The 57,141-nt window shown below is 72.6% G+C and carries 44 protein-coding genes (1 of these 44 running past the window's edge); 17 read left to right on the forward strand and 27 right to left on the reverse strand.

Annotation, left to right across the window (positions count from 1 at the left end; translation table 11 throughout):
- The 3 genes from ygfZ to WME98_RS08420 all read right to left on the reverse strand — a co-directional run.
- Positions 1–696 carry the 5' portion of a CAF17-like 4Fe-4S cluster assembly/insertion protein YgfZ gene (gene ygfZ, locus WME98_RS08410; protein WP_437950800.1) on the reverse strand. Its footprint begins 309 nt before the window's first position, so 696 of the gene's 1,005 nt are visible here — the first part of the coding sequence; it begins with the start codon at positions 694–696; its stop codon lies off the left edge, out of view.
- 76 nt (positions 697–772) lie between these two features.
- Positions 773–1,324 carry a hypothetical protein gene (locus WME98_RS08415; protein ID WP_437950801.1) on the reverse strand — a complete coding sequence of 184 codons (552 nt, stop codon included), beginning with the start codon at positions 1,322–1,324 and terminating at the stop codon, positions 773–775.
- A 110-nt stretch (positions 1,325–1,434) separates the two neighbouring features.
- On the reverse strand, positions 1,435–2,013 hold the full coding sequence (locus tag WME98_RS08420; protein WP_020739354.1) for a hypothetical protein: 579 nt from the start codon (positions 2,011–2,013) through the stop codon (positions 1,435–1,437).
- Between the two features lie 207 nt (positions 2,014–2,220).
- Here WME98_RS08420 and egtD point away from each other — a divergent pair, with 207 nt between their 5' ends.
- The 5 genes from egtD to WME98_RS08445 all read left to right on the forward strand — a co-directional run bounded on the left by egtD (position 2,221) and on the right by WME98_RS08445 (position 7,618).
- Entirely contained in the window at positions 2,221–3,210 is a 990-nt protein-coding gene (gene egtD / locus WME98_RS08425; RefSeq protein WP_061623409.1) for an L-histidine N(alpha)-methyltransferase, read from the forward strand.
- A 94-nt stretch (positions 3,211–3,304) separates the two neighbouring features.
- Complete coding sequence (locus WME98_RS08430; protein WP_437950802.1) at positions 3,305–4,639, forward strand: vitamin K epoxide reductase family protein; 1,335 nt, start codon at positions 3,305–3,307, stop codon at positions 4,637–4,639.
- A 7-nt stretch (positions 4,640–4,646) separates the two neighbouring features.
- Complete coding sequence (locus WME98_RS08435; protein WP_437950803.1) at positions 4,647–5,345, forward strand: hypothetical protein; 699 nt, start codon at positions 4,647–4,649, stop codon at positions 5,343–5,345.
- A 26-nt stretch (positions 5,346–5,371) separates the two neighbouring features.
- The gene (locus tag WME98_RS08440; protein ID WP_437950804.1) at positions 5,372–6,046 is read left to right on the forward strand and encodes a TlpA family protein disulfide reductase; all 675 of its coding nucleotides are present in this window, start codon (positions 5,372–5,374) and stop codon (positions 6,044–6,046) included.
- A 270-nt stretch (positions 6,047–6,316) separates the two neighbouring features.
- Positions 6,317–7,618 carry a MopE-related protein gene (locus WME98_RS08445; RefSeq protein WP_437950805.1) on the forward strand — a complete coding sequence of 434 codons (1,302 nt, stop codon included), beginning with the start codon at positions 6,317–6,319 and terminating at the stop codon, positions 7,616–7,618.
- Here WME98_RS08445 and WME98_RS08450 read toward each other — a convergent pair.
- Entirely contained in the window at positions 7,583–8,110 is a 528-nt protein-coding gene (locus WME98_RS08450; protein ID WP_437950806.1) for a methylated-DNA--[protein]-cysteine S-methyltransferase, read from the reverse strand. The genes WME98_RS08445 and WME98_RS08450 overlap by 36 nt on opposite strands.
- Complete coding sequence (locus tag WME98_RS08455) at positions 8,091–9,605, reverse strand: AlkA N-terminal domain-containing protein (protein ID WP_437950807.1); 1,515 nt, start codon at positions 9,603–9,605, stop codon at positions 8,091–8,093. The genes WME98_RS08450 and WME98_RS08455 overlap by 20 nt, the downstream gene beginning before the upstream one ends.
- Before the next feature lie 118 nt (positions 9,606–9,723).
- Here WME98_RS08455 and WME98_RS08460 point away from each other — a divergent pair, with 118 nt between their 5' ends.
- On the forward strand, positions 9,724–10,770 hold the full coding sequence (locus WME98_RS08460) for a Glu/Leu/Phe/Val dehydrogenase dimerization domain-containing protein (RefSeq protein WP_437950808.1): 1,047 nt from the start codon (positions 9,724–9,726) through the stop codon (positions 10,768–10,770).
- Positions 10,771–10,801: 31 nt separating this feature from the next.
- Here the strand turns inward: WME98_RS08460 and WME98_RS08465 are convergent, their stop codons facing one another.
- Together WME98_RS08465 and WME98_RS08470 are read right to left on the reverse strand one after the other, a co-directional pair.
- Complete coding sequence (locus tag WME98_RS08465) at positions 10,802–12,547, reverse strand: carbon starvation CstA family protein (protein WP_437950809.1); 1,746 nt, start codon at positions 12,545–12,547, stop codon at positions 10,802–10,804.
- Between the two features lie 158 nt (positions 12,548–12,705).
- Entirely contained in the window at positions 12,706–13,662 is a 957-nt protein-coding gene (locus WME98_RS08470; protein ID WP_437950810.1) for a zinc-dependent alcohol dehydrogenase family protein, read from the reverse strand.
- 424 nt (positions 13,663–14,086) lie between these two features.
- On the opposite strand from WME98_RS08470, the gene WME98_RS08475 reads away from it, so the two are divergent.
- A complete protein-coding gene (locus WME98_RS08475; RefSeq protein WP_437950811.1) occupies positions 14,087–14,674 on the forward strand; it encodes a manganese efflux pump MntP in 588 nt (195 codons plus the stop codon).
- 57 nt (positions 14,675–14,731) lie between these two features.
- Here WME98_RS08475 and WME98_RS08480 read toward each other — a convergent pair whose 3' ends face one another.
- The gene (locus WME98_RS08480; RefSeq protein ID WP_437950812.1) at positions 14,732–15,289 is read right to left on the reverse strand and encodes a DJ-1 family glyoxalase III; all 558 of its coding nucleotides are present in this window, start codon (positions 15,287–15,289) and stop codon (positions 14,732–14,734) included.
- Between the two features lie 244 nt (positions 15,290–15,533).
- Here WME98_RS08480 and WME98_RS08485 point away from each other — a divergent pair, with 244 nt between their 5' ends.
- Positions 15,534–18,077, forward strand: coding sequence for an SUMF1/EgtB/PvdO family nonheme iron enzyme (locus WME98_RS08485; protein ID WP_437950813.1), 2,544 nt, complete (start codon positions 15,534–15,536; stop codon positions 18,075–18,077).
- A gap of 24 nt (positions 18,078–18,101) precedes the next feature.
- Here WME98_RS08485 and WME98_RS08490 read toward each other — a convergent pair whose 3' ends face one another.
- Positions 18,102–18,527 (reverse strand): hypothetical protein, encoded by a 426-nt coding sequence (locus WME98_RS08490; protein ID WP_437950814.1) that lies wholly within the window; start codon positions 18,525–18,527, stop codon positions 18,102–18,104.
- Between the two features lie 487 nt (positions 18,528–19,014).
- On the opposite strand from WME98_RS08490, the gene WME98_RS08495 reads away from it, so the two are divergent.
- Together WME98_RS08495 and WME98_RS08500 are read left to right on the forward strand one after the other, a co-directional pair.
- Positions 19,015–22,986, forward strand: coding sequence for an RHS repeat-associated core domain-containing protein (locus WME98_RS08495; RefSeq protein ID WP_437950815.1), 3,972 nt, complete (start codon positions 19,015–19,017; stop codon positions 22,984–22,986).
- Positions 22,971–24,584 carry a hypothetical protein gene (locus WME98_RS08500; RefSeq protein WP_437950816.1) on the forward strand — a complete coding sequence of 538 codons (1,614 nt, stop codon included), beginning with the start codon at positions 22,971–22,973 and terminating at the stop codon, positions 24,582–24,584. Before WME98_RS08495 ends, WME98_RS08500 begins: the two co-directional genes overlap by 16 nt.
- Before the next feature lie 338 nt (positions 24,585–24,922).
- On the opposite strand, the gene WME98_RS08505 is transcribed toward WME98_RS08500, so the two are convergent.
- The 3 genes from WME98_RS08505 to WME98_RS08515 form a co-directional block, all read right to left on the reverse strand.
- The gene (locus tag WME98_RS08505) at positions 24,923–25,828 is read right to left on the reverse strand and encodes a hypothetical protein (RefSeq protein WP_437950817.1); all 906 of its coding nucleotides are present in this window, start codon (positions 25,826–25,828) and stop codon (positions 24,923–24,925) included.
- Positions 25,829–26,049: 221 nt separating this feature from the next.
- Entirely contained in the window at positions 26,050–27,045 is a 996-nt protein-coding gene (locus tag WME98_RS08510; RefSeq protein WP_437950818.1) for an AraC family transcriptional regulator ligand-binding domain-containing protein, read from the reverse strand.
- A gap of 150 nt (positions 27,046–27,195) precedes the next feature.
- A complete protein-coding gene (locus WME98_RS08515) occupies positions 27,196–28,476 on the reverse strand; it encodes an MFS transporter (RefSeq protein ID WP_437950819.1) in 1,281 nt (426 codons plus the stop codon).
- Between the two features lie 495 nt (positions 28,477–28,971).
- On the opposite strand from WME98_RS08515, the gene WME98_RS08520 reads away from it, so the two are divergent.
- Positions 28,972–29,868: a hypothetical protein gene (locus WME98_RS08520; RefSeq protein WP_437950820.1), complete on the forward strand. Its 897-nt coding sequence runs from the start codon at positions 28,972–28,974 to the stop codon at positions 29,866–29,868.
- A 12-nt stretch (positions 29,869–29,880) separates the two neighbouring features.
- On the opposite strand, the gene WME98_RS08525 is transcribed toward WME98_RS08520, so the two are convergent.
- On the reverse strand, positions 29,881–30,525 hold the full coding sequence (locus WME98_RS08525) for a YkgJ family cysteine cluster protein (RefSeq protein ID WP_437950821.1): 645 nt from the start codon (positions 30,523–30,525) through the stop codon (positions 29,881–29,883).
- Positions 30,526–30,604: 79 nt separating this feature from the next.
- Here WME98_RS08525 and WME98_RS08530 point away from each other — a divergent pair, with 79 nt between their 5' ends.
- Positions 30,605–31,369 carry a glutamine amidotransferase gene (locus tag WME98_RS08530; protein WP_437950822.1) on the forward strand — a complete coding sequence of 255 codons (765 nt, stop codon included), beginning with the start codon at positions 30,605–30,607 and terminating at the stop codon, positions 31,367–31,369.
- A gap of 24 nt (positions 31,370–31,393) precedes the next feature.
- On the opposite strand, the gene WME98_RS08535 is transcribed toward WME98_RS08530, so the two are convergent.
- Positions 31,394–32,080, reverse strand: a complete 687-nt coding sequence (locus WME98_RS08535; protein ID WP_437950823.1) for a TetR/AcrR family transcriptional regulator — start codon at positions 32,078–32,080, stop codon at positions 31,394–31,396.
- 331 nt (positions 32,081–32,411) lie between these two features.
- On the opposite strand from WME98_RS08535, the gene WME98_RS08540 reads away from it, so the two are divergent.
- On the forward strand, positions 32,412–36,020 hold the full coding sequence (locus tag WME98_RS08540; protein ID WP_437950824.1) for a BadF/BadG/BcrA/BcrD ATPase family protein: 3,609 nt from the start codon (positions 32,412–32,414) through the stop codon (positions 36,018–36,020).
- Positions 36,021–36,094: 74 nt separating this feature from the next.
- A complete protein-coding gene (locus WME98_RS08545) occupies positions 36,095–38,023 on the forward strand; it encodes a 2-hydroxyglutaryl-CoA dehydratase (RefSeq protein ID WP_437950825.1) in 1,929 nt (642 codons plus the stop codon).
- A gap of 222 nt (positions 38,024–38,245) precedes the next feature.
- On the opposite strand, the gene WME98_RS08550 is transcribed toward WME98_RS08545, so the two are convergent.
- The gene (locus WME98_RS08550) at positions 38,246–38,953 is read right to left on the reverse strand and encodes an alpha/beta hydrolase (RefSeq protein ID WP_437950826.1); all 708 of its coding nucleotides are present in this window, start codon (positions 38,951–38,953) and stop codon (positions 38,246–38,248) included.
- 151 nt (positions 38,954–39,104) lie between these two features.
- Entirely contained in the window at positions 39,105–39,491 is a 387-nt protein-coding gene (locus WME98_RS08555) for a hypothetical protein (RefSeq protein WP_061624181.1), read from the reverse strand.
- A gap of 331 nt (positions 39,492–39,822) precedes the next feature.
- Between WME98_RS08555 and WME98_RS08560 the strand changes: the two genes are divergently transcribed.
- Positions 39,823–41,100, forward strand: coding sequence for an aminotransferase class I/II-fold pyridoxal phosphate-dependent enzyme (locus WME98_RS08560; protein WP_061624801.1), 1,278 nt, complete (start codon positions 39,823–39,825; stop codon positions 41,098–41,100).
- A 92-nt stretch (positions 41,101–41,192) separates the two neighbouring features.
- Positions 41,193–42,026, forward strand: coding sequence for an SHOCT domain-containing protein (locus WME98_RS08565; protein ID WP_437950827.1), 834 nt, complete (start codon positions 41,193–41,195; stop codon positions 42,024–42,026).
- Positions 42,027–42,547: 521 nt separating this feature from the next.
- Here WME98_RS08565 and WME98_RS08570 read toward each other — a convergent pair.
- The 6 genes from WME98_RS08570 to WME98_RS08595 all read right to left on the reverse strand — a co-directional run bounded on the left by WME98_RS08570 (position 42,548) and on the right by WME98_RS08595 (position 46,679).
- Positions 42,548–42,934, reverse strand: coding sequence for a VOC family protein (locus WME98_RS08570; RefSeq protein ID WP_437567840.1), 387 nt, complete (start codon positions 42,932–42,934; stop codon positions 42,548–42,550).
- Between the two features lie 44 nt (positions 42,935–42,978).
- Entirely contained in the window at positions 42,979–43,548 is a 570-nt protein-coding gene (locus WME98_RS08575) for a TlpA family protein disulfide reductase (protein ID WP_437950828.1), read from the reverse strand.
- Complete coding sequence (locus WME98_RS08580; RefSeq protein ID WP_437950829.1) at positions 43,545–44,267, reverse strand: hypothetical protein; 723 nt, start codon at positions 44,265–44,267, stop codon at positions 43,545–43,547. The genes WME98_RS08575 and WME98_RS08580 overlap by 4 nt, the downstream gene beginning before the upstream one ends.
- Before the next feature lie 7 nt (positions 44,268–44,274).
- Complete coding sequence (locus WME98_RS08585) at positions 44,275–44,484, reverse strand: hypothetical protein (protein WP_437606421.1); 210 nt, start codon at positions 44,482–44,484, stop codon at positions 44,275–44,277.
- A gap of 210 nt (positions 44,485–44,694) precedes the next feature.
- Positions 44,695–45,723, reverse strand: a complete 1,029-nt coding sequence (locus WME98_RS08590; protein ID WP_437950830.1) for a PAS domain-containing protein — start codon at positions 45,721–45,723, stop codon at positions 44,695–44,697.
- Positions 45,720–46,679: a DUF4388 domain-containing protein gene (locus WME98_RS08595; RefSeq protein WP_437950831.1), complete on the reverse strand. Its 960-nt coding sequence runs from the start codon at positions 46,677–46,679 to the stop codon at positions 45,720–45,722. The genes WME98_RS08590 and WME98_RS08595 overlap by 4 nt, the downstream gene beginning before the upstream one ends.
- 438 nt (positions 46,680–47,117) lie before the next feature.
- Here WME98_RS08595 and WME98_RS08600 point away from each other — a divergent pair, with 438 nt between their 5' ends.
- The gene (locus tag WME98_RS08600) at positions 47,118–48,815 is read left to right on the forward strand and encodes a hypothetical protein (RefSeq protein ID WP_437950832.1); all 1,698 of its coding nucleotides are present in this window, start codon (positions 47,118–47,120) and stop codon (positions 48,813–48,815) included.
- A gap of 257 nt (positions 48,816–49,072) precedes the next feature.
- Here WME98_RS08600 and WME98_RS08605 read toward each other — a convergent pair whose 3' ends face one another.
- The 5 genes from WME98_RS08605 to WME98_RS08625 all read right to left on the reverse strand — a co-directional run bounded on the left by WME98_RS08605 (position 49,073) and on the right by WME98_RS08625 (position 56,955).
- A complete protein-coding gene (locus tag WME98_RS08605; protein WP_437950833.1) occupies positions 49,073–50,365 on the reverse strand; it encodes an aspartate kinase in 1,293 nt (430 codons plus the stop codon).
- Positions 50,366–50,471: 106 nt separating this feature from the next.
- Positions 50,472–53,084 (reverse strand): tetratricopeptide repeat protein, encoded by a 2,613-nt coding sequence (locus WME98_RS08610; protein WP_437950834.1) that lies wholly within the window; start codon positions 53,082–53,084, stop codon positions 50,472–50,474.
- 222 nt (positions 53,085–53,306) lie between these two features.
- Positions 53,307–53,900: an MlaC/ttg2D family ABC transporter substrate-binding protein gene (locus WME98_RS08615; protein ID WP_437950835.1), complete on the reverse strand. Its 594-nt coding sequence runs from the start codon at positions 53,898–53,900 to the stop codon at positions 53,307–53,309.
- Positions 53,901–54,271: 371 nt separating this feature from the next.
- Positions 54,272–55,738, reverse strand: coding sequence for a sensor histidine kinase (locus WME98_RS08620; RefSeq protein ID WP_437950836.1), 1,467 nt, complete (start codon positions 55,736–55,738; stop codon positions 54,272–54,274).
- Entirely contained in the window at positions 55,738–56,955 is a 1,218-nt protein-coding gene (locus WME98_RS08625; protein ID WP_061624224.1) for a type II secretion system F family protein, read from the reverse strand. Before WME98_RS08625 ends, WME98_RS08620 begins: the two co-directional genes overlap by 1 nt.
- Positions 56,956–57,141 lie beyond the last annotated feature (186 nt).

The raw sequence follows: 57,141 nt of genomic DNA on the forward strand, positions 1-57,141 counted from the left end.
GTAGCAGCCCTTGTTGAACGACACGGCGCGCTCCTCGAGCGACGCCTCCTGCGGGAAGTTCTGGTCGTCGAAGTCGACGCCGAAGCGCGGGACGTTGTTCTCGACCCGGAGCACCTCCCACGCCGCCGCCGTCGTGGGCAGGACGGGGCCGGCCCCGCCCGCGGCGCGCAGCGCCTCGAGCACGGCGCCCTCGGCCTGCCGCGGCGCGACGAACAGCGCGCCCCCGAGGCCGGTCCAGTCGACGATCGCGGCGTCCGCGCCGGCCGCGCGCCCGGCCGCCGCGAGATCGGCGGCCCGCGGGCCGTGGGCGAAGACCCAGGCGTGCTCGCCCGTGGCGTCCGCGAGCTCGGCGTCCTCCATGATCAGGTAGCGATCGAAGCTCTCGCGCAGCGCCTCGATGCGATCCCGGAGCGCGCCGACGTAGATGCGGTCCTCCGCGATCACGATCCACACCTCGGCGAAGATCTTCCCGGTCTTCACCACGTTGAGCCCGTACGCCCCGCCCGCGGGGGGCGCGGCCTTGGCCCCGGCGGGCAGCGGCTTCTGCGGGGCGAGATCGCACGTGACCAGGCCGTTGAGCCAGGTCTGCCGGTCCGAGCCGGTGACGATCAGCGTCCCGAGCTCGGGCATGGGCTGCACCAGCGCCCCTTCGCGGAGCGCGCGCCGCTGCTCGTCCAGTCCGTGGGCGTCGTTCATCGAGGTCCGATCGTGGAGGCGGGAGGCCGGGCCGTCGAGGGGCGGCCCGACATTTCGGCGGCCGCCCCGCCCCGGCTCAGGGATCGACCTCGGCGACGAGCGCCGGGAACTGGGGCGACGTGTGGACGGAGGGCGGGACGATCGCCGCGTCGACGTGGCCCACGAGGCGGCGGAGCGCGTCGGCGTCGGCCGAGAGCACCTCGGCGACGACGGTGAGCGTCTTCGGGAGCGACGCGACCGACGCGATCACCGCGTCGGCCGAGGCGCCCCGGACCAGGACGGCGCGCGCGCCGACCTTCGCGGCGGCCTCGGCCCCCTCCGGGCTCTCGGCCAGGGCGAGCGGCAGCATGCGCATCGTCCTCGCCCCCTTCGCGAGGCGGTCCCAGTCGTCGAGCGGCAGGAGCGCGTCGATGCAGACCCCGTCCGCCCCGTGGTAGCGCGCCGCGAGCGCGCCGTCGCGATCGCTCACCCGGGACAGGCAGAGCGACGGCACGGTCCTCGTCGCGCGCGCGGCCCCCTGCATGGCGGGCCCCGCCTCGGCGAACGCGAGCGCAGAGATGTTGAGCTCCTGCAGCCGCGCCGCATCCTCCGCTGGCGACTCCGAGCCGACGAGCCCGACCAGAGCCATGTTCTTTCTACGGGTGGAGAGCACCTGGAGAAGATCGCGTGTGGACGGGACGATCGATCCCGCATCGAAATCCGGCATGGGAGGGCCGGTAGACGAGCCGAACGCGCGGGTCAAGCGAGGGATCGCTCGAGCTCCTCGAGCGCCGGTCGAGAATCCATGGCTGGGACGTCCTGCACGCGCATCCACACGGCGGTCTGATCGCCCTCGTAGCAGACGCTGCCCTCGTGCCGGAACTCGAACGAATAGCGGATCATGTGCCGCTTTTGGCCGAGCCGGGAGCGCGTCGCCACGCACGTCGCCTCGATGGGGGCGCCCGGCTGGACGAGCTTGCGAAAGACCACCCGGTGGATGTTGGTGCCATAACCAATCCAGCCCTCGCGGTGCCGGAGGCCGAGCAGGTGGTAGGCGTGCACGAAGCCGAGCATCCCCGTCGCGTGCACCATGATCGCGCCGGCGACGTGGCGCGGGTGCAGCAGCGGGTGCGCCCGCTGCGCGTCGACGAGCGGCATCGGGCGGTCGGTCGGCATGCGGCAGCGCACCAGGCTCCTCTCGGCGTCCACCTCGAGGAGCTCGTCGAAGAAGAGGACCGACGGGTCGTAGGGCAGGTCCGCGAGGAACTCGGCGTCGAACGGACCAAGCTTCACGGGAAGGGGCGCGCCGCTCGCCGCGCCGGGTGCAGAGGTCGTCATCGGAATGGGCTCTGGGATCCTGGATCCCCGAGGGCAGCTCCCTAGCAGCGGCCGATCGCGTGGGCAACGGCCGTGACGATCCCGAGAAATCGGGGCGGCTCGCGGGAACGCTCGCGGGAATGGGCGAGCGGGTGGTGGCTTTGCCAATCGTTGGACCTCCACGGATTTCGAGGAGCCCTCTCGGAGGTCCGCGGGTAAGGTTCTGTGATGCACACGACAGAACCGCTCGACCGCTTCATGGCGGATGTCCGGTCGGGCCTGAAGGCGTCGCCGAAGCACCTCTCGCCGGAGTATTTTTACGATGCGCTCGGCTCGCACCTCTTCGAGGCGATCTGTCAGCTCCCCTGGTATCCGCTGACGCGCGCGGAGCGGGCGCTGCTCGAGCGGCACGCCGAGGAGATGGTCGCGCCGTTCGGGGCCGGCGCCTCGATCGTCGAGCTCGGCTGCGGCAGCGGGGAGAAGCTCGCCCTGCTGGCGGCGCCGCTCTGCAAGCGGGTGCCTCGCCTCTGCGTGCACCTCGTGGACGTCTCGGAGACGGCGCTCGACCTCTCGCGCCGGACCCTGGGCCGCCTGCCGCGCGTGGAGGCGTCGGCCCACCGGGCGAGGTACGAGGAGGGCCTGGCCCGCGCGGCGGCGCGGCGCGCGGTCGACGCCCGGGGCGACGGGGGCGCGGTGCTCGTGCTGTTCCTCGGCTCGAACATCGGCAACCTGGCCCCGGCGGCCGCGGCGGCGTTCCTCGCGGGGGTGCGCGGCGCGCTCCGCGCCGGGGACGGGCTGCTGCTCGGCGCCGACCTCGTGAAGCCCGCGGCGGACCTGCTGCTCGCGTACGACGATCCGCTCGGCGTCACCGCGGCCTTCAACAAGAACCTGCTCGCGCGCGTCAACCGGGAGCTCGGCGCGACCTTCGACCTCCGCGCGTTCGAGCACCGCGCGGCGTGGAGCGCGGAGGCCTCGCGCGTCGAGATGCACCTCGTCAGCCGCCGGCGGCAGTCGATCCGCGTGGGCGCGCTCGACCTCGAGGTCGCCTTCGACGAGGGCGAATCCATCTGGACAGAGAGCTCGTACAAGTACACCCCGGAGGGGGTGGTGCGCATGGGGGAGCGCGCGGGGTTCCGCTGTCATCAGCAGTGGATCGAGCCGGTCGGGCGGTTCTCGACGACGCTCTTCCTCGCCGAGGAGCGCGCGGCGGGCCGCTGAGCCGGCGGGCTCATCGCGCCGCGTCGGGAGACGCCCGTACGCGCGGGCGCCCTCGATTTGACGCGTTGCCCGACGTCGCGTAATCCACTCGGCCATGTCAGGCAGTCGTAGTCCTCGCGGGCCTGCGGCGCTCGCGCTCAGCGGGTCGCTCCTGGGGCTGGCGTTCAGCGCCTCGTCGACGTTCGACTACATCCGGCACCTCGACCGGCAGGTCCACGACCTGCACTGCAGCTTCATCCCCGGCCTCGGCGCGCAGGCGGGGGCCGACACGGCGTGCCGCGTGGCGATGTACAGCCCCTACTCCGCGCTGTTCCGCGAGAGCTTCTGGGGCGGTATCCCGATCTCGCTGTTCGCGCTGGGCGCGTTCGCGTTCTTCGCGGCGTTCGCGCTCTACGTGCTGCTCTCGGGCCAGCACGCGCCGCGGCGCGCGGCGCACTTCCTGTTCGTCGCGGGCCTCACGCCGCTCGCGGTGTCGATCCTGATGGCGCTCATCTCGGCGCTGCGGCTCGGGGTGTTCTGCAAGACGTGCGTCGGGATGTACGTCTCGTCGGCGCTGCTCGCGGCCGGCGGCGTGTGGGCGTTCGTCGAGGACCGCAGGGCGGCGCGCGCCGCGGCCTGGTCCAGCGCGACGCCGCGGCCGGCCGGGGCGGCCGGGGTGGGGCCCACGGTGCCGATGGCGCCCCTCGGCGTCGACGCGCCGGCCGGGGCGCCCGCCGGGCCCGCGCCGGCGCGCCGCATGGGCTCGAAGCTGCTCTTGCCGGGGTGGCTCGTCGCGCTCGGCGTGTGCACGGTGACGCCGGCGCTGCTCTACGCGAGCGCGCTGCCGAGCTACGCGAGCTACATGACCGGCTGCGGCAAGCTGGAGAAGCCGACCGAGCCGAACGGCGCGCTGCTCCAGGTGAAGCACCCGGGCGCGGTGCAGCCGGCGACGATCTTCGTCGATCCGCTCTGCCCGACGTGCAAGGCGTTCCACCAGCGGCTCGTGTCCGAGGGGGTGTTCGAGAAGCTCGACGTGACGCTGGTGCTGTTCCCGCTCGACAGCGAGTGCAACTGGATGCTCGACCGGCCGGTGCACCCGGGCGCGTGCCTCCTCTCCAAGGCGATCCTCTGCAGCGATCACCGGGCGATGGATGTGCTCGAGTGGGCCTACGACCACCAGGAGGAGCTCCTGGAGGGGGCGAAGGCGGGGGCCGGCACCGCCAACGTGCAGGCGGCGATCCGGCAGCGCTGGCCGGGGCTCGACGCGTGCATGGACTCGAAGGAGACGTCGCTGCGGCTGAACCGGATGCTCCGGTTCATCGTGGACAACAAGCTTCCCGTGTCGACGCCGCAGATGTTCCTGGGCACGACGCGGCTCTGTGACGAGGACACCGACATCGGGCTGTCGTATGCCATCCGGCAGCTCGCGCCGGCCCTCCGGACGAGGTGAGGTGGTCATGAAGGGCGCAGGGGTCATCGGGATCGTGGCCGGGTGCGCGATGCTCGTCGCGTCGGGCGTGACGGTGCACGGCGAGGTGCAGGCCGCGTCGCAGCGCCTGAAGACGGGGGTGGCCGAGGCGGTGAGGCCGGCGGTGGCCATCGCCAACGACGCCGAGGCGCCGTACTGCACGCCGGCGTTCAAGACGGTGCTGCAGCGGGTGCTCAACGCGTGCGGCCTCGTCGGGGCCGAGGCGCGGCGCGGGTGCCAGCCGGCCGACGTGAAGACGCTCGCGTCGATCAGCGACGACGACTTCAACGCGCTCTTCACGCCGCTGAAGCAGCGCGGCGGGGTCGTGATGTTCGACGACGGGTCGGAGAAGCTCGACGACGGGGCGAAGAAGATGATCGAGGAGATGTGGCTCGATCGGCGCGGGGCGCGCTATTTCTTCATCGTCGCCCGGGCGTCGAAGACGGGGACGCCGGAGTTCAACCGGACGCTCTCGCACAAGCGCGCAAACAGCGTGCTCTTCGACATCTCCGACAAGTTCAAGGAGCAGGACCTGGACAAGAAGGTCGGGATGCTGTGGCTCGGGAACGAGTTCGCCCAGCTCGGCGCGGAATACTGCCAATGGAACGTCTCGCGCAAGGACAAGGCATGTACGGCAGAGGCCATCAACCGGAGCGCGTTCGTCTCCTGGGTGGACTGCCAGCTGTGAGCGCCGCGAGGAGGATCGGCGCGCTCGTGGCCCTCGCCGTGGCCGCGGGGCTCGCGGGCGGGTGCGAGGGGGACAAGGCGGATCTGCCGCCGCCCCCGACGCCGGGCCAGGGGCGGAGCAACGCGGTGACGGCGCCGGGCGGCGCCGCGGCGGCGAGCGCGACGGCGCCCGCGAGCGCGGCGGCGCCGGCGGCGCCGGCAGCGCCGCGGCTCCTGTGCGCGGGGCAGTCGCCGCGGCCGGCGCCCTCGGCGGGGGGGCTCACGGCGGTCGCGGCCCAGGGGGCGGAGGCGCCGCCGGCGAACATCGGGTTCGGCGTCGGCAAGTGGGTGTGGGTGAACTTCTGGGCGGCGTGGTGCAAGCCGTGCCTGGAGGAGATGCCGCGGCTGCTCGGGTGGCAGCAGAAGCTGCGGGCGGCCGGCGTGCTCATCGATCTGGCGTTCATCTCGATCGACGACGACGAGCGGCAGCTGTCGCGGTTCCTGGAGGCGCAGCCGGGCAACGGGGTGCGCGCGTCGTACTGGCTGCCGGACGGGCCCCAGCGGGCCGGGTGGATGAGGGCGCTCGGCGTCAAGGAGGCGAACGAGCTGCCGATCCACGCGCTCGCGTCGCCGAGCGGGCAGGTGACGTGCGTCATCCAGGGGGCGGTGGAAGACAGCGATTATCCGACGATCGCGGCGCTGCTCGGGGCGAAAAAGCAGTAGTTCCGACCGCCAGAAGTCCGGCCAGGGATCCGGAGAGAGAATTCAACGCAAAGGCGCAAAGGCGCAAAGACGCAAAAAAGATTTGTAGTTTTGCGTCTTTGCGCCTTTGCGCCTTTGCGTTTGTTTCTCCATCGCTCGCGAGGCAGATCCCTGGCGGGGGTCCTGCCCCGCGGTAGCAGGTGGGGGCGCTCCTCGAGGCGCGCCGTCGTAAAGCGGCGCTCGGCTTGTGGGGAGGTCGCGGTCGAGCTCTATTCTCGAACGCGCGCCCTCATGAAAACCTCCCTGCCAAAACGCCGTATCGCCTCTCTCTTTCGTCTGTCCTCGCTGATCGCGTCGACGGCGCTCCTCTTCGCGAGCTGTGATAGCAGCGCCCCGCAGCAAGGGTCGGGCGATGCCTGCGAGAGCGCGCTGGACTGCGCGGACGGCAACCCCTGTACGGTCGATCGCTGCGTCGGCGGTCGGTGCGAGTCGGAGACGGACGACACCCGCTGTCCGGGCGGGCGCTGCGATCGGGTGAGGGGCGCCTGCGTCACCGACAAGGCGTGCGCGACGTCGGCCGACTGCGCGGACGCGGATCCGTGCACCCAGGCAGAGCGCTGCGACGAGTCGCTCCGGCAGTGCGTCTTCGAGGGGCTCGACGGCGATGGGGACGGCGCGCTGCCCGTGATCTGCGGCGGCACGGACTGCGACGATGACGATCCGCGGAACGCCCCGGCGCTCGCCGAGGTGTGCGACGGCGCCGACAACGACTGCGACGGCGCGGCCGACGAGGGCAAGGACAGCGCCCTCTGCGGCGCCGACGATGCGCGCTGCGTGAGCGGGCGCTGCGAGTGCCCGGCCGGGCAGGGTTACTGTCCGCTCGAGTCCGCCTCGGGGTTTCGCTGCATCGACGTTCAGTCCGATCCGGAGAACTGCGGCGCCTGCGGGGCGTCGTGCCCCGCGGACACGACCTGCGTGGGCGGGCGGTGCGCGTGCGAGGACGGCCTCGCGCTGTGCGGGTCCACGTGCGTCGACCTCTCCCAGGACGAGCGCCACTGCGGCGCGTGCGACGAGGCGTGCGGCGAGATGGACTGCATCGATGGCGCCTGCACGGCGTGCGGCGGGGTCGGCGAGCGCTGCTGCGACGGCGCGAGCTGCCGGGACGATCTCAGCGAGTGCGGAGAGGGCGGCACGTGCGTCGTGAAGGCGTGCGCGGAGCCGATCGAGGCGCTGCCGGACTCCCACCTCCCGCGGTGCTCGGCCGACACGGAGCCGTGCATCGACGCGTGCACGGTGAGCTCGTGCGTCGACGACTGCTTCGAGGCGGACACCACGACTCCCCGCGAGTTCCGCGGTGTGCTGTTCGACTGCGCAGGCTGCGTCGACCATCAGGTCCAGGCCTGCACGTCGCGGATGTGCCAGCGGAGCCTGTCTGTGGCGTCTTGCTGCGTCGTGGAGCACTGCCGCGGGGTCATCGACAAATTCTGCGAGGACCAGTGCGGCGAGGAGCTCGATGCGTTTTACAGCTGCGCCGACGCGACGGAGTGCGGCTTCTTCCTAGTGGCAGAGGAGCCGCGCTCCTGCTTCCCCTGACGCTCCCTCGTGCCCGAGCAGCCACCGCTTCCGCTCGATGCCGCCCGCGTAGCCCGTGAGCTCGCCGCGGGCGCCCACGACGCGGTGGCAGGGGATGATCAGGCAGACCGGGTTCCTGCCGTTCGCCAGGCCCACCGCGCGCGACGCCGACGGCTGGCCGAGCAGCGCCGCGACCTCGCCGTAGGAGCGCGTCGCGCCGGGAGGGATGCGCTGGACCTCCGCCCAGACGCGGCGCTGGAACGGCGTGCCGCCGGGCTCGACCGGCATGCCCGAGAGCGCGCCGAGGTCGCCGCGCCAGTAGGCCCTCAGCCGGCCGGAGAGGCCGTGCGGATCCGCGGCGCTGCGCAGCGTGACCGCGCCGTAGCGCGCCGCGAGCGAGGCGCGGAGGCGCGGCGCGCGATCCGCGAACTCGAGCGCGTGGACCGCGCCCCCGCCGGCCGCGAGGAGCATGGCCCCGAGCGGCGACTCGACCTCATCCAGCAAGAGATCCATCCGACACCTCCCTCTCCGCGGGCCGCGCTCCCTGCGCGTCCGCCGTCCACAAGAGCATCGCCGCGTAGGCGCGCCACGGCCGCCACGGCTCGGCCATCGCCAGGAGCTCCGCGCCGGAGACGCCGCCGAGCGCGCGCCGCAGGCCGAGATCCGTGGCCGGGAACGCGTCCGGCTCGCGCAGCGCCCGCATCGCGATGTAGTGCGCGGTCCACGCGCCGATGCCCGGCACCGCGCAGAGCGCGCGCACGGTCTCGTCCAGGCCGCGCGAGGCGTCGAGCGCGACCTCGCCGCGGGCCACGCGCGCCGCGAGCCCGGTGATCGTCGCGGCGCGCGCGCGCGGCAGGCCGAGATCCGTCAGATCGGCCGCGGCGAGCGCCTCGGGCGACGGAAAGACGAAGCGGAGCCCCTCGGCGCCCTCGGGCAGGCCGCCGCGCACCGCCAGCGGCTCGCCGTGCCGCTCGACGAGGCGGCCCGCGAGCTGCGTCGCGGCGCGGACGCTCACCTGCTGGCCCAGGATCGCCCGCACCGCGAGCTCGAAGCCGTCCCACGCGCCCGGCACGCGCGCGCCCGGCGTCGCCGCGACCAGCGGGGCGAGCCGCGGGTCGGCCCGGAGGTGCGCGGCGATCGCGTCGGGATCGGCGCCGAGGTCGAACAGCCGCCGCAGGCGCTCCGCGCAGTGGATGAGCCCCTCGGTGCCGGGCAGCCGCAGCCGCGCGAGGAGGTGAGGCTCGCCGGGCGCCGGGCGCACCTCGACGACGCCGTGCCCGCCGGCCACGCGCACCGCGCGGCGGTACGCGCCGGGGTCCGCCGACTCCACGCCGGGGATCGCGCGCGCCGCGAGGAAGCCCGCGAGCGCGCCCCAGTCGAGCGGCGGGCGGAACGGGAGGCGGAGCGCGATGTCCGGCGCGCCGCCCGCCGCTCCCCCGCCCCGCTTCGAGGCGGCCGTGCGCAGCTCGCGCGGCGTGCGCGCGTAGGTGGCGCGGATCGCGTCGTTGAAGCGGCGGACGCTCGAGAACCCCGACGAGAGCGCCACCTCGGTCATCGAGAGCGCGGTCTCGTCGAGGAGCTTCTTCGCGAAGAGCAGGCGCCGCGTCTGCGCCACGGCGAGCGGGGAGGCACCGACGTGCCGCAGGAAGAGCCGCCGGAGGTGGCGCTCGCCCACGCCGAGCCGCGCCGCGAGCGCCGGGGCGTCCGCGTCGTCCAGCGCGCCCTCCGCGATGAGCCGGAGCGCCCGCGAGACGAGCGCCGACGTGCCCAGCCACGCGGGCGTCCCGGGCGAGGCCTCGGGGCGGCAGCGCAGGCACGGGCGGTAGCCGGCCTCCTGCGCGGCCGCCGCCGAGGGGAAGAAGACGCAGCGCTCCCGCTTCGGCGTCCGCGCCGGGCAGATCGGGCGGCAGTAGATGCCCGTCGACAGCACGCCCGTGAAGAAGCGACCGTCGAAGCGACGGTCGCGGGTCTCGAGCGCGCGATAGCAAGCCTCCTCGTCGAGCCGCATGCGAGCGTCGTAGCGCGTGCGCCGCCGCGCCACTGGCGCTTTTCGGACCTGGAGGGCCGGCGCCCCCTGCGGCGCCCGGTCGCCCCCGGCGCGCCGCGCGGTGGTACGCTCGGCCGCCATGAAGAGCGTGTTCGAGACCCTCGCCGCCATGGGCCACGAGCAGGTGCTGTTCTGCGCGGACGAGCCCGCGGGCTACCGCGCGATCATCGCGATCCACAGCACCGCGCTGGGCCCGGCGCTCGGCGGCACCCGGCTGCTCGCCTACGCGAGCGACGAGGAGGCCCTGGTGGACGCGCTGCGCCTGTCGCGCGGCATGACGTACAAAAACGCCCTCGCCGGGATGGACGTCGGCGGCGGCAAGGCGGTCATCCTCCGCGGCGCGGGGCCGCTCGACCGGGAGCGGCTCTTCCGCGCGCACGGGCGCTTCATCGAGCGCCTCGGCGGCAGGTTCATCACCGGCGAGGACGTGGGCACCACCCCCGCGGACATGGAGCTCATCCGGCGCGAGACGCGCCACGTCAAGGGCCTCGCCGGCGAGGGGGGCGACCCGTCGCCGTGGACCGCGCGCGGCGTGCTCCGCGCGATCCAGGCCGCGGCGCGCCACCGCTGGGGCAGCGACGACCTCGCGGGCCGGACCGTCGCGCTCCAGGGCTGCGGCAGCGTCGGCGGCCGGCTCGCGGCGGAGCTCCGCCGGGCCGGCGCGCGGCTCCTCGTCGCGGACGTCGCGCCGGATCGCGCCCGCCACGTCGCCGCCGAGCTCGGGGCCACGGTCGTGCCGTCGGACGCGATCGCCTCGGCCCAGGCCGACATCTTCGCCCCCTGCGCGCTCGGCGGCGTCCTCGACGACCGCGCCGTCCGGGAGCTCAGGGCGGAGATCGTCGCCGGCGCCGCCAACAACCAGCTCCTCGAGCCGCGCCACGGCGAGGCGCTCGCGGCGCGCGGCGTCCTCTACGTGCCCGACGTCGTGGCCAACGCGGGCGGCGTGCTGAGCGGCGGCGCGGACCTCTTCGGCTGGTCCCGCGCCGAGGTCGAGCGGCGCGTCCACGCGATCTACGACACCGTCCTCCGCGTGCTCGAGATGGCGGCGGCCGACGGCGCGCCGCCGGCGCTCGCCGCCGAGCGGCTGGCCGAGCAGCGCCTGCGCGGGCGCGCCGCGGCGGGGTGACGCGCGGCGCGCCCGGCGGAGCGCGCCCCTCTCAGCGCGCCGGCCCGGGCACCGGCGCCGCGTCCGCCGCCGGGCCGTTCTTCATCGCCTTCACCGCCTCGACCATCAGCGACAGCGCGAGCCCGATCAGCGCGAGCCCCACGAGGCCGTTCATCGTCGTCGCGTTCAGCGCGAGCCCCTCGTTCTTCACGGCGACGAGCGCGGTCCGCACCTGCAGGACGAGGGCCCACACCGTGATCGCCATGACGAACACCATCGGGATCGCCGTGTACCAGATGCGCCGCTTCTCGCGGTGCAGCCAGACCGTGACCGCGAGGAGCGTCAGCGCCGCGAGCAGCTGGTTGCTCGTGCCGAACAGCGTCCAGAAGTCGAGGTACGCGGGCCGCACGCCGGGGGCGGGCGGGCGCGCGGTCATGATGAACAGCGTCGGCGGCGCCAGCGAGAGCGCGGTCGCCGCCGCGGACAACACCCTCCCCTTCCAGTTGAACAGCTCCTCGAGGATGTAGCGGCTGAGGCGCGTCGAGACGTCCAGCGTGTCGAACACGAAGGTGGAGAACGCCATCGCGCCGAACGTCGCGGCGAAGAGGAAGTGCTCCTTGCCGATGATCACGGTGAGGAACCTGCCGATCCCGTCGCCGTAGATCTTGCCCGGGCCGGGCAGCTTCGTCCCCTGCGCCACGATGACCAGCGTCGCGAGCGCGATCAGCGCGACGAACGCCTCGGCCAGCATCGCGCCGTAGCCCACCGCGTGGGTGTGCGTCTCCTTCGAGATCTGCTTCGACGTCGTCCCCGAGCAGACGAGCCCGTGGAAGCCGGAGCAGGCGCCGCAGGCGATGGTGACGAACAGGAACGGGAAGAGCATGCCGGTCGCGCCGCCGGCGTTCCACGAGGTGAACGCGGGCTGCCGCAGCTCGAACTCCCCCGGGTACCGGAGGTTCCCGAAGAAGATCCCGATCACGCCGACCGCGAGCGCCACGTAGAGGATGAACCCGCCCAGGTAGCCGCGCGGCTGGAGGAGCAGCCAGACCGGCAGGAGCGAGGCCACGAAGCAGTAGACGAGGATGATGAGGCCGAACGCGCGCTGCGGGTTGTCGACCGGCAGCACGAACGCGGTCGAGATCTTCGTGCCGAGCCAGACGACGCCGAGCGTCGCGGGGACGAAGATCAGCGTGGTGAGCCAGAGCGGCGGCTTGAGGTACCGGTCGACGACGCCCATGACGAGGGAGAGGCCGAGGTAGGCGGCGCTCGCCGCCGCGACGGCGCCGCCGGGGTTGAACTGGAACGTGCCGCCCTCGAACTCCTCGGTCTTGCCGACGAAGGTGCTCGCCGTGATGTCGGTGAAGGCGACGATCACGTAGGAGAGCGCGAGCCAGATGAAGATCATCATCGACAGCCAGGCGCGCCGGCCGATGTGCCGCTTCGCGATCTCGGCGACGCTCTCGGCCCCGTGGCGGACGCTCGCGATGAGCGCGGAGAAGTCGTGCACCGCGCCGATGAACACGACGCCGAGCGCGATCCAGAGCACGCACGGGAGCCACCCGAACGCCTGGCCGGCGAGGATCGGGCCGGCGATCGGCCCGGCGGCGGCGATGGCGCTGAAGTGCTGCCCGAAGAGGTAGAACGGCTTCGTGGGCACGTAGTCCTCGCCGTCGTTCACCTTGACCGCGGGCGTCACCGCGGCGTCGTCGAGCGCGTAGTTGCGCGCGACGAGCCTCCCGTAGAAGCGGTAGCCAAGGCACAGCACGACGACGACGGTCAGGGCGAGCAGCGGCAGCACGCGGCGCAGTATAAGGCCATCTGTGCGCGCTTGTGGTCCTGCAAACGACCCGACCGATGGGGGCGCCCCGGGGTGCCGGGCGGGCGGCTCGGCGCGGGCGGCTCGGCGCGGGCGGCTCGGCGCGGGCGGCTCGGCGCGGGCGGCTCGGCGCGGGCGGCTCAGCCCTTGGCGATCGAGAGGATCAGCTTGCCGGCGCCGTGGCCCGAGTCGAGGCGCCGGTGCGCCTCGGCGACCTGCTCGAGCGGCAGCACCCCGGAGACGATGGGGAACGCGAGCCCCCGCTCGAAGAGCGGCGTCATCTCGCGGAGGCGCGCGGCCTCCCGGGTGAGGAAGACGCCGTGGAGCGTCTGGTTCTTGATGTAGAGCGGGGAGAGGTCGCCCTGCGGCGCGAGGACGCAGGCGAGCCGGCCGCCCGGGCGCGTCGCGCGCAGGCTCTTCGCGACGAGGTCTCCGCCCACGGTGTCGAAGACCGCGTCGACGCCGGCGCCGCCGGTCTCCTGGAGGGCGACCTCGGCCGGGTCCTCGGACGTGTAGTCGATGGGGCGATCGACGCCGAGCCCGCGCAGGGTCTCCTGGTTCGCCGCGCCCGCGGAGGCGAGCACGCGGGCGCCCGAGGCGCGGGCGAACTGCACCGCGAACGAGCCGACGCCGCCCGCGCCGCCGTGGACGAGCACCGTCTCGCCGGGCTTCACCGCGAGCCGGCGCACGATCGCCTCCCACGCGGTGCCGCCCGCGAGCGGGATGGCGGCCGCCTCGACGTGCGACATGCCGCGCGGCTTTCTGGCGACGATCGACGCGGGCGCCACGTTGTACTCGGCGTAGCTCCCCGACGGGTTGCCGAAGATCTCCGGCGTGTAGAAGACCTCGTCGCCGGGGGCGAAGCCGCCGACGCCCGGGCCGACCGCCTCGACGACCCCGGAGACGTCGTAGCCGAGGACCACCGGCGGCGCGATCTGCGCCCAGCTCCCGGCGGCCCGGATCTTCGCGTCGACCGGGTTCGTGCCCGACGCGACGACGCGCACCAGGACCTCGCCCGGTCCGGGCGAGGGCCGCTCTACCTCACGCAGCTCGAACAGCTCGGGCCCGCCGAAGGCGGGGATGACCATCGCTCGCATCGCATTTTCCTCCCCGGCGCCGCCGCTTTCGCACGACCTGAAGCGCCGGCCGGTCGCCATTCTAGTTCAACCGGCCGGCGGCGATCGAAGCTGGTGGAGGTGAGCGCTGGCTCGGCCACGGCGGATAGCGCACGTGAGCCGCCCTTCACGGCTCAGGAATCTGCATGAGCCGCGCGGACGCCCCGGGCTGAGCAGGCCCCCGCCCGCTTGTGGCACGTAGCATGGTCCCCTACGCTACCCGGGTGCACACGATCGAGACCACGAAGAGGCTCACGGCTCACGCGCGACGCACGCGCGATCGGCTGGAGGCCGTGGAGCGGGCACCCGATGGCGACCTCGGCTGTGCAGGGGTGCTCCAGGCGGTGACCTCGGCGCGAGGTGCCCTCAACGGACTCATGCGCGGATCCTCGAGATTCATCTCCGGATGGTCGGCGGTGGCGTCGTGAGCTTCGGCGCAATTCTGCTGCTCGCGCTCGGCCTGGCCATGGATGCAACGGCGGTCTCGGCCGCGCGGGGGCTGGCGGTCCCCGTGATTCGCGCCCGGCACGTCGCGCTCGTCGCCGGTTTCTTTGGCGGGTTTCAGGCGCTCATGCCCTTGATCGGGTGGCTCCTCGGCGCGCGTATTGGGCCTCTGGTACAGGCGTGGGATCACTGGATCGCCTTCGGGCTCCTCGCGGCCATCGGCGGCAAGATGCTGTGGGAGGCGCGGTCCGGCGCTGACGACGAAGACGATGCGCCCAAGGACCTGTTCGCCTTGAAGGTCATGTTCGTGCTCGCCATCGCGACGAGCATCGATGCGCTCGCGATCGGCTTCACGCTTCCGATGTTGAATGCGCCGCTCGCGCTCTCCCTGGTCACCATCGGGATCACGACAGCGGTCCTGAGCGCGATCGGCCTCTTCGCCGGCAGGCGCTTCGGGGCGATGCTCGGCAAGCGGCTCGACGTCGCGGGGGGCGTCGTGCTCATCGGCCTTGGCGTGAAGATCCTGATCGAGCACTTGCAGGCGGCATAGTCGCTGCCCCCTGGCTTCGTCGTGGCCGGCTTCGCCGCCTCGGAGGGCCGCGCGCGCTCAGGACTGCAGCATCATCGGCGCCCGCACCTTCGCCGCGACCTCCGGGCCGCGGAGGCGCTCGACGAGCGCGAGCGCGAACGCCATCGCGGTGCCCGGCCCCTGGCTGGTCACGAGCTGCCCGTCCTCGACCACCGGGCTCGCGGCGAGCGCGCCGTGCGCCGACACCACGTCGTTCACGGACGGGTGGCACGTCATCGTCCTGCCCTGGAAGAGCCCGTGCGCCGCGAGCGCGATCGGCGCCGCGCAGATCGCCGCGACGGTGCGGCCCGCGTGCGCCTGCGCGTGCAGGCGCTCGCCCACGGCCGGCGAGGAGGCCAGCCGGTCGGCCCCGCCCTTGCCGCCCGGGAGGACCACGGCGTCGAAGTCGCCCGACACCGCCGCGAGATCCGCGTCCGGCACGAGGCGCACGCCGCGGCTGCAGCGCACCGGCCCCGGCCCGTCGAGCCCGGCGAGGACGACCTCGACCTCGGCGCGCCGGAGGACATCGACGATGATGGTGGTTTCCATCTCCTCAGCTCCCTCGGCCAGGATCACGAGCGCGCGCGGTGCCTTCATGAAGACCGCCATGGCCCCGCCGGCCGCCGGATGCAAGCAGCACCAACGAACCGGGCCCGGCGCAAACACGCAAACGAGCACGAGCGGGCGCCGACGGGCGCGAGCCGGCGCAAGCGGGCGCAAACCGACGCGAACGGGCGCAAAGGGACGTCCACCAGCGCCAACCAGCGGCAACCGACGCGAGCGGGCGCGCGCGGCGCTGAAGCCCCTTTGCCTGCGAGCGGCTCCGCGCTAGGAGCGGGGCATGACGGAGCCCTCCGACGACCCTTTCGGCCTCGCGGGCCAGACCATCGAGGGGAAGTACCGCGTCGCCGCCGTCATCGGCGACGGCGGGTTCGGCGTGGTCTACCGCGGGATCCACGAGGGCTTCGGCGAGCTCATCGCGATCAAGTGCCTGAAGATGCCGACCTCGCTCGACGCCGCCCAGCGCGACGCCCTGCTCGAGACGCTGCGGGGCGAGGGGCGGATCCTGCACCGGCTGTCGCGGGCCACCTCGGGCATCGTGCAGGCGCTCGACGTCGGCGCGTTCACGACCCCGGCCGGCGTGTGGGTGCCCTACCTCGTGCTGGAGTGGCTGGAGGGCCAGACGCTCGGGCAATACCTCCGGGACCGGCGCGACCGGGGCGAGTTCGGCATGTCGATCGCCGAGGCGATCCAGCTGCTCTCGCCGGCCGCGCGCGCGCTCGCGGTCGCGCACGCGCACAAGGTCGCGCACCGGGACGTGAAGCCGGCCAACCTGTTCCTCACGGACGTCGGCGGGGCGCGGACGCTGAAGGTGCTCGACTTCGGCATCGCCAAGGTGCTGGCCGACCACCCCACGTTCACGGAGGCGCTCGCGGCGACCCGGCAGGGGCCGAGCGCGTTCACGCCGCGCTACGGGGCGCCCGAGCAGTTCAACAAGGCCCGCGGCGCGACCGGCCCCTGGACCGACGTGTTCGCGCTCGCGCTCATCTTCGTCGAGCTCGTGAGCGGCAGGCGCGCGCTCGAGGGGGACGACCCGACGCAGCTCTACATCGCCTCGGCCGACCCGGCGGTGCGCCCGACGCTGCGCGCGCGCGGGCTGCCGAGCGCGCCGGAGGCGATCGAGCGCGTGCTCGACAAGGCGCTTTCCATCGAGCCGAAGCACCGCTTCACGAGCGCGGGCGAGTTCTGGGACGCGCTCTCGGCCGCGGCGCTCGGCGAGCGCGCCGGGTCGGGCCCGAGGCTGGACGCCTACGGCGCGGAGCACGCGGGCGGGCTGTCGACCGCGGAGTATGCGGCCGCGCGCGGGCTCGGCGCGTCGGCGGGGCACGCCGGCCTGCCGGTCGAGCCGACGATGCTCGCCGACGCGCGCGCGCCCGCGCCGGCGCGGCCCGCCGTGGTCAAGGTGAGCCACGGCGCGGGCGGGCCGCCGACGGGCGGCGCGGCCGGCTTCACGGGCGGCGTGGGCGGCGCCACGGGCGGCGCGGCAGCGGCGTCTGGCGCGGCTTACGCCGCCGGCGCGCTGGCGACGGGCGGCTCCCGGACCGCGCAGGTCGACGACTCCATGATCGAGACGGTCGCGCCCGCCGGCTACCCCGGGGCGCGCCCGCCGCCCCCGCCGCCCGGCGCCGCCCCGTACCCGGCGGGCGGCCCGCCGCACGCCGCGCCGCCTGGCGCCGCCCCGCACCCGGCCGGCGGCCCGCCGTACGCCGCGCCGCCTGTCGCCCCGCCGCAGCGCGGCCGCAGCCCCGTGCGCGCGGCGCTCCCCTGGTTCCTCGCGGCGCTCCTCCTGCTCGGCGGCGCCGGCGCGGCGGCGTACTTCCTGACGCAGTCGCCCGCCAGCAAGAAGCCGGCGCAGGCCCCGGCCGCGCGCGCCCCCGCGAAGGCGTCGCCCACCGGGCGCGCCGTGGCGACGGCCCCCGTGGGCGCGGCGACGGCGGTCGCCACCGCCGCGCCGGCGGAGAGCGCCGCGACCGAGACGTCGGCCGCCGCGCCCGCCGCGCCCGCCGCGCCGCCGGCCGACATGGTCTTCATCGGGCCGCTCACGACCACGATCGGCGCCGCGGGCGAGGCGCGCCAGGTGACGCTCACCCGCGGGTTCTACATCGATCGCAACGAGGTGACCGTCCGCGCCTACCGCGCCTGCATGGAGCAGCGCATGTGCTCCACCGCGGATCACGTCTCGCTGACGCCCGAGCTCCTGCCGGGCGTGCAGGCGCCGGCGGCGTCCGAGGACCAGAAGGAGGCCGAGCTGTGGTCGCGGCGCTGCAACGAGCCGCGCAACGCGACCGGGCACCCGATCAACTGCGTCGACTACTCCCAGGCCGAGAGCTACTGCCGCTTCCGGGGCCGCCGGCTGCCCACGGAGGCGGAGTGGGAGGTCGCGGCGCGCGGCGCTGCGGGGCGGGCCTACGTCTGGGGCGACGACGCGCCGGCGTGCGAACGCGCCTGCTACGACCGCAACGAGGGCTGCCTCGCGCGCGGCACCGAGGTCGCGACCTGCGCGTCGGGCGCCCACCCGAGCGATCGGACCCCGGAGGGCGTCTACGATCTCGCCGGCAACGTGTCCGAGTGGGTGTCGGACGGCCTCGTCTTTCCGCCGCCCGGCGGCGAGAACCCGCAGGGCGACCCGTCGTTCCCGCTGAAGGTGATCCGGGGCGGGAGCTTCCTGGATGGCCCGGAGAAGCTCTCGGCGACGTACCGCACCGCCGCGGCGCCGGTGACCGCGCACGCCTGGATCGGCTTCCGCTGCGCGATGGATGCGCCGGCGCCGGAGGGCGCCCCGGCGCCGCAAGACGCCCCGGTTCCCGGCGCACCGGCGCCGTGAGCGCACGGGGCGGAAGGGCGCGGGCTACTCGACCCGCCCGCGGGCGCGCTTCACGGCGTTCCTGACCGTGTCGCCGTACGGCCCCGCGGGGAGCTCGTGGAGCAGCGCCGCCGCGCGCTCGTAGCAGGCGCGCGCCTCGGCCATGTCGCCGAGCGCCTCGTGCGAGCGCCCCAGGTTGAGGAGGAGCGACGGATAGAAGCCGCGCACCCGGTCGCCGCCCGCAGCGTCGGCCCGGCGCAAGGCTTCCTGGTTCCATGCGAGCGTTTCCTGCTCGCTCCCCTGGTGGCGGGCGACGTAGTGGGCGGCGATGCACGCCTCGTAATCGTCGGTGCGCGCGGCCCATGCTTGCTCGAACAGGGCCCGGGCGTCCTCGTTCCGTCCCTCGGCTTCGGCCTGCATGCCCTCGGCGCAGAGCCGCACCACGGGGTTGTTCGGGTCGATGCCGTCCATGCTGCGAGTCTCGCGGTCCGGTGGAACTACCGCAAACCAATCCAGGCCGACGGCGTCACGACCCTGGAGCGCGCTGGGAGGGCGAACCTGGACGATACGACGTGCGGTTCGGAGGGGGTCCCGACCCCGCGCCGGCGCTGTGCAGCGCGGTCCGGAGGGATCTCGACCGCGCACCAGCGCTGTGCATTGCGGTCCGGAGGGGTCCGGACCCCCCTTCTGGCACAAAGTTAGACGCTTTCCGGAGGCAATTGGCGCATAACCGCACAATCCAGAGCGTTTTTTGGCACAATCTTGCCTACAATGACGCCCCGCGGAGCGTTCTCGAGGGGTCCGGACCCCGGTGTGTCGCAATGCATTGCGGTTGAGCCAGTGTCGGACCCCCCTGGCTTGGCACAGAACAAGCTCGTCTTGGCACACCTTCCTCGCCTGCGAGACGGCAACGTGCTGTGAATTGACGCCGCGCGTGGCCGCCGGCGACCCTCGTCCCATGGCGCGTACGGCTCCGGTTCCGAACATCCCCGCCCTCCCTGGCATGAACCCCGGGACATGGATCCTGGGCGGCGGGGGCAGCGGAGGAGGCGGCGGGGGGCGCGGAGGCCGCGGCGGCGGGGGCGGCCAAGGAGCCGACGGCAAGGGCGGCGGCCAGGGAGCACAGGGCGGCGGCAAGAACGCCGGCTCCTGCGGCGCGGGAAGCGGTGGAGGCTGCCCGAACCCGTCCCATGGGCGCGGCGGAGGCACCTCGGCGGGAGATCCGGTCGATCCCGTGACGGGGCGGGTCTACACCGCGAAAGTCGTCGATCTCGCGCTGCCGGGTCCGATTCCGCTGGTCATCGAGCGGAGCTACTCGTCGGAGACGCGTGACGTAGACCTGGGCCTCGGCTTCGGATGGAGTCACTCGCTGGCCTGGCGCATCGAGGAGCGGAGAAGGACGCTGCGGGTGCTGGAGCCGAACGCCGCGCCCACGACGGCGGACGTGCCCGAGCCGGAACACCCCGTCGCGCTGCCCTGCGGCCGGCTGACGCGCCACGCGGCCGGCTACACGCTGCAGGCGGAAGGGCTCTTGTACGTGCTCGGCGAGCGACAGGAGGGATGCTGGCTCTTGTCGCGCATCGTCGATCGGTACGGGAACGAGGTTCGCCTGACGTACGAGGGGACTCGCCTGTCGCAGGTGCTCGACAGCGCAGGGCGCATCGTGCGCGTCCGCCGACACCCGGACGGCAGGATCGCCGCTTTCGAGGTGAAGAACGCGTCGGCGCAGGGGCGATGGACCTCGTTTCGGACGTACCGGTACGGGGAGCGGGGCGATCTCGCGGCCGCGATCGACGCGGCGGGACACGAGCATCGGTACGAGTACGATGAAGAGCACCGGCTGACGAGGCGTCGCGAGCCCGGGGGGCTCGTGGCGCACTTTCGCTACGACGACCGGGGCCGCTGCGTCGAGACGTGGTGCGAGCGTCCGGGCAACGACGCGCTCGACCGCGAGGTGCCTGACACCCTGGACGACGGCGAGACGAAAGCGAATGGGTTCTGCCACGTCAAAATCGAGGACCACGGCGTCTTCGTCGAGGTGATCACCTCGCGCTCGCAGCGGCGCGTCGAGGGCAACCGCCTGGACAAGGCAGACAAGGTGATCTGGCACGGGAGCGTGCATTCGTACCGGTTCGACGCCGCGGGCAACGTTCTCGAGTACCAGGATGCGCTCGGGCACGCGTGGCGCTGCGAGCGCGATGAGGTCGGGCGGCTACGCGCCGTGGTGGATCCGACGGGCGCGAGGACGGAGTACGTCTACGACGAGCAGGGTGCCATCGCCGAGATGCGGGACGCGCTCGGGGAATTCGCGCGTTACGAGCGGAACGCGCAAGGGGATGTCGCTGCGGTGTTCGACGAGCTCGGGCCCGTGGTGGCGTTTCGCTATGACGAGCGGGGCTTGCTCGTCGAGGCGGTCCTCCCGAACGGCGGCGTGACCCGGATGGAGTACGACGCGCTCGGCAACCGCGTGGCGGTGTTCGAGCCGGACGGGTCGGCGCGGCGGATTCGATACGATTTCCTGGGACGGGTGACGAGCTTCGTGGACGAGCGGGGGTTCGAGACGTTCTATGTTTATGACGTGTGCGACAGGCTCGTGTCCGTGCGGCGTCCGAGCGGAGCGACGGACGGTTACGGGTATGATGCCGATGGCCGCCTGTCGCGGATCGTCGACGCGGACGGGCGTGCGACCACGCTGCGCTGGGGCGGGATCGGTGTCGTGACGGAGGTGGTCCGCCCGGACGGCAGCTCCGTGCGGTACTTCCACGATCGCGAGCAGGATCTCGTTCGGGTGGTGAACGAGGTCGGCGAGGAGCACCGGTATGTGCGCCGGGGCGAGGGGCGCGTCGTCGAGGAGCACACGTTCGACGGGCGCCGGATCGCGTACCGGCACGACGGGATGGGCCGGATCGTCGAGATCCGGGACGGCGCGGGGCGCGTCGAGCTGGCGTATGACCCGTGCGGAAGGCTCGTGGAGCGCAGCTTCTCGGATGGGCGGAGCGATGAGATCTCCTACGACCCGCTCGGCCGGATGGAACGCATCGCGAGCGGAGACGTCACCTGCGAGTACGCGCGCGACGCGCGCGGACGGGTGGTGCGCGAGACGGTCACGCGGGGTAGCCAGCGGACGGCGACGGAGACGGCGTACGACGCGCTCGGCAAAGCGGTGCGGACGTCGGGGCCGTTCGGGGCCATGGACATCGCGCGGGACGTGATGGGCCGGCCGGTCGAGGTGTCGTTCGGCGACGCTGGGGCTCTGCGGCTGGGCTACGACCCGGCGGGCAACCTGGTGGAGAGGGCGCTGCCCGCAGGCGGGCGCATCGCCGAGGCGGTGACACCGGACGGCCTGCTGGCCTGGGTGAAGGTGATGAGCCCCAAGGCGGGGCCGGCCGTGCGGCCAGGCGAGCCCGCGTGGGTGGGGCCGAGGCCGCTCGGGGTAACGTTCGCGCGCGGCTACGGCTGGTCGCCGGCGGGCTTGCTCGGGGCGGTGGGCGACGGCGTGGGGGGGAGCTCGCTGGAGCTCCCGCGCGACGGGAACGGGATGATCGTGGCGCGCCAGCGAGCCGCGGGAGCGCGGCGGGAGGTGCTCGAGGGGTTCCGCCACGGACCGAGCGGGGAGCTCCACGACAGCGGGTCGCAGCGGCGGTATGGGCCGGGCGGGCGGCTTCTTTCGCGAGGAGGGGTGACGTTCGCGTACGACGACGGTGGGCGCGCGACGAGCAAGACCGCGGGCGACGGGCGCTCGTGGCGCTTCGACTGGGGCGACGGCGACCTGCTCCAGGCGGTGTGGCTGCCGGACGGTCGGGTGGTCCGCTTCGTGTACGACCCGTTCGCGCGGCGGCTCGAGAAGCGCGTGGAGAAGGATCGGGTGGTCGAGAGCATCACGCGCTATGCCTGGAGCGGGGATGCGCTGGTGCATGAGGTCCGAGAGCGCACGGGGGCGGGCGACGCGCCGATCGTAGAAGAGCGGGCCTACGCCGTGCTGCCGGAGGCGCCGCTGCCGCTCGCCGATCGCGTGCGGCGGGGCGAGCACGCCGAGGTCCGGTACTATGTCGAGGCGCCGAACGGGATGCCGGAGGCGCTGTTGACGGGGGACGGAGCGCTCGTCGGCACGGTGGAGGCGTCGCTGTTCGGGCGCGTCGAGGGCGAGCAGGCCGGGCTGACGCCGCTCAGGTTCCCGGGCCAGTACGCGGACGAGGAGACGGGGCTCTACTACAACCGGTACCGGTACTACGACGCGGAGACGGGGCAGTACCTGAGCCCGGAGCCGATCCGGCTGGAGGGGAGCCTGCGGGAGTACGTATATGCCAAAGGGAGCCCCACAGACTTCATCGATTTGGATGCCTTGAACCCCGACGCGATCCCCATGCAGGGGACGGTTACCGGGGTCACCAGCGAGGGGAAGCAGATCACCGGGATGGGCACTTCCGGCTATGACCCGGATTGGAAGAGCAACCTACACGAAGCCGTAAAAGACGCTCTACCGAAGTCTTCCGCGGTGCCAAAGCAAGGAAAGTTCGACCGGAATCCGGCCCTTTGCGCCGAGCCGAAAGCCATGAGTGACTATTTGAAGCAGTGGGAGCAGGCTACTGGAAAGCGCATCGACACGAAGACGGAAGAGGGGAGGAAGAACCTTCAGCAAGCGCTCAAGGACACAAAGAATATAGAGGCAAAGTGGGACGGCGACGGACAGATCAAGCAGGCATGCCCTAACTGTTCACAGACGCTTCCGCGGCTCTGGAAGCTGGCAGGGCTCGACCCCAACGATCCCGAACATGGCCTGACCAAGAAAATGCCGGCCGGGGGCACCTCAGCCGTCTCTCCTCCCGAGTGGGGGAAGCCCTTCAGGGAAGATTACAGAGATCCATCGAAGCATCCAACCGACGCTCTACGGAAGTGGCACTACCACGAGGGCAGATGGCAAACGCTCTGACGACCCGCTGGTCCGACCGCGCTATCGATGCACTTCGCGCGGCTCCCGTTGTGCCGCGCACGCCGCTGGCGGACCTGTCACCCACGCGTGAGCTCGACGACGAGCTCTACGAGCTGACGGGTCGGCGAGGCATGCCCGTCCTCGATGGCACCACGCTGGGATATCCGGCCACGATCGACGCTCCGACGGACGAGTGCCAGCCCGGCTATTGCCTCTGGGGCAAAGGACAGACAAGGATCCGTTTGAACGAACGATCTGATGGTGCATGGGGGACAGCGGATCTGGGCTCGACGATCTCGTGGCAGGCCTGTGTCGAGCTGCTCGTGCTACGACAGCAGTTTCGCGCATGGATCCCGGAGCTCGTGTGCAAGGACGCGCTCCCGACGCTCCCCAGACGCTGGGGCCGAGATCTCGCGCTGGCGCTCGGCCTTGGCGCAATCGACCCCGTGGACAATGCTTTTTGCGACGACGAGATCCTGTGCTGGGATTCTCATTTTCTCGCGCGATCCGTCGACGGAGCCGCACGGATCCTGGAGCGATGCAACGCGCTGGGCTTCTGCGCGAGCATGCCGGCACCGGATGCGCACCTCATCTTCGTCAGCGATATGGAGCAACAGTCCATCCAGGGACGATTCGAGCACCCGCATCGCGGCACCGGTGACCACGAGGTGGTCGTCTCGATCGCTGGGCGGGATCTGATCCGACAGCAGCGAACGTTTCGCGGTCACGTGATGGAGACGGTCGAAGCGACGCCGACGCGCCGCGAGCGGATTCGCCGTCATCCACCGGCGCTCGGCAGTGTCCGCCTGCGGGAATACCTCCGTCGCCATGCGATAGCCCTCCCCGCTGCACGGCCTCCCGCGGCGATGGCCGGCGCTCCGGAAGAGCTGCTCCTCCTCGGGCGGACGCTGCTCTTGCGACCTGGCGAGGGCAACATATGGCTGGGGCTCTGGCGCATCGAGGACCTCCCTGATGCTGCGCAGAGAGCAGCGCCGACAGCCGTCGCGGTCGCCCATGGCGCCCCGAAGCTCTCCCGAGGCGAGTGGCCCTTCTACCGGTGGGGAGATCTCGACATGATCTGCATCGGAGGAGGACCGGAGTTCGAGTCGTACCTGTGCGATGCGACCGGGGCGATGTGGTCCTGCGATGCGGCCTACGGGCATTTCGAGTTCGTCGGTGGGGGCGTGGTCTCGTGGCTGGAACGACTCGCGTTCAACGCCGAGCTGGACGCGATGGGGCATGCCAGCGCGCTCCTGACGATCCCGCTCAAGGCATGGGGCGAGCTCCCCGAGCACTTGAATGTGCCTCTCGTCCCCGAGTGCAGCGACGCGCGGTCGAGGTTGTATGTCTCTGCAGCGTACGCCATCTGGGAGTCGAGTCCGACACGCGGCATTCCTGTCGTCGATGTCCGGGCTCGAGGCTCCCGCGAGCTGATCCCCGTCGTGACATGGGCACGAGAACGCTGGGGTACGATGAAAGTCGCCGTTTCCGGCGACGACGGGACCACCGAGGAGCTCGCCGACGCGATCGAAGCCGAGGGGATCCGCATCCTCGACGGAGAGACAGGCGGATGGACGACGGCGAGCTTCTGGGCCTGACCAAGAAAATACCAGCCGGGGGCACCTCAGCCGTCTCTCCTCCCGAGTGGGGGAAGCCCTTCAGGGAAGATGACAGAGATCCATCGAAGCATCCAACCGACGCTCTGGCCAGAGCAGCGCCATGGTGACACCGAGGCGGGCGTGCACGGCGCGAGCGGCGGCGAGCTGGCCGGCCGCGAGGAGCCCGCGGAGCTCCTCGGAGCGGAGAGGGCCCCCGCGTCGCCGCCGTTTTGACAGCAGGAACCGCCGAAGCGGCAGCAGGGACCGCCGAAACGGCGGCAGGGGCGTGCTGGTGCCGCGCGCGGCGCCGAGGCGTGGGGTCGACACCGCGGCGAGGCTCAGCTCAAAAGGCCGAGACTGCGGCGCGCTTCGGCCACCGGGAGCGGCAGCAGGGGCCAGAAGTCCCAGTGATCCGACAGGTCGGTGTTGAGCTGGCCGCCGCGCTCGATCGCCACCAAAAGGTCGTCAGCGAGGCCGGGCCTCTCGAGGATGCCGACCACCTGCGGCTGCGGCAGCGGCGTGAGGTTGATGCCGGCGCTGAAGGTGAGCATCACGAAGAGCAGCATATAAATCGACTTGGTGCGGCGGTAGCCGGCGATGAAGGCGCCGATCTTCAGCTCGCCGGCCGGATCGGTGCCGTAGCCCGAGAGGACGTGGGTGAGGTCGTGGTACACGGCGGCCTCGGGAAACCCGTGGCGCTCGCCAGGGAAGGCAAACCCGTTATCGCGATAGTGCCGGACCAGCGCGTGGCCGAGGGTGCCCTCTGGGAGCCGCTCGAGCGCGTGATAGCGGGCCGCGAGCTCGCGGTCCTCGAGCAGGCCGCGCAGGCCGAGCAGCGCCTTCACCAAGCCGAGCAGGCCGGTGGCCTCGTAGTGTTGCTTGACCATGTCGCCGAGGTGACCGCGGCGCAGGAAGTCGAAGTAAAACAGCAGCATGTGACGCTTCGCCAAGAGCTCGACGTCGTGCAGCGCCTCCGAGCGCACGCCGAGCGCCTCGGCGAACGAGCGCACCAGCTCGAGCTGGGCCGGCGATGGCGGCCCGTCTGTCAGGCTCAGCACCAGCATGCTCGAGACGAGCTGCTCGCGCAGGGCCGGGTCGACGAAGCCTTTGGCGAGCGCCTCCGGCGCGATCGGCGGCAGCGCGTCGAGATCGTCATCGGTGCGCAGGACGTGGCGCTGTGCCGCCATCAACAGGTTGCGCGCCGCCGCGCTCAGGTCGCCGTCGCGGCTGGCGATCATCTTCATGGCTCGCAGGCCTATCCGCGCTTCTTCGGGGGAGGGATGGAGCAGTCGCATGGGCATACCTCGCGTGGGTGTCGGGAGCGGGCACCACGGACGCGCGCCTGGAGAGCCGATGCGCGCCGAGCCGCGTTGGCCGCCGCAGACAACATGGCGGCGCCGACCCGCGTCGGCCTTGACCTGGCGTGCCAGCGTGTTGACCGTGCCTGCCAGCCCGCGCGAGCCGCTCAACCGGCGCGGGGGCCCGGAGCGCGGCGATGGGCGCCGGGGCTCTCGCCGGTCCAGCGGCGGAACGCGCGGTGGAACGCGCTCACCTCGGAGTAACCGAGCAAGAACGCGATCTCGGTCAGGCTCAGGCGTGGGTCCCGCATGTGCTTCAGCGCGAGGGTGCGCCGGACCTGCTCGACGAGCGCCTGAAAGGTGGTCCCGTGCTCCTTCAGCCGGCGGAAGAAGCTGCGTTGGCTGAGGCCGAGCCGGCGCGCGACCGTCGACGCCTCGAGCGGGCCGTCCTGCAGGCTCTCGGTGATCTGACGCCGGACCTGGTCCACGATCGTCTCGCTGGTCGGCAGCCGGGTTAGCTGCTCGCTGGCGTGGCGATCGAGCAGCCGACCGAGCTCGGGGTCGCCGCCCGCGGCGGGCCGCTCGAGCTCGGCCCGGTCGAAGCGCAGCTCGGTCCTGGCCGCGTGGAACCGCAGCGGCGCGGCGAAGCACCGCTCGTGCGCCGTCGTGTCCGCGGGGGCGGCGTGAACGAACGCGACCTCGACCGGCGAAAGCGCGCCGACCAGCCGCTGTCCGTAGCTCAAGATCAACGCTAGCCCCCACTCGCTCAGGTGTCGCAGCGCATCGGCGCGGTCCGGCGTTGGCAAGAGGTGCACGACGCTGGCGTCGCGCTCGCCGAGCTCGAGGCGCACACCCGCGGCGTCATGGAGGAGCCGCTGGTAGCGCAGCAGCCGGCGCACGCAGCCGCCGAGGTCGGGCGCGTTCAGCAGGGCGTAGTCCATCAGATCGAAGTCGCCCGCCCGGTGGCGCTGGGCCAGCCGCACGCCAAAGGCGTCGTCGCCGAGCCGGCGCGGCACCTCCTGCCACAGCGTTATCAGCAGCTCGTGCGGCGCGCGCCCGTCGATCTCGGCGAGCGCCGCCTGGGTGCAGCCGAAGCGATCGAGGACATCGGTCACCTCGACGCCCCCGGCCCGTGCCGCGTCGACGAGCATTCGCACCAGCATGATCGATCCGGTCGCGCCCGCGTGCATGTGGAGGCATTGTCGCCGACGCGTCCGCCTCGAGGAAAGGCGAGGACGTCGAAGACCCCTTCTACCGCCCAGTCGCCGGTCGTCGGGGCGCCTCGGTCGAGTCGTACCCTCCCTCGCCGCCGCTCACGTCTCCACGCCCTCGCCCGCCACGCTCTCCTCGCCCTGCGCCGCCTTCGCCGGACCGCCCGCGGCCCCGGCGAGCACCACGATCGCGATCGCCCCGACAACGATGAGCGACAGCGCGAACGGCAAGCTCGTGGCCGCGGCGATGTGGCCGACCACCGGCGGCCCGCCGAGGAACGCCAGGTAGCCGAACGTCGCCACGGCCGCGATCGAGGTGCCCGTGGGGCCGGAGCGCGCGGCCGCGCTGAAGACCGTGGGGATGACGCACGACAGCCCGAGCCCCACGCACGCGAACCCGAACAGGCCGGCGATCGGACGGCCGATCACCAGCGCCGCGGCGAGCCCCACCGTCACGAGGACGGCCCCGCCGCGCACCACCGCGACCGGGCCCAGCCTGCTGCTCACCCCGTCGCCGAGGAAGCGGCCCGCCGCCATCGCCACCGAAAAGGCCGCGAACCCCGTCGCCGCGAAGGCCGCCGTCGTGCCGAGCGTCTCGCGGAGGTACACCGCGCTCCAGTCGGCCATCGCGCCCTCGCCGAACATGCACAGGAACGCGATCGCGCAGAGCGGCCACATCGCGCGGGGCGGCAGCGCGAACGGGTTCCTCGGCGGCTCCGGCGCGGGGACGCCGGGCCGCACCCAGGGCGAGAGCAGCCCGACGAGGAGCAGCGCCGCCACCGCGGCGAGGGAGAGGTGCGCGGCGGGCGCCACCCCCACGTGCGCCAGCGCCCCGCCGGCCGCCGCGCCCGCGAGCCCCCCGGCGCTGTACAGCGCGTGGAACGACGACATGATCGGCCGCCCCCACGCCTCCTCCACCTCGGCGGCGTTGGCGTTCATCGACACGTCCATCACGCCGTTCGACACGCCGAAGAACGTGAGCACGAGGAACAGCTCGACCGGCGTCCGCGCGAACCCAGGCCCGAACAGGCTGATCGCGAACGCCGCGCCGGCGGACACCGCCACGACCCGGCTCCCCAGGTGCGCGACGAGCCACCCGGCGAGCGGCATCCCCACGAACGCGCCGAGCGCCGGCGCGAGCAGCACGTTGCCGAGCGTCGCCTCGCTCAGCGCGAGCGCGCGCTTGAAATCGGGGATGCGTGTCACCCAGGTGCCCATGCAGAAGCCGTTGGCGAGGAAGATCAGGAGACAGGCGGCGCGCTGCGCCCGGAGCCGCGCGGCGGCGGTCCGCCCCCTCGCCCCCTCGACAACGTCGCGCGCTGCACCGGGGGCGCCCCCTGCCTCCTCCGGCCCTCGCGCGAGCTCACCCTCAATCTTCTGCATCGTCTGGCGCCTCTCGACGCCTACGTACCAGAGAGCGCGCCACCTCGCCGCCTCGCGCGCGCATCGCGCCACCCGCCCGCGATCCTCCCACCACGTGGGACGCGGAGCGCAGCGGGACATCGCGCTCCGAGAGCGCTCGCCCTCGAAGGGCGATGACCCACGGCTTTCCATCGCGCGTGCGAGCCCGCGACAAATCGCCCCATGTGACCAGCTGCACCATCCATCGCCGGCCCCCGGGATCGTCAGGCGGACGCGCGGCGGCCGAGCTTGCCCGGATGCTCGCGGCCCCTGCGAGATCGCCCTCGCGGCCTGGACGTTGCAGTGCTCGACATCGGCAGAATCGCCGTGCCTGAGGGCAGCTTCCGGGTCTCACACGCCCCGCAGCGCCCGGGCGGCTCGGGGTGAGCCACGAGCGATCGTCCGCTGGTCGAGGCGCCTCGCCGTGATCCCAGGAGACCCCCGCCAGCTCGCGGCATTCGGCCCCAGGAGCGATCGATGTCACGCACGCATGACCTGCTCATCCTTGTCGCGGCGCTCGCCGCGGGTGTCGCGCAGACCGGCTGCCTCGCGGAGGCGCTCGAGGGCGAGCCCGGCGAGGCGCAGCCGGGGTCCACGGGAGAGGCGCTCACCTCGATGAACCGCCTGTCGATGAACCGCCTCTCGATGAACCGCCTCTCGATGAACGGCCTGTCCGCGGGCGGGCTGTCGCCGAGCGGCGCGGATCTCTCCTCCACGGAGCTCATCGAGACCCCCGAGGGCCGCGAGCTGCTCACCTACGTGATCCGGTGCGCCCTGCCCGAGGGCGAGAGCCTCAGCGGCGCGCACGGCGGCGTGACCTACACCTTCCCCGGCGGCGTCGGCGTCGCCCCGGACTGGCGCGACGAGCCGCTGGATCCCGCCGGCCAGCGCTGGGTGAGCGCGTGCCTGCTCGCCCACGTCAACGGCTACGGCGTCGAGGTGCCCATCTCGCTGCGCGGCGAGCACGCGGCGCTCGCGACGACCACGACCGAGCGGGCGCAGTTCAACGCGCAGGAGGCGGCGTTCTACGGCAACCTGTTCGGCAGCGGCCCGGATCACGGCATGTACGCGTGCGCGGGCGCCGCCGTGGAGGCGCAGTGCGGCGCGAGCTCGAGCGCCGAGGCGCCCTGGCGGTCCTGCGGCGCGAGCGAGGGCTGCGCGCTCTCCTTCGCCGGCCCCTGCCGCGACCTGGCGCAGCCCGAGCTGCAGACGTGCGAGAACTCCTCGGCGGACTTCGTCGAGGACTGCTACACCGAGGCGAGCGGGCCCGACGGCTGGCCGGGCGGCCTGGTCAAGTACCCCGAGGTCATCACGGTGTACCTCGAGCGGGACGACTTCAACGCGCTCTACCCCGCCTGCGCGCCGCTCCCGTGAGGGGCCGCGCGCTTATCCCAGCGCCGCCCCGTCCCGGATCCCGAGCGTCTCCTCGCGCGCCGACAGGCACGCCTCGCTCCCCACGACGAAGGCGCGGCAGTTGTCCGGCCTGATCTCGTAGATCGCGCAGCGCCTGTCCTCGCAGAGGTGCTGGCAGCGGCCGCTCGCGGCGAAGCGCAGCGTGATCTTCCCGTCCCGCGCCCGCCGCACGTAGGCGCGCCCCGTGAGGTCGCCCCGCCCGGCCCCCCGCCACCGCGAGAGGTCCACGTCGTCGAGCACCACGTTGGCGTCGTGGCAGCAGGCGCCGCACGCCAGGCAGTCGAGCGCCACCTCGCGGATCGCCCCGGCGTGCACGCTGTCGCGCTCGCACCAGTCGAGCACCGAGCCCTCGTACTGCCGCTTCACCCGCGCCGTCGCGAGCCCCTGGGCCGGGCCCTCGGCCACCCGCCGGAAGCGCTGCTGCTCGATCGACAGCAGCGACCACAGCCCGAGCTCGGTGAGCTTGCCCTGCGCGTCGACCGAGAGGAGGAGATCGATCCGCTCGTCCGGCAGCACGATGGCCGCGTGCCCGCCGGCCCTCACGTGCGCCGCAGCGCGAGCCAGGAAACGCGGGCGAAACCGCCGCCACACGGGGCGCGACACGACATAGGCCGACATGCGGGAGCATCTTCGCGCCCCCGCCCCGCGCTGCCAAGTCCCGCCCTTGCCGAGGCGGTCGCTCTGCTATGTTCACCGGGTGGGACAGGACGAAAAGGACAAGAAGATCGTCATCGTGAAGACCGGTGAGCCCGTGCCCCCGGTCCTCGAGCGGCGCGGCGAGTTCGCCGTCCTCATCGAGCAGACGATCGGCGCCGCCTGGCGGGGCGGATACGCCGTCTTCGACGCCCGCACGGGCGAGCTCCCCGCGCCCGACGCCCCCGGGATCGCCGCCTTCGTCATCACCGGCTCCTCGGCCAACGTCCCCCACCGCGACCCCTGGATGCTCCGCTGCGAGGCGTGGCTGCGCGACGTCGTCCGCGCCGGCACCCCCACGTTCGGCATCTGCTTCGGCCACCAGATCCTCGCCCAGGCGCTCGGCGGCGAGGTCATCCGCAACCCGCGCGGCCGCGAGATCGGCCGGATCCGCGTCCAGCGCCGCGCCGATGACGTCCTCTTCGACGGCCTCCCGTCGAGCTTCGAGACCCACGCGACCCACGTCGACACGGTCGGCACGCTGCCCGAGGGCGCCCGGAGCCTCGCGTTCACCGAGCTCGACGACCACCAGGTCATCCGCTTCACGAGCACCTGCTACGGCGTGCAGTTCCACCCCGAGATGGATCACGACGTCATCGCCGGCTACATCGCCTTTCGCCGCGAGGTCCTGCAGGCCGAGGGCCTCGACGTCCCGGCGCTCCTCGACCGCATCTCCCCGGACCAGCTCGGCACCCGGACCCTGCACAATTTCATCGCGCACATCGTCCTGCCGCGCCTCGGCCGTACGCCGTCCGCTGGACCTGCATAGTCACCGCCCTGACTGACGCGCCGGTCAGTTGCCCCGGAGCCTGGCGCGGCGGGCGCGCAGCGCCGGCTTGCCGGGCTCGGCGCGCAGCGCCGGCTGGCCGGGCTCGGCGCGCGGCGCCGGCTGGCCGGGCGCCGGGTCCATCCGGAGGTAGCCGCGCCGCAGGAGATCGTAGAGCGCCGTGACGATCCGCTCACGCGGCCGGGCCTGGTCCTCGAGGGCGTTCTCGAACAGCACCTCCTTCAGCGCGCCGATCGTGAACGTCGCGTAGAGCTCGGTGTCGCCCGGCTCGATGACGCCGAGCCGCTGCCCCTCGGCGAGGCTCTGCTCCAGGAGCAGCTTCACCTCCTGGCGGAAGGCGCGCAGCTCCTTCACGAACGCGGGATCGAGCCCCGCCGCGTGCGACAGGAGGATGCTCGTCAGGGCCGGATCGTCGAGCAAGACCGCCACGATCGCGCGGATGTTGTGCTTGACCTGCGCCTCCACGTCCGCCGACGGATCCACGCGCAGGATGGCGCCGCCGAGGCGCGAGAAGAGCCCGCGAACGAGCTCGCCGAACACCGAGCGCTTGTCGGGGAAGTACAGGTAAAACGTCCCCTTCGCGACCTTCGCGAGCGCGACGATGTCGTCGACCTTCGCCTCGTGATAGCCCTTCTCGGAAAACACGGTGCGCGCCGCCCGGAGGAGGGCTTGGCGGCGCTCGGACTTGTTCATGGGCCGGTCGCTTTACCACCACCGGCCCGTCACCTGGGGCGCGATGTCTCCCCCGCGGCGTCGCCCGGGCGTGCCGCCCGAAGAGCGCCGGAAAGATCGGAGGACGGTGGACGCCACGCGGGCCGACGCGCCGACCGCACCACCCCGCGCCGCGCCGAGCCCAGCGGCGGAACCATGCGCCCCGGACGCAGATCCCCGGAAACCGGCGATCGCCGCCGGCCAAGACGCACCGAATCATTTTGATTTTCGGGTCATCCCGTTGTAGCCATCACGACTGACCAGCCAGTCAGTCGGGCGCTGGTGACCGGCGACGGCGGTGGGAGGAGCCCCGATGGGAAGGCAGATCCAGGATCCGGTCGTGGTCGGCATCGACGTCGGCTCGACGACCGTGAAGGCGGTCGTGCTCGATCCGCAGACGCTCGAGATTCTCTGGAGCGACTACCAGCGGCATCAGACGAAGCAGCCGGAGAAGGTGCTGGAGCTCATCGAGGCGATCGAGGCGGCGTTCCCCGCGTCGCCGCGCGAGAGCTGGCGGGTGTTCATGACGGGCTCCGGCGCGGCGCCCCTCTGCGCCGGCCTCGGCGCCAAGTTCGTCCAGGAGGTCAACGCGGTCACGCTCGCGGTCGAGAACCTGCACCCGGACGTGGGCAGCGTCATCGAGCTCGGCGGGCAGGACGCGAAGATCATCATCTTCCAGCGGGACGAGAAGACGGGCGACAAGACCGCCGCGCCGTCGATGAACGACAAGTGCGCCTCGGGCACGGGCGCCACCATCGACAAGTGCATGATCAAGGTGGGCCTGCCGTCGAGCGAGGTGGTCCAGATCCACTTCGACGACTCGAAGCTCCACCACGTCGCGGCGAAGTGCGGCGTCTTCGCCGAGACCGACATCGTGAACCTCGTGAAGAGCGGCATCCCCTCGACGGAGATCCTCTGCTCGCTCGCGGACGCGATCGTCCTCCAGAACCTGTCGGTGCTCACGCGCGGCTCGACCTTGAAGCACAAGGTCATCCTGCTCGGCGGCCCCAACACCTACCTCCCCTTCCTCCAGGAGTGCTGGCGCAAGCGGATCCCCGAGACCTGGGACGAGCGCGGCTACAACTGGCCGAAGGACCGGCCGATCGAGGAGACGATCTTCGTCCCGGAGAACTCGCAGTACTACGCGGCGTTCGGCGCCTGCGTGTACGGGCTCAAGGAGGCGCCGGAGGTCGGCCTTTACGCCGGCAAGACCGGGCTCATCGAGTACATGACGAACGGCCGGAAGGCCCGGCTCGGCGAGAGCGCGGGCCCGCCGCTCGTGAAGACGCGGGACGAGGTCGACGAGTTCCGCAAGCTCTACAGCATCCCGAGGTTCACGCCGATGAAGCTCGCGCCCGGCCAGGTGGTGCGCGGGGTCATCGGCCTCGACGGCGGCTCCACCTCGTCGAAGGCGGTGCTCATCGACGAGGACGGGGCCATCGTCTGCAAGGCTTACCAGCTCTCGAAGGGCAACCCGATCCAGGACGCGAAGGAGCTGCTCGCCCAGCTCCGGCAGTACGTGGTCGACCAGGGCGCGCAGCTCGAGGTGCTCGGGTTCGGCGGCACCGGGTACGCGGCCGACGTGCTCCAGGAGTGCATGCGGGCCGACGTCAACATCGTCGAGACCGTCGCCCACATGATGAGCGCCGTGAAGTTCTTCGGCGACGTCGACGTCATCTGCGATATCGGCGGACAGGACATCAAGGTCCTGTTCATGAAGAACGGCGATATCGCGAACTTCCGCCTCTCCAACTCGTGCTCTGCCGGCAACGGCATGCTGCTCCAGGCGATGGCCGACCAGTTCGGCCTGAAGGTGACCGAGTACGCCGACACGGCGTTCGGCGCCGAGCTCGCGCCGAAGTTCAGCTACGGCTGCGCCGTCTTCCTCGACACCGACCGGGTGAACTTCCAGAAGGAGGGCTTCTCGAAGGAGGAGCTGCTCGCCGGCCTCGCGCAGGTGCTGCCGAAGAACGTGTGGCAGTACGTCGTGCAGATCCCGCGGCTCGCGGCGCTCGGCACGCGCTACGTGCTCCAGGGCGGCACGCAGTACAACCTCGCGGCGGTCAAGGCGCAGGTCGACTACATCAAGGAGCGCGTCCCCGGCGCGGAGGTGTTCGTCCACCCGCACACCGGCGAGGCCGGCGCGCTCGGCGCCGCGTTCGAGACGCTCCGGGTCGTGAAGCGCAGGGGCCGCTCGACGTTCATCGGGATCGACGCGGCGATCGCGCTCGAATACACGACGAAGAACGACGAGGAGACGGTCTGCCACTTCTGCCCGAACGAGTGCAAGCGGACGTTCATCGACGCGAAGCGGCCCGACGGGACGACGAGCCGCTACATCTCGGGCTTCTCGTGCGAGAAGGGCACGGTCGAGAGCGAGCAGGCGATGCTCGCGCTCGTCGCCGAGCGGAAGAAGATCGCGAAGCAGTTCCCGAACCTCGTCGACTACGAGTCGAAGCTCGCCTTCCGGCACTTCTACGACACGGCCCCGCTGCCGGAGGACGGCGCGCCGGTGAAGGACGTGGTCGTCAAGAAGGGGTTCCTCGGCATCCGCCGGGTGGAGACGACGCGCCCGTTCCGGCGGAGCGGGCCCGAGGTGCGCGAGCGCCTGCGCCGCGTCCGCATCGGCATCCCGCGCGTCCTCAACATCTACTCGACGGGCCCGTACTACCGGGCTTACTTCGAGGCGCTCGGCGTCCCGAAGCAGAACGTCGTCTTCAGCGACGCGACCAGCGAGGAGATGTGGGTCGAGGGCGGCAAGTACGGCTCCATCGATCCGTGCTTCCCCTCCAAGGTGGCGCAGGCCCACATCCACAACCTCCTCTTCCACCACCACTCGGACGAGAAGAAGCTCAATTACATCTTCTTCCCGATCCTCACCCACGTGCCGAGCTTCGGCGAGGGGGTGATGGACAAGACGAGCTGCCCCATCGTCGCGGGCGTGCCGGACGTCATGAAGGCGGCGTTCACGAAGGAGATCGACTTCTTCAAGACGCGCGGCATCGAGTACCTCGATCCGCCGCTCACGTTCTCCGAGATGACGCTGACGGCGCGGCGGATGTTCGAGACGTGGGGCCCGCGGCTCGGCGTCACCGAGGACGAGAGCGACCACGCGCACCGCGAGGGGATGCGGGCGCTCTCGCAGTTCGAGCGCGACCTCCAGGACAAGGGGCGGGCGATCCTCGAGACGGTCGAGGCCGAGAACCGCGTCGCCATCCTGATGGTCGGGCGGCCGTACCACTCCGATCCGGGCCTGAACCACGGCATCCCGGAGGAGTTCCAGGTGCTCGGCTATCCGATCCTCTCGGTGCGGTCGATCCCGCGCGACATGGAGTACCTCGCGCGGTACTTCAAGGACGAGATCGCGAACGGCCAGCACCCGCTCGACATCAACGACGTCTGGCCCGAGAACTACTCGGCGAACAGCGCGCAGAAGGTGTGGGCGGTCAAGTTCGCCGCCCGCCACCCGAACGTCGTGCTGCTCGACCTCTCGAGCTTCAAGTGCGGCCACGACGCGCCCACCTACGGCATCATCGACAGCATCGTGAGCTCGAGCGCCACCCCGTACGCCGCGCTGCACGACATCGACGCCAACAAGCCGGGCGGCTCGATCAAGATCCGCGTGAAGACGTACGCGCACAGCCTCAAGCTGCACGAGGAGGCGCTCGAGGACGCGGCGAAGAAGAAGGCGGAGCTCGTCCACCGCATCGACGAGAAGCGGCTCGAGCTGCTCGAGCTGAAGCGGGAGCAGCAGGCGGCGCGCAAGATCACCGATCCCGCGCTCGAGCGGGAGATCGCGGCGCTCGCCGAGAAGGTGCGGAGCTACGTCGCGCCGGCGTCTCCGCCCGAGGCGCCGAAGACGGGCCTCGTCCAGCTCAAGAAGAAGCAGTCCGACGGGACCGTCGTCCCCTTGGAAGCCTGAAGACACGGCCAATGTCGAGGGGGGGACGGCGCGCCCGGCCCCCTTCCAGCATCCGAGCGAAGGGAAGCCACGCCATGGAACAGACGATCACGCAGAAGACGCGCCTTCCTCTGGTCGGCGAGAAGAAATCGATCAAGGCGGACATCGACATCGAGGCGGAGCTCAGGGCGTTCGAGGAGGCCGAGCGGGAGCGGCTCGGCCTCAAGGCCGAGCGTCGGCAGTGGGTCGACAACATGCTCAAGCCGAAGATGACGAAGAAGGAGCGCGACAACGTGACGCTCCTCATCAGCGGCCTCACCGCGGCGCAGGACTTCCTGTGCGAGGGCGCGCTGAAGGGCCTCGGCTACAACGTCCATTATTTCGGGATGAGCGACAACGCCGGCCTCCAGACGGGCAAGGAGTTCGGCAACCGCGGGCAGTGCAACCCGACGTACTTCACGGTCGGCGGCCTGGTGAAGCACCTCATCGACCTGCGCGACAAGCAGGGGATGAAGACCGAGGACATCATCAAGAACTACGTGTTCCTGACCGCGGGCGCCTGCGGGCCGTGTCGGTTCGGCATGTACGTGACCGAGTACCGGAAGGCGCTGCGCGACGCCGGCTTCGACGGCTTCCGGGTGATGCTCTTCCAGCAGACGGGCGGCCTCTCGCAGGCGACGGGCGACGACGTCGGCCTCGAGATGAACCCCGCCTTCTTCATCGCGATCATCAAGGCGATCGTCTGCGGCGACACGCTGAACGCGCTCGGCTACCGCGTCCGGCCTTACGAGGTCGAGCCCGGCGCGACGAACCGCGCGATGGAGAGCGCGAAGCGCATCCTCTACAAGGCGCTTTACGAGCAGACGAACGTCTTCCGCGCGCTCTACGAGGCGCGCAAGGAGTTCGAGGCCGTCCGGGTGGACAAGCTCCGGCCCAAGGCGAAGACGTCGATCATCGGCGAGTTCTGGGCGATGACGACGGAGGGCGACGGCAACTACGCCCTTCAGAAGTTCCTCGAGAGCGAGGGCGGCGAGAACGACATCCAGCTCACGACCGCGTGGCTGCTCTACAACATCTGGGAGTGCGCCCGCGACACCCGCGAGCGGCGCGACCTGCGCGGCGCGGACGAGGGCAACTACGGCCTGGCCGGCCTCGACGAGTTCGGCGTGGCGAAGCGGCTCGCGACGATGCGCCTCGCCGAGTCGGCGCTGCGCGTCGGCTTCCAGGCGTTCGCGCTGCCGCTCGGCCTGTTCGACTACCACCTCCCGGACATGGAGCTCGTCGCGGACGTGGCGAAGGACTACTACTCGAACGACCTCCGCGGCGGCGAGGGGCACATGGAGGTCGGCAAGCTCATCGTGAACGCGGTGAAGTCGAAGGCGCACCTCACGGTGAGCGTGAAGCCGTTCGGCTGCATGCCGTCCTCGGGCGTCTCCGACGGCGTGCAGTCGTTGATCACGGCGCGTTACCCCGGGACGATCTTCTGCGCGGTCGAGACGAGCGGCGACGGCGCGACGAACTTCTACTCGCGCATCCAGATGTACATGTTCAAGGCGCGCATCCTGGCCGAGCAGGAGCTCGCCCGCGCCTACGAGGAGGCGGGCGTCACGGAGGCCGAGGTGCGCGCGTTCCTCGAGCGGCACCCGAAGTACGCGAGCCCGCTGCACCACGCGCCGCACCGGGTCGCCGGGTCGGCCGCGAACCTGGTCTACGAGGTGGCGCCGCTCATCAAGCAGTCGGCCGCCGAGCGCGCCGCGGTGAAGGTCCGGGCGGCGGCGGAGGCGGTCCGCGAGGCGGTGAAGGCGGCGCCGGCCAAGGCGGTGGCCGCAAAGGCGTTCCTGACCGACCCGGAGACGCTCTCCCGGGCGCGCGAGGACGTCGCGCTCGTCCGCGACATCATCGCCGGCAAGGCGGCCGAGCGGTTCAGCCCGCTCGTGAAGCGCCTGGCCGGCAAGGCGTACTTCGAGAACAACCCCGAGGTGCGCCACACGACCTACAGCGAGGAAGCCATCGCGGCGGAGTGATGCGGACGCCGCCGGGCTCGTCCCGGCGGCCCACCGCTCGGATGTGGCTCCCGGACGGCGAGCTGGGCTGAGAGACGCAGAGAGAGAGAAGAAAAAAACGCAAAGGCGCAAAGACGCAAAGGCGCAAAAAAAAAGAAGAGTTAGAAGTGATTCTGTCTTTTCTCTTCTCTTTTTTGCGCCTTTGCGCCTTTGCGTTAATTCTCTGTTCTTCTCACGATGAAATCAGCCCGCCTCGGGCAAGAACCAGCGGAGGGCGTCGCGCGCGATCTCCGTAGGAACCACGTGCGGGCCCTCGAACTCCTCGTAGCGCAGGTCGTATCCGGCGACCCGGATCAGCGGCGCGAGGCGGCGGCTGCAGGGGTCGATCCGCAGCACCTGGTCCTGCGTGCCGTGCGAGATGAAGATGCGCGGCCGGCCGCGCTGCTCGGCGGGGGCCATGAAGCCCGGCGAGAACGCGATCACATGGGTGAACAGGTCGCCGTTGGTCAGCCCGAGCGACAGCGCGTACGACGCGCCGTCCGAGAAGCCGCCGATCGCGATCCGCGCCGGATCGACCGCGGCGCCGCGGAACAGCTGGTCGAGCGCGCCGTCCAGAAAGGCGACGTCGGGCCCGTACGCGTCGTCCGAGATGATGTCCCAGCTCGAATGGCGGGAGTCGGGCGCGAGCAGCAGGAGCCCCGCCGCGTCCGCCAGCTCTCGCAGCAGCGCGATGCCGTGGTGCGCGCTGCCCCCCGCCCCGTGCAGCAGGACCACGAGCGGCGCCGGGCGGTCCGGCCGGTAGCCCGCCGGGACGTAGAGCAGCCCGTCGCGCCGCGGCGACAGCCCGAGCGGCCTCAGCCCGGTCGAGAGCTCGCCCCCGGGCTTGGCGTTCGGCCGCGCCCGGAGGCGCGAGGGGTCGTTCGTGGTGACGCCGGCGCTCCCTGCCTGCATTGCCTGATCCTCCTCCGGAGGCCTGGACGGGCCCGTGGTCGCCTGACCTCGCCCGCATCCCAGCAGCCCGACCAGGGCCCCAGCACTCCCCATGCCGAGCAGGCGCCGCCGCGCGAGCTCGCGTCGCGGCCCTGCGGGACCGCGGCCGCCGTCAGCTCGCCGCCTTGTGCTCGTAGTACTCATTGATATGCTGATAGACCTCCTCGGGGAACTCGAGGTCCTTGTAGACATTGCCCTCGTCGGGATCGTCGGCGTTCGGAATGATGGGGAACTCCTGCTGCCGCTGCCACTCCAGGATCCGCTCGCGCCGCGGCGGGCTGTAGCCGCGCCGCTCGACCTGCATCGCGAGCGAGCGGGCCTCCTCGGCGCCGCCCTCCGGGTCGCGGCTGAGCCAGTCGACGAGCTCGTCGCGATCGAGGAAGTGGTTGGCGATCATCGCGAATACCAGGCGACCGTAGCGCCCGATCGACTCGCCGCGCTCGAGCGCGCCGAGCAGGTGAGCCATCATGTGATTCTTGCGCAGGGCCTCGACAGCCATGGATCCTCCTCTGAACATGAGATCACCCGGCCCGATGCATCGGCCGTACCAGAGGCCGCCGACGCGGCCTCTGGGCCAGGCGGGGCGCGGCGGCACAGGGCTCGTGGCAAAACGCATCACGGCGGAGGGCGGCTGTCACAGCGGGCCCAGGCGCGGGCGAGGCGCCGGCCGCGAGGGCGACGGCGGCGGCGGGCGGCGGCGGGCGTAGAGGGGCGCGACGGGCGGCCCGGCTGCGGCGTTTCCGCTGCCGGCCGCGGCATTTCCGGCGCGAGGAGCGCGGGCCCACGCGGGTCGCGACGCGGCCGCGAAGTTCTGCTAGACATCGGCCGCCATGACCGAACTGCGCTCGTTGTCCCCCGATGCTCTTGCCTCGCTCACCCGGGAGCTCGAGGCACGTTATGCTGCCTTTGAAGCCCGCGGCCTCAAGCTCGACATGACGCGGGGCAAGCCGTCGTCCGAGCAGCTCGACCTCGCGAACGGCCTGCTCGCCCTGCCCACCGCGAACGACCTCGTCGCCTCGGACGGGTCGGATACGCGCAACTACGGGGGCCTCGACGGCCTCCCCGAGATGAAGGCCATCTTCGCCGAGCTGCTCGAGGTGCCCCCGGCGCAGGTCATCGTCGGCGGCACCAGCAGCCTGACCATGATGCACGACGCGGTGGTCCGCGCGCTCGTCCACGGCGTGCCCGACGGCAACGGCGCCTGGGCGAAGCAGCCCAAGGTCAAGTTCCTCTGCCCGAGCCCCGGCTACGATCGCCACTTCGCGATCTGCGAGCACCACGGCATCGAGATGATCGCGGTCGATCTGAACGACGCCGGCCCGGACATGGATCAGGTCGAGCGGCTGGTCGCCCAGGACGCGGCCATCAAGGGGATGTGGTGCGTCCCCAAGTACAGCAACCCGACCGGCACCACGTACGCGCCCGAGGTCGTCCGCCGGCTCGCCAGCATGAAGGCAGCGGCCCCGGATTTCCGCCTGTTCTGGGACAACGCCTACGCGGTCCACGACCTGTATGCCGAGGGCGATCGGCTCGCGGACATCGTGTCGGCGTGTCAGTCGGCGGGCAACCCCAACCGGCCGATCGTCTTCGCCTCGACGTCGAAGATCTCGTTCGCGGGCAGCGGCGTCGCGGCCATGGCGTCGAGCCCCGCGAACGTGGCGGACGCGAAGAAGCACCTCGGCATCCAGACCATCGGCCCGGACAAGGTGAACCAGCTGCGCCACGTGCGCTTCTTCAAGGATTACAAGGGCTTGCTGGGCCACATGCAGAAGCACGCCGAGCTCCTGCGGCCCAAGTTCGAGGCGGTGACGAGCATCTTCGAGCGCGAGCTCGGGGGCAAGGGCATCGCCAGCTGGACCTCGCCGCGCGGCGGTTACTTCATCAGCCTCGACACCCTCGACGGCTGTGCGAAGGAGGTCGTGCGCCTGGCCGACAAGGCGGGCGTGAAGCTCACCGGCGCCGGGGCGACGTACCCGTACGGCCGCGATCCTCGCGACCGGAACATCCGGATCGCCCCGTCGATGCCGCCGCTCGAGCAGATTCGCGTCGCCATGGATGTCGTCGCGGTGTGTGTCCAGCTCGCGAGCGCGCGCAAGCTCGCGGGCTGAGCGGTCGTCTCCCTCCTCATCGCCGCTCGCCCGCATTGCGAGCGGCGGACCGCCGTGCAAGGCTCGGCGCTTCCCTCCTGGAGCGCCTCCTCATGCAGCCACTCACCCCCGAAGGTCAGCGGAGAGTTTCCGACCTGTCACAGCGCTATTTCGTCAGCACCGACGCGGTGATGACGCTCTTGCAGGCGCTCGTGAACGGGAACGGGACGATGGCGCAGTTCTATCACCCCGAGCTGGGCGGCGGTGGGCAGTGGATGCAGGGCGGCATGACCATGATCGGGGACATGTTCAACAGCGCGCTGAAGGCCAAGGTGGAGGGCCTGTGCGCCGAGCTGTCGAATCTGCTGGCCAGCCAGCCGTTCGCTCAGGCGCCGGCGAGCTATCCTGCGCAGGGCGGGCAGCAGCAGCAGCAGCAAGGCGGCAGCGGAGGCCTGGGGGGCTCGCCGGTCAGCCTGTTCGTGCCGGCGTCCGGGGGCGGCGCTGGGAGCTGGTGGCCCGGGGAGCTCGGTGCGCCGAGCTCCACCGGGTCGCAGAACAACATCCGTTATGCGGTCTTCCCCGGCGCGCGGCGGCTGGCCGTCGACGTCGACGGGCGCGTCAGCGTCTATGACACGCTCGATCACCAGATCGGCGGAGTGTCGCAGCAGCAGGGGTCGGGGTCGTCGGTCACGTTCACGAGCCAGTACGGCGTCGTGGGCGTGCAGAGTTTGCCGCTCGTCTCCGGCGACGCGCCCGCGCAGCCGGGGCCTGGGGCTGCTCCTGCGCCTGCTCCGGCGCAGGCCGCGGCCGCCCTGCCCCGCGCTTCGTCGGGTCCGGAGGCGGATATCTTTGCTGCCATCGAGCGGCTCGCGGACCTGCGGCAGAAGGGGATCATCACCGAGCAGGAGTTTGCCGCGAAGAAGACCGATCTCCTGAGCAGGCTCTGAGCCGAGGTCGCGAGACGGGCGCTGAGGGCAAAGAATGCCTGGTTGGCGCGGAGAGGAATGCTCCTCGTTCTCGCCCCCTCTCCCGTCCCCCCTCTCCCGTCCCCCCTCTCCCGTCCCCCCTCTCCCGTCCCCCCTCTCCCGTCCCCCCTCTCCCGTCCCCCCTCTCCCGTCCCCCCTCTCCCGTCCCCCCTCTCCCGTCCCCCCTCTCCCGTCCCCCCTCTCCCGTCCCCCCTCTCCCGTCCCCCCTCTCCCGTCTTACGTCCTCCGTCTACGTCTTCCCTCTTCGTGCGCGTGCGCGTGCGCGTGCGCGTTTCCTTCTTTCTCCTTCCCCCTTCCTTCTTTCGTGCGCGTGCGTGTACTCGAATCGTATCAATCGAGCACGCGCACGCGCACGCGCACGCGCACGTAATGACGGAAAACGGATGACGGATGACGGATGACGGAAGACGGATGACGGGGGACGGAAGCGACTTACGCCGACGAATGACGGAGGGACTCTCCCTCCCCAAGCGCATCAGCCCTCAGGGCCCATGACACACGGCCTCGATGTTGTGCCCATCCGGATCGAGCACGAACGCCCCGTAATACCCCGGGTGGTACTGCGGCCGGAGCCCCGGCGGGCCGTTGTCGGCGCCTCCGGCCGCCAGCGCGGCCTTGTAAAAAGCATCGACGTCGGCGCGCGTCTTCGCGACGAAGGCCACATGCATGCGGCCCTGCAGCGCGCCGCCCGTGCCGATCCAGAACTGCGGATTACCGTCGGCCCCCAGACCGGCGTGCTTATCCGCACCCCCGGTCATCTCGGGCGTGACCTCCATCACGAGCCCGTAACCAAGGGGCGCCAGGGCCGCCAGATAGAAGGCCTTGCTCCGTTCATAGTCCGAAACCGGAAAACCGATGTGGTCGAGCATGCGCGCCATCATCGCCCAGACCGGCGCGCACCGGCGGACAAAACCTACCTCGCGCGCCGCGCACCCTCGCGCTCCAGGCCGCGAAGGACCTCCTCGAGCGCTTCCTGGGTGATGAGCCCAACGTGCCGGAACGCCTCCCTCCCCTCGGCGTCGAGGATCACCACGCTCGGCACGTGGTGCAGCCCGGCAAACGGGCCCTCCCCGGCGATCGTCGGGGCGTCCGCGAGCGCCACCGGATACGGGAGCTTGAGCGTGGCGGCAAACGCCTCGACGAGCGGCCGGTTCTCGCTCGCCTCCAGCACGAGGAGCGCCGCGTTGATGCGCGGCGTGTGATCGCGGAGCAACCCGGCGAGGAACCGCGCCTCCGCCTGCGACGCCACGTCGTAGGTCGCCACGAAGCCGATCACGCTGAACCTGCCCGCGAGCGACGCGGTGGAGAGCTCGCGCCCGTCGAGCGTCTCGTACGAGAAGCTCAGCGCCTGGCCCCGCGCCGGCGCCGCCTCCGCTGCGGCCGCGGGCGCCGCCGCCGCAGGCTCACGGACCGCGTCGCCGCTGCCAGCGCACCCGAGCGCGAAGAGCACGAGCTGCAAGCCAGCCGGCGCGAGCGACCTCATGGCAGCGGATCCCCCTCCAGGTGCGCGTCGAACAGATCGGCGCAGAGCTGCAGCGACGCCGGGAGCTCGGCGCCCTTGCGCTGCTGCGCGAGGATCGCGTGGCACAGCTCCTCGATGACCAGCTTGATCGGCGTCGCCTCGAGCTGCGCGCCGTCGAGCACCATGCCAGGGCCGGGCGCCTCCTCCGCGCGCACGATCGGGTCGTGCCGCGCCCAGGCGATGCCGTCCTCCGGGAGATACCGACACCAGAGCACCCGCACGAAGCGCAGGTAGAGCGGCGTCACCAGCGCCACCACGCGATCGCCCCCCGCGGCGATGCCGCGCAGCGCGAAGCCCCCGGCCGGGCGCGGGGCGCGCTCCCCCTCCCCCATCGCGACCTCGATCCGCTCGCGGCGCGCCGCGTCGCTCTCGACCGACAGGAGCGGCGCGTAGATCGCGACCGCGGGGACCTGCAGCTTGGGCGCGTCCTCGGCGAGCACGTCGAGCCACGCCTCGCGCGCCTCGGGGCCGAGCTCGCCGTACACGTGCGCCGCGGCGATGGCGGCCTCGGCGTCGGTCGCGAGGGCGGCCAGCCACTCGCGCCAGGCGGCGAGGATGCGCGGATCGAGCAGCGCGCCCGAGGGGGCGGGCAGGCCCTGCGCCACGCCCTCGTGGACAGCGACGTCCAGCGAGGCATCCTGGACGAGATCGACCGAGCTCGGATCGCGGCGCTCCGTCATGCACCCCTCAGCGTGGCGCGCCGCGGCGCCGCGCCCCGACGTCCCGCTCCAGATCGAGCAGGAGCTCGGCGAACTCGTCGCCCCGGTCGAGCGGCGACGCGAGCGTGAGCTCACCCCCGCGATCCGCGAGCAGGAGCGCGACGCCGTCGCTCGCCTCGACGATGCCCTTCACGAACACGACGTCGGCCGGATGAACGACGACGTCCTGCACCAGCATCCCGGCGCTCGCCTCCGCGATCGAGAGCGGGCCGCGAGCGGGCCCGAGCTGCCCCGCGTCCCCCGCCGAAGGCTGCCCATCGGCCGGAGACGCGGCGGCGATTCGCCTTGAATTGCTGTCGCGCCGGCCCATCGACGGCGGAGCTAAGCACCGCTCGCCGGAGGGATCCAGCGGGCACACCAGGCGGGGATGGCCAGGGCCCTCGCCGCGTCAAGAGGCCGCGGCCGGCCCTCGATCCGCGGCCCCCGAGCCGCTCTCGAGGAGACCGAAGCGCTTCGCGAGATCGTCGGGCCGCTCACCTTCGAAGGCGCGGAGCTCGTGGGCGCGCTCGATCGGCACGACCACGAAGCGCCACGGCGTGGCCGCGAGCTCGGTCCCCTCGATGCACCGGGCGACGTGCGCCGCGTTGAGCGCCGCGCCGATCGTCGTCTCGAGCACGCCCTCGTAGAAGGCGGACAGCTCGACCGACCCCGACTCGACCGGCGGCCGGACGAAGCAGGCGACGCGCGGGGGGTTGGCGCAGAAATCCGCGGCGAGCCGGCCCATCCCGAGCTCGGCGAGCGCCTGATCGAGCGCGCCGACCGCGAGCAGCACCGGCGCCTTGTCGAGCGCGGCCGCGCCCGCACGGGCCACCGTACTCTCCGCGACGCCCGTGATCCTGCGGCCGACGCCCCGGCCGAGCTCCCGGGCGGCGCCCTGTCCGACCCGCGCGAGCAGCGCGGCGATCTGATCCCACGCGAGCGGGAACATGGCGCCGAGCGGGCCGTTGAGCCGGCCGCGGTCGCGCTCGTGGCGGATCGTCGCCGGGCGCTCGTGCTCGTCGCGCTGGACCGGCACGCGGTGCACGGTCATGAACACGCGATCGACCGGCGCGCGCGCGAGCTGGACGAAGACGTCCTGCGCCCCGTGGAGGAAGTGGAAGCGGAACGCGAACCGATCGGTCGCGCCCGGCGGCTGCTGCGCGAGGGCGCGGAAGCGGCCGAGGAACGCCTCGACCCGGGTGCAGGGGGCGATCTCCTGGAAGAAGTTCCTGCCGACGACCCGCGCCGACGGGAGGCGGCTCATGCGCTGCTCGTAGCGGTTGTAGAGGAGCACGACGCCCTCTTCGTCCAGCATGATGAAGCCGTACGGGAGGTCGTCGACCTCCTGCGAGGTCATCTCGGCGAGGCGCTCCACGCTGAGGGGGAGGGCGTCCTGCGGGCTCTCGGGCACCTCGTTCATCGTCGGCATCTGGGTCATCGCTCGGCTCCTTCGAACAAGACGCTCGCCCACCCGACCTGCTCGACCAGGCGCGTGAGCCCGCCGAGGACCTCCCGGATGCGGTGGCGCTGGAAGCGCGACGGGACCTTCTCCGCGGCGGCGTCGAAGAAGGCGACGATCCAGGCGGCGACCGCCTGCGGGATCGCCGAGCGGGCGCGATCGATCTGCGCGACCGAGACGAGCGCGTCGCCGCTGATGGCGAAGGCGTCGAGCGCGCTGTGGTGCTCGCGCGCCGTCGTCCACGAGGACGCGAGCAGCCGCGACGTCATCGGCGGCCCGAGCCAGGCGCGCGCGTAGGCGGTGCAGGCGTTCACGACGGCGGCGGCCAGCGCCACGTCGGCCGCGTCGTCGGCGGGGAACGCCGGAGGGTAGTGGCTCTCGCGCTCGCCGCGGTGCGGCCCGCTCGAGTCGCTCGCGACGACCTCGAAGGTGGCGCCTCGCCACATGGAGAGCGAGTCGAGCGCGTCGGTCCAGCGCTCCGAGGGCCGCACGCCGTCGGCGCGGGCGTGGATGGGGCGCCCGGCGTCGACCGTCACCTCGGCGCGGAGGGCGCCGGAGCGCACGCGGATGAAGCAGCTCCGGCTGCGCGAGGCGAGCGACGCGAGCAGCCCGTCGAGCCCGACGTCGGCGAGCTCGCCGCGCAGGATGACGCGGCTCCGCTGCCGCTCGGCCTGCGCCGCGAGCCGCTGGACCTGCGCGGCGAGCACCGAGCCCGGGACGTCGTCCGCGAGCACCCCCGCGAGCTCCGCCATCGAGACGATGGTGCGCGAGGAGCTGACGCCGATCACGGGCGGCGGGCCGTCGAGCACCGCGCGGAGCGAGCGGGCCATGTCGATGAGGGCCGCCGGGCTCTGCGCGCAGGCGACGGCCGCGTCGACCCGCAGCGCGTCCGGCGGCGGCCGGTTGGGCGCGACCTCGCACGTGACTACCCGCATGCGGGCCTCGCGAAGCGCAGACGCGACCCGATGGGCGAAGGGCGTTGCCGGCGCCGAGGTGACGACGATGTCGAACATATCGAAGCGGACTCTAGGATCACGAACACCCTTCGTCAAATACTATAAACAAACGTTGTATAAAGCCTTCGCTCCGGGAGGACACGAAATTGTCCGTAAAACTCCGTACACTGCCTGGATTTTTAGTGACATTGCTCACAATAACTGCGACGCATCGGTGCGTGAGACAATCTTTGTACAAAGATGATCGCCGGTGCGGTGCGGCAGCGGGGTCGCCAGGCGCGGCGGGCGATGGCCGGGGCCGCGGGGAGGCCGACGCCGCGGCGCGCCGGGGCAGGCGGGCTCTGGAGGGCGGCGGAGCGCGTGGACGGAGGCGCGGCGCGGGGCGAAAGCGCCTCGAGGGGCGCTACACTCCCGCCGATGTCAGCCTCACGAGACTGCAGCGAGCGAGCGGCGGACCCACGCGAGACGTGCCCGGCGCCGCAGCCGAAGACCGCCGTCGATGATGACGAGCGCGAGCACGACGAGCACGACGAGCACGACAACAAGCTGATCGATCTGCCGCCGCTCGGGCACGACGAGGACGAGGCGGCCGAGGAGACCTTCGAGGAGCTCCTGCAGACGCTCGACGACGCGGATCACGGGCTCGACGACGCGAACGCGAGCGACCTGGAGGTCGGCGTCGAGCTCGCCGTGGACGAGGGCGCGGCCGGGGAGGACGAGCCCGCGGAAGAGGGCATCGACGTGGGGGCGCTCCACGAGGGGATCGACGACGCCGACGCGGGCTCGTGGGTGTCCGACGAGGCCGCCGAGCACGACGACGCCGAGCACGACGACCTCGACGATCACGGCGAGGGGCACGACGACGGCGGCGCGGAAGGGACCGGGGAGGATCCGTCGAACGACGTCGACGAGCGCGAGCTGCCGGCGCTCGACGCGGATCAAGAAGGCACCTACGAGGGCGAGGATCTGCTCGCGGAGCTGCCCGACCTCGCCGACGACCAGGCGCCGGTCTGGGACGCGCAGCCGTGGACGGTGGTCGAGGGCGCCGGGGCAGCGGTCCCGTGCAGCACGCTCGCGGTGGCCGGCGGCTGCGTCGTGGCCGGGGGCGCCGGCGAAGGCCCCGCGCTGGCGAGCGAGCCGGCCGCGCGCGCGGGGGGCCGCTCCCGCCGCGCGGACCGGACGGGCGGCGATCGCGGGACCGTGCTCGTGGTCGACGCGGGAGCGCTGTCGGCGCGCCGCGCGGGCGTCGACACGTCGGCGTCCTCGATCGCGCTGTCGGACAGCGCGCTGCTCATCGCCACGCGCCGCGGCAACCTGCTGCTGAGCGACGACCGGGGGAAGACGGCGAGCGCGCTCGGGGCGTGGGGCTCGGGCGGGGCGCCGGTGACGCTCGCGACGACGCCGGGGCGGCTCTGGGTGCTGGCCGGCAAGACGCTGTGGTCGCCCGCGGCCGGCGCGGTCGCCGTCCCGCCGGAGGCCGGCTCCGCCGTGAGCGCGGGCTCGCCGCGCCGCGACGCCGCGATCGCGCCGCCGCGGGGCGCGCTGTCGCTGTCGCCGGGGCCCGCGCTGCGGGACGGCGTGCTCCGGATGAGCGCGAGCGAGGGGGTAATCGTGGCGCTCACGAGCGCGGCCGCGGGGCCGCAGCTCGAGCGGCTGCGCGGCGACGACGAGGGCTCGCCGGTCGTGCCGCTGTCCGGGGCGGCGCGGCGCGCGGCGGAGGCCGACGACGGTCGGCTCGCGGCGGCGGCGGGCGGGCGCTCGATCGCGCTGTCCGGCGCGGGGCTCCTGTGCGTGTCGCGCGACGGGGGCGAGACCTTCCGCGTGATCGAGGGGCTCCCCGCGGTGGTGGCGCTGGCGTTCGCGGGCGACCACAAGGCCTCGCCGCTGCTCGCGCTCGTCGCGCGCGAGGGCGAGCGCCGGGCGCAGCTCGTCCATGTGCCGTCGAACGCAGCGCCCACGATGGTCGCCGAGATCGGGGCGACGGGGCCTGGCGGGGGCGAGGAGGAGGCTGCGTCCGTGGGGGCGGCGGCGATCGCGTGGGATCCGTCGCGCGAGGTGGTGTGGGTCGCGTGCTGGGCGGGGCTCGTCGCGCTCACCAGGCAGCGGAAGCACTAGCTCGCCGAGATGCCCGGCCCCCGGAGAGGGACTAGCTCGCCGAGATGCCCGGCCCCCGGAGAGGGTGTTGTCGGCGCGGGGCAGGGGGGTGGGGCCCCGCCGAACTCGCCTGAGATGTGCGCCATCCGGCAAGCCGGATGACGCACATCTCAGGCTCAAACATCGGCCCATCCCCACCCCCTGCCCCGCGCCGACAACACCCTCCCCGGGGGCTTGCGGTGTACGGGGTCGAAGAGGTGGACGAGGTGGCTTGAGGTTCAGGGCGCGACGAACGTGGCGTGGAGCAGGCGCTGCGCGGGGGCGGCGTCGGCGGCGTCGACGAGGGCGCCGAGGCGCAGGGGGGACGCGACCGTGAAGCGGGGGGCAATGCCGGCACCGCCGAGGACCTCGATGAAGCGGGACAGCGGCGACGCCGTCGCGGTGAGGCCGTCGCCGACGACGCTGACAGAGGCCAGGCCCTCGTCGAGCTCGAGCGACGGCTGCAGCGCGATCAGCTGGCGCTTGGCTCCCTGCCAGTCGGGCACGTTGAGGAGCGGGATCACGAACGCCCCGCCGCCAGGGCCGAAGGAGAGATCACGGAAGCCCAGCCCGAGCTCGCCGGCCGCGCGGAGGAGCGCGTCGAGCCGGAGACCGCCGGGTGCCCGCGCGAGCACGACGTTGCCCTCGGCGACGATCGCGCGCGCCGCGTGCGTCGACGACGTCGAGCCGGGTGCGAACCGGCGCACCACCGTCTCCCGCGCGCCGGGGACGGCGTCGAACGTCGAGCGCGCATAGAGCGCCACGCCGGAGCGCCGCGCCCACTCGACCGCCTGGGCGCAGACGACCTTCGCGCCGCACTCGGCCATCTCCTGGAGCACCGCGCCGTCGAGCTCCGGCAGGTGACGCGCGTCCGGGACGACCCGGGGATCGGCCGAGTACACGCCGTCGACGTCGCTGTAGATCTCGCAGCGCTCGGCGCTCAGCGCCGCGGCGAGCGCCACCGCCGTCGTGTCGGAGCCGCCGCGGCCGAGCGTCGTGATCTCGCGGCGGTAGCTCATCCCCTGGTAGCCGGCGACGATCACGATGCGGCCGCGCGCGAGCTCGTCCTCGATCCGGAACGGGCGGACCTCGATGATGCGCGCGTCGAAGTGGCGATCGTTCGTGAGGATGCCGGACTGGGAGCCGGTGAACGAGATCGCCTCGAAACCACGGGCCTGGATGGCGATCGACAGGAGCGCCATCGAGACGCGCTCGCCGGTCGAGAGGAGCATGTCGAGCTCGCGCCGGGGAGGATCCGCGGCCGCGCCGCCGCCCGCGCTCGCCGCCTGCCGGGCGAGGGCGAGCAGGCCGTCGGTCGTCTTGCCCATCGCGCTGACCACGACGACGACGTCGTTGCCGGCGCGCCTCGCGGCGACGACGCGGTCGGCGACCTTGCCGATCTTGTCGACGTCGGCGACCGACGACCCGCCGTACTTCTGCACGATGATCGGACGGCCCGGCCTCGCGGGCGAGGCGCCCGGCTCGCGCGGCGAGCCCTCCTGCTGGACGCGGTTCGTCGGCTGCTCGGCCATGCTGCACCTCCAAGCGCTGCGCGCGCTGCGCAGGAGATCCGGCTATCACGGGCCCGGCGATCCGGCCAAGCGCGCGGCGCGCCCGGCGCGCGGCGCGCCGTCGCGTTCAGGGGAGCTCGGCGTGCAGCAGCATCTCGTAGAGCTCCGCCTCGGCGGCGCGCCCCTCGGCCCGCGCCCGCGCGGCGAGCCGCGCGAGCACGCCGCGCCGCCGCGGCGCGACCTCCTGGCGGGCGGCCTCATCCCCCTCCTCCAGGCGCGCCGAGAGCAGGGCGAGGAGATCCATATCGCGGCCGAGCCGCTCCAGCACGTCGGCGAGCGCCATCGCCACCCCGTGGTCGGTGGGATCGGCGCGGAGCCGATCCGCGAGCCGCTCGGCCAGGAGCTCGTCGTCGACACCGAACGCGCGGGCGAACGGCGCCTGCCCCTCCGCCAGCGTGACGCTGTTCGGGACGGGCGGCATGTCGGGCAGGTCGGTCGACGTGTCGCTGCTGTCGAACGTGGGCATCTCGTCGAGGAGCCCGGGATCGCGCGGCGCGATCGGCGGGGCCGGCGGCGGCGCGATCCGCGGCGCGGGGGCCGGCGCGATCGGCGCGGTCACGGCCGGCGTCCGGGCGATCGCGGCGGGCGCGATCGGCGGCGAAGGGGCCGGCGGCGGCGCGACCACCACGGGCTCGGGCGGGATCGAGCGCCGGCGAGGCGGCGCGGGGACGTGGACCTCGATCCGCTGCTCGGTGGCGTGGGGCCGAGGCGCCGGGCTCGGCCGCGCCCCGCGCGGGGGCGCCACCTGCGGCGCGAGCTCGCCCGAGACGCGGCGGAACGCGGCGGCGATCTCCGGATCGCGCGGGCGCAGGCGCAGCGCGAGGCCGAGGTGGCGCTGCGCGGCGAGGAGATCCCCGCGGGATCGCTCCTCGATCTCGGCGGCCTCGGCGAGCAGGGCCGCGACGGCGGCCGGGCCGCCGACGAGCGGCGAGCCCGCGCGCGCGGAGCCGGGGTCGGCGGCGCGGTCCTGGAGCGCGAGCTCCACCGCGTCGCGCAGCCGCCCGAGCGCGACCGACGCGCCCCCGAGATCGCCGAGCTCGGCGCACCAGCGGCCCTCGAGCAGCCGCGCCTCCAGCGACTCCGGCGCGCCGGGGGGGATCGCCCGCACGCGCGCGACCGCCGCGGGGAGATCGCCGGCGATCTCCGCGAGGCCGCGGCCGAGCTCGAGATCGAGCGCGCCAGCGGTCGCGCCGCTGCGCGCGGCGAGGACGCGCGCGCGGGCGAGGAGGTCGAGCGCGCGCCTCCCCTCCCCCGCCGCCCGCAGCGAGCGCGCGAGGCCCGCGACCACGTCGGGGCTCTCCGGCGCGTAACGGAGCGCCCGCTCGAAGAGCGCCCGCGCGTCGGCCGCGTGGCCCCGCGCGAGGAACGCCTCCGCGGCCCTGCGGGAGGCGGCGTGGCGCGCCTCGGCCCCGCGCGCGGCGGCCTCGAGGTGCTCGGCGTCCGCGAGCGCGCCGCGCACGTCGGCGACGTCGAGCCGCGCCTCGAGCCGCGCCCAGCGCAGCGCGTCGAGCCCGGGCGCGCGCGCGACGCCGAGGTTCAGCGCGTCGAGGCGCACGTCGAGGGCGTCCGCGAGCCTCGCCGCGCGCAGCCAGGTAAGCGCGGCGAGCGGGCCGTACGGCTCCGCGTGCGCGGCGCGCGCGAGCGCCGAGAAGGCGCCGTCGCGGTCGCCGACCGCCTCGAGGAGCGCGCCGCCGAGCAGGCCGGCGTCGACGGCGGGCATGGCGTCGACGACGGTCGAGAGCGCCCCCTCGGCGCGCTCGCCGGCCAGGAGGTCGATCCACGCGAGGCGCGCGGAGATCTCCGGGTGCCGCGGGGCGCGCTCCAGCGCGGCGAGGTAGACGCGGCGCGCGTCGTCGAGGCCGCTCGCGAGCGCGAGCTCGTCGGCGGCGCCCGCGAGCTCGGCCGCCTCGAGCGCCCGGAGCGCGCGATCGCCCAGCGCCGGAGGCGCCGCGTCGAGCGCGCCCTCGGCGCGGAAGCGGCCCGCCTCCGCGACGACCGACGCCCACTGCACCCCGGCCACCGCGGGCGCCCTCGCGCCGGCGGCGGGCAGGAGCAGGCGGACGACCCGCTCGATCGCGGCGTCCAGCACGATCGCGCCCTCGACGATGCGGCCGTGCGGGCCCGCCATCATCGAGAGCGCCTGGAGCGCGAGCGCGTGCGGCGGGGCCGCGAGGCCGACGCCGCGGGCGCGCTCCGGCAGGAGCCTGAGCGCGCGCTCGCCGGGCGCGACGGCGACGTCGAACGCGAGCGCCGCCTCGCCGGACCGCAGCGCGACGAGCGCGCCGTCCTCGATGGGCGCGATGATCAGCTGCGGCGCGCCGTCGCCGAGGAAGCCGCGCAGCCGCGGCGCGGCCCAGCCGGCGAGCTCGGTCCCCTGCGCCTCGACGACGAGCCGGGCGAGCTGGCCGCGCCGGTGCCGGAAGCGCGCGACCCCGCCGGAGAGGTCGACGGGAAACCGGATCCCGGCGAGCCGCACGACGAGCTCGGTGACGCGGAGCGGGCCGATCGCGAACGGCTCGCCGAGCTCGATCGCGAGCGCCCCCTTGCTGACCGCGAGCCGGAGGACGGGGCGATCGTCGGGCGGGCGCGGGGCCGCTCCGCCGCCGGGCGCGAGCGCGCGCAGCGACGGCGAAAGGCCCAGCGCGCGCGCCGACCGGCCGCGCCTCTGTCCAGCAGCCATACCCGCCAAGGCTATCAACCCCGCGGCAATTGAGGCGAGTTCACGGCAATCACGCCGGACGAAGGGGAACGCGACGGAGCGGGCGAGGCGCGGCCGGCCGCCCGGGAAGGGGCCGCGAGCGGCCGGAGGCGGCCGGTCTGCGCGGGCGCGCCGGCCGCGCGGCCGCACCGGCCGGTTGGCCGCGCCGGTCGCCGGCCGCGCCGGCCGGTCAGCGGTCGCGCGTCAGACGTCGCCCTTGGCGAGCTTGTCCTTCATCTTCTGGACGAGCGCCGGGAACCCGTCCTTCTTGATAATCTTCGTGAACTGCGCCCGGTAGCTCCCCACCAGGCTGACGCCCTCGGTGATGATGTCCCGCACGAGCCAGGTGCCCCCCTTCTCGGAGAGCTTGAAGGCGATCTCGACCGGCTCCTCGCGCGCGTCCTTCTTGGAGACGGCCCTCGTCTTGACCGTCATGACGCCGGCGCTCTCGGTCTCGCTCGTGTACTCGATGTTGAAGTCGAGCGTCTTCTTCAGGTTGCGCTCGTAAGCCTTGCGCACGAGCTGCTTGAGCAGCTCGGTGAACTGCTTCTTCTCGGCGTCGGTCCGGGCGGCCCACTCGCTGCCGAGCGAGCTCTCCGCCAGCGCCGAGTAGTCGAGCATCTCGTCGAAGATCGCGCCGACCTTCTTCTGGTTGTCGGCCCCTCCCTTCTTCAGGAGGTCGAACAGGACCGTCTGCTTGGCCTTGACCACGTCCGTCGCCGGCCCGGCGTTCGCGAGGCCCACCTGGCCGAGCGTGAGCGCGAGCAGCGAGAACGTCGCCGCGAAGAGATGGTTCATCCTGCGTGTCACGTATGGTTCTCCTTCTGTACCTGCGAGCTGCGCGCGAGCCTCGGTCGCCTGCGCTGCTCGCCCTCGTTCTAGTCGTTCTACGCACGAGGCAAGCGGCCTGCCACGTCGGACGGGGCCCGCGCCGGCGCGGTCACGTCCGGTCCGTGCTCTCCATGAACACCGCGAAACCACAGGGCAATCCGCCGGCGCTGGGCCGCTGTCCAGGGGCAGACGACGGTCTCCGCGGGCTATTCACGCCCGGGGGCGGGCTCCGCCGCAATCTCCCGCGGAGCGCCCGGGGCGCGGCGCGCGGGGGAGCGTGAACGGAGCGCCACGCGCCCGGTGTGACGCGCGGCGAGCGCGGCGGCGGGGCCCCCGCGTCAGCCCGCCGGGCGGGATCGCGGGGCGAGCTGCGCGCCGGCCGCGGCGTCCGCGCGGCGCTCCGGCTCGCCGGCCGCGAGCGGGCCGACCGGGACCCGCACCCGGAACGCGGTGCCCTCGCCCTCGCGGCTGTCGACCTCGATCCCGAAGCCGTGATCGTCGAGGATCCGCTTCACCACCGCCAGGCCGATGCCCATGCCGTGCGTGCGGGTCGTGAAGAACGCGTCGAAGAGGCGATCGCGGGCGCCCGCCGGGATGCCCCGCCCCTGATCGCGGATCTCCAGCAGCCAGGCGCCCGCGTCGCGCCAGAGGCGCACGGTCACGACCGCGCCCGCCGAGCTCGCCTGGATCGCGTTCCGCACGAGGTTCCAGACGACCTGGCGCATCTGCGCGGCGTCGGCGCTCACGGGCGCCGACGGCGGCCCCTCGAAGCGGACCTCGACGTCGCCGCCCCGGCCCGAGCGCCCCGCGAGCACGACGACGTCGCGGGCCGTCGCCGACAGGTCCACGGCCTCGAGCGCCGGCACCCGCGGGCGCGACAGATCGAGCATGTCGCCCACGAGGTCGTTCAGGCGCGCCGTCTCGCGCTCGATGATCTCGCAGAGCTTCCGGTCCTCGTCGGACAGCGTCCCGCCCGTGCGCAGGAGCTCGATGGAGCCCGCGATCGAGCCGAGCGGGTTCCGGATCTCGTGGGCCAGCCCCGCGGCGAGGCGGCCCAGCGCCGCGAGCCGCTCGGCCTGCTCCGCCCGCGCCGTCGCCTGCACGAGCCGGCCGCCGGTCGCGCGCAGCCGCTCCGCCAGGTAGCTCGCGAGCAGCGTGACCACCACGATCGCGAGCAGGTTGACGAACATGGGGTACCGGAGCTCGTCCCACTGCGTCACATACGCGCCGGAGGGCTGGTCGGGCGGCACGCCGAGCAGGTGCAGCCCGAGCGCGGCGCACAGGAGCAGGTACGCCGCCGCCCCGGACGCGGCGGCGACGATCGCGCCGGGGACGCCGAGGAGGATCGCCCCCGTCAGGCAGGTGAGGCCGTAGAGCGACGTGGCGCCGCTCGTGGCCCCGCCGGTGATGTACACGAGCGCGGTCCAGGTGATCTGGTCGGTGACGAGCTGCGCCCGGGCGATCCCGCGGAGGGCGCGCTGCATGCGCAGGAACACCGCGTAGATGCCGGAGACGCCGTACGCCGCGGCGACCGTCACGAGCGCGACGATGCTGGAGAAGCCCCCGGGGGTGAAGCCGCGGAGGTACACCGCCGCGGTCACGACGAGGAAGACCGTGAGCACGGCGAGGCGCAGCGCGATGAGCCAGGTGAGCCGGCTCGCGAGCGGCGCCTCGGCGCCGCCGGGAGCGCCGGGCGGGAGCGGCGACGCGACCGGCGCCGGCGCCGGCGGCGGCCCGGCCCCGACCTCGTCCGGCCGCGCCACGGCCTCGCCGCCGGGGTCCGCCGGGGAGGCCGCGGGCGACATCACTCCGCCTTGATCTTGCCGGCGAGATCGAAGATCGGCAGGTACATCGAGATGAGGACGACGCCGACCATGCTGCCGACGACGACCATGAGGAGCGGCTCGAGCAGCGACGTCAGCGCGGAGACGGCGACGTCGACCTCCTCCTCGTAGAAGTCGGCGATCTTGTTCAGCATCGTGTCGAGCGCGCCGGTCTGCTCGCCGACGGCGACCATCTGCACGACCATGCCGGGGAAGACCTGCATCTCGCCGAGCGGCTCGGCCATGTTCTTCCCCTCGGAGATCTTCTGGCGCGAGTACATGAGGCCCTCCTCGACGACGACGTTGCCCGCCGTCTTCGCGACGATGTCGAGCGCGTCGAGGATGGGCACGCCGGAGCCGAGGAGCGTGCCGAGCGTGCGCGAGAACCGCGCCACGGCGATCTTCTGCATGACGGGGCCGAGGATCGGGAGCCGGAGCACGAGGCGGTGCACCATCCGCTTGCCGGACGGCGAGCGGTAGAAGTAGGTCCCGCCGACGATGGCGGCGACGGTCAGCACGGCGATGAGCGGCAGGTAGGTGACGAACGCCTTCGAGGTCGCGATGACGATCTTCGTGAGCTGCGGGAGCGCGTCCTTCGCCCCGAACTCCGCGAACATCGTCTCGAAGGACGGGATGACGAACGACATCAGCACGACCATGACGACGATCATGATCACGATGACGGCGATCGGGTACGCGAGCGCGCCGCGCACCTGGCGCGCGAGCTTCACGCGCTTCTCGATGTAGATCGCGAGCCGGTTCAGGATGCTGTCGAGGATGCCGCCCACCTCGCCGGCCTGGACGAGGTTGACGAACAGGTCGTCGAAGATCTTCGGGTGGCGCCGGAGCGCGTCGCTGAACGTGGCGCCCTGCTCGACCGTGTTCTTGATGTCGCGCAGCGCCGCCTGGAAGATCTTGTTCGGCTCCTGGTTCGAGAGGATCTCGAGGCACTGGACCAGCGGGAGGCCCGCGTCGATCATCGTCGCGAACTGGCGGATGAACTTGACGAGGTCCTTGGCCTCGACGCCCGAGCCGAAGCTCAGGCTGATGTTGAGCGCGGCGCCCTTCTTCTTGACGCGGGTCGGGCTCAGCTGCTGAGCGCGGAGGCGGTTCTGCACCGCCGCCTCGTTCTCGGCCTCCATCGTGCCCTTCCGGATCTCTCCGGTGCGGCCGCGCGCCTCCCAAACGAACTCCGCCATAGTGCTTCCGGTCTTCTCCCTGGGTCCACGGCGGGCCGAGCCGACGCGCCGGGGCGGCCCCGCCTCCGGGGAACGCCAGGATAAAGTTCGGCGAGGCCGGGGGTCAAAGACGGTGGGGCTTTCTCTGATCCAGGGGGCGCGGGGGTGGTGCGACGTGGGACGCGGGGCGCGGGACGGAGACGGGGA

Origin of the sequence: Sorangium sp. So ce296 (assembly GCF_051529605.1) — a bacterium.
GTDB lineage: Bacteria > Myxococcota_A > Polyangia > Polyangiales > Polyangiaceae > Sorangium > Sorangium cellulosum_D.

Excerpts from the sequence above, each read along its gene's own strand:
- WME98_RS08565 (WP_437950827.1), top strand. The coding sequence starts at position 41,193 with ATGCAGCCACTCACCCCCGAAGGTCAGCGGAGAGTTTCCGACCTGTCA.
- WME98_RS08435 (WP_437950803.1), top strand. The coding sequence starts at position 4,647 with ATGAAGGGCGCAGGGGTCATCGGGATCGTGGCCGGGTGCGCGATGCTC.
- WME98_RS08560 (WP_061624801.1), top strand. The coding sequence starts at position 39,823 with ATGACCGAACTGCGCTCGTTGTCCCCCGATGCTCTTGCCTCGCTCACC.
- WME98_RS08595 (WP_437950831.1), bottom strand. The coding sequence starts at position 46,679 with ATGCGGGTAGTCACGTGCGAGGTCGCGCCCAACCGGCCGCCGCCGGAC.
- WME98_RS08625 (WP_061624224.1), bottom strand. The coding sequence starts at position 56,955 with ATGGCGGAGTTCGTTTGGGAGGCGCGCGGCCGCACCGGAGAGATCCGG.
- WME98_RS08420 (WP_020739354.1), bottom strand. The coding sequence starts at position 2,013 with ATGACGACCTCTGCACCCGGCGCGGCGAGCGGCGCGCCCCTTCCCGTG.
- WME98_RS08580 (WP_437950829.1), bottom strand. The coding sequence starts at position 44,267 with ATGACGGAGCGCCGCGATCCGAGCTCGGTCGATCTCGTCCAGGATGCC.
- WME98_RS08455 (WP_437950807.1), bottom strand. The coding sequence starts at position 9,605 with ATGCGGCTCGACGAGGAGGCTTGCTATCGCGCGCTCGAGACCCGCGAC.
- WME98_RS08430 (WP_437950802.1), top strand. The coding sequence starts at position 3,305 with ATGTCAGGCAGTCGTAGTCCTCGCGGGCCTGCGGCGCTCGCGCTCAGC.
- WME98_RS08515 (WP_437950819.1), bottom strand. The coding sequence starts at position 28,476 with ATGCAGAAGATTGAGGGTGAGCTCGCGCGAGGGCCGGAGGAGGCAGGG.
- WME98_RS08590 (WP_437950830.1), bottom strand. The coding sequence starts at position 45,723 with ATGACCCAGATGCCGACGATGAACGAGGTGCCCGAGAGCCCGCAGGAC.
- WME98_RS08620 (WP_437950836.1), bottom strand. The coding sequence starts at position 55,738 with ATGTCGCCCGCGGCCTCCCCGGCGGACCCCGGCGGCGAGGCCGTGGCG.
- WME98_RS08545 (WP_437950825.1), top strand. The coding sequence starts at position 36,095 with ATGGAACAGACGATCACGCAGAAGACGCGCCTTCCTCTGGTCGGCGAG.
- WME98_RS08605 (WP_437950833.1), bottom strand. The coding sequence starts at position 50,365 with ATGGCCGAGCAGCCGACGAACCGCGTCCAGCAGGAGGGCTCGCCGCGC.
- WME98_RS08535 (WP_437950823.1), bottom strand. The coding sequence starts at position 32,080 with ATGAACAAGTCCGAGCGCCGCCAAGCCCTCCTCCGGGCGGCGCGCACC.
- WME98_RS08585 (WP_437606421.1), bottom strand. The coding sequence starts at position 44,484 with ATGCTGGTGCAGGACGTCGTCGTTCATCCGGCCGACGTCGTGTTCGTG.
- WME98_RS08550 (WP_437950826.1), bottom strand. The coding sequence starts at position 38,953 with ATGCAGGCAGGGAGCGCCGGCGTCACCACGAACGACCCCTCGCGCCTC.
- WME98_RS08510 (WP_437950818.1), bottom strand. The coding sequence starts at position 27,045 with ATGCTGGTGCGAATGCTCGTCGACGCGGCACGGGCCGGGGGCGTCGAG.
- WME98_RS08445 (WP_437950805.1), top strand. The coding sequence starts at position 6,317 with ATGAAAACCTCCCTGCCAAAACGCCGTATCGCCTCTCTCTTTCGTCTG.
- WME98_RS08570 (WP_437567840.1), bottom strand. The coding sequence starts at position 42,934 with ATGCTCGACCACATCGGTTTTCCGGTTTCGGACTATGAACGGAGCAAG.
- WME98_RS08495 (WP_437950815.1), top strand. The coding sequence starts at position 19,015 with ATGGCGCGTACGGCTCCGGTTCCGAACATCCCCGCCCTCCCTGGCATG.
- WME98_RS08475 (WP_437950811.1), top strand. The coding sequence starts at position 14,087 with ATGGTCGGCGGTGGCGTCGTGAGCTTCGGCGCAATTCTGCTGCTCGCG.
- WME98_RS08460 (WP_437950808.1), top strand. The coding sequence starts at position 9,724 with ATGAAGAGCGTGTTCGAGACCCTCGCCGCCATGGGCCACGAGCAGGTG.
- WME98_RS08525 (WP_437950821.1), bottom strand. The coding sequence starts at position 30,525 with ATGTCGGCCTATGTCGTGTCGCGCCCCGTGTGGCGGCGGTTTCGCCCG.
- WME98_RS08575 (WP_437950828.1), bottom strand. The coding sequence starts at position 43,548 with ATGAGGTCGCTCGCGCCGGCTGGCTTGCAGCTCGTGCTCTTCGCGCTC.
- WME98_RS08520 (WP_437950820.1), top strand. The coding sequence starts at position 28,972 with ATGTCACGCACGCATGACCTGCTCATCCTTGTCGCGGCGCTCGCCGCG.
- WME98_RS08505 (WP_437950817.1), bottom strand. The coding sequence starts at position 25,828 with ATGAAGATGATCGCCAGCCGCGACGGCGACCTGAGCGCGGCGGCGCGC.
- WME98_RS08615 (WP_437950835.1), bottom strand. The coding sequence starts at position 53,900 with ATGAACCATCTCTTCGCGGCGACGTTCTCGCTGCTCGCGCTCACGCTC.
- WME98_RS08450 (WP_437950806.1), bottom strand. The coding sequence starts at position 8,110 with ATGGATCTCTTGCTGGATGAGGTCGAGTCGCCGCTCGGGGCCATGCTC.
- egtD (WP_061623409.1), top strand. The coding sequence starts at position 2,221 with ATGCACACGACAGAACCGCTCGACCGCTTCATGGCGGATGTCCGGTCG.
- WME98_RS08610 (WP_437950834.1), bottom strand. The coding sequence starts at position 53,084 with ATGGCTGCTGGACAGAGGCGCGGCCGGTCGGCGCGCGCGCTGGGCCTT.
- WME98_RS08485 (WP_437950813.1), top strand. The coding sequence starts at position 15,534 with ATGACGGAGCCCTCCGACGACCCTTTCGGCCTCGCGGGCCAGACCATC.
- WME98_RS08500 (WP_437950816.1), top strand. The coding sequence starts at position 22,971 with ATGGCAAACGCTCTGACGACCCGCTGGTCCGACCGCGCTATCGATGCA.
- WME98_RS08490 (WP_437950814.1), bottom strand. The coding sequence starts at position 18,527 with ATGGACGGCATCGACCCGAACAACCCCGTGGTGCGGCTCTGCGCCGAG.
- WME98_RS08555 (WP_061624181.1), bottom strand. The coding sequence starts at position 39,491 with ATGGCTGTCGAGGCCCTGCGCAAGAATCACATGATGGCTCACCTGCTC.
- WME98_RS08540 (WP_437950824.1), top strand. The coding sequence starts at position 32,412 with ATGGGAAGGCAGATCCAGGATCCGGTCGTGGTCGGCATCGACGTCGGC.
- WME98_RS08470 (WP_437950810.1), bottom strand. The coding sequence starts at position 13,662 with ATGCGAGCGATGGTCATCCCCGCCTTCGGCGGGCCCGAGCTGTTCGAG.
- WME98_RS08480 (WP_437950812.1), bottom strand. The coding sequence starts at position 15,289 with ATGAAGGCACCGCGCGCGCTCGTGATCCTGGCCGAGGGAGCTGAGGAG.
- WME98_RS08600 (WP_437950832.1), top strand. The coding sequence starts at position 47,118 with ATGTCAGCCTCACGAGACTGCAGCGAGCGAGCGGCGGACCCACGCGAG.
- WME98_RS08415 (WP_437950801.1), bottom strand. The coding sequence starts at position 1,324 with ATGGCTCTGGTCGGGCTCGTCGGCTCGGAGTCGCCAGCGGAGGATGCG.